We start from the raw sequence: 56,490 nt of genomic DNA on the forward strand, positions 1-56,490 counted from the left end.
CGCCGCCCACGGCGGACCAGCCGACCTGCCCCGCCAAACCGACGCCACCGTCCACGTGCTGACCGTGGTCGCCAACGGCACCGTCGCCCTCGGCAACCACATCCTGTCCATCGGCCGCACCCACGCCGGCACCACCGTCACCCTGCTACGCCATGGTGACCACATCACCGCCTACGCCCCCCAAGGCGAACCCCTGGGCCAACTCATGATCAACCCCACACGCCGCTACCAAGGCACACTCCGCACCCCAGCAGTCTGACCAACAAGATCACAAACAGCGTCACATGTCCCGAGACAAACCCCTGACAGATCAGCTGAGACATGACAGCCGCCATAGCGACCCTAGCCACTCACGGGTGTGTGTCACGGCCGGTAGACGACGTACACCTTGCGGAACGTCTCGTGCACCGTCCAGGTGCCGCGCCAGCCGACCGGGAACACCGCGCTCGCCCCGGGCTCGAGCTTGACCGGCTCGCCGCCGTCCTCCTGCACGGTCATGCTCCCGGACAGCACGTAGACGATCTCCTGGCGGTTGTCGTACTCCCAGCGCGAGGCGCCCGGCGCGCACTCCCACTGGCCCCAGATGACCTTCTTGTCCTCGCTGATGTGCAGGATCTTGTTGCGGGTCAGGATCTCGGCGGGCTCGATCGGGGTCGCGCTGGGCGGCGCCAGCGGACGCTGCTTCAGGTCGTCCATGTCGAGCTCGGCTGGGCGGAAATGGAACGTCATGTCTTCGGTCCTCGCACCTTCGGGTCGGGGGACGACTGCTCATGCGACGTGGCTGAGCTGCGTACATGAAAGATTCTAGTCGTGATGTATCACATGTCAAACGTGGTGAGGGTCGCCTACCAGATGTGGGTGCGTTGGTCGGCGGGCTTGTGGAGCCTGTCGCCGGGCTTGACGTCGAACGCGGCGTGGAAGGCGTCGGTGTTGACTGCCGCGCCGTTGGTGCGGAACGGCTCGGGGCTGTGCGGGTCGGAGTGCAGCAGGGCGCGCAGTGCCTCGTCGCGCAGGGCGGCGCGCGACCGCTGGGCGTGCGCGATGAAGAACCGCTGGTCGCCGGTGAAGCCGTCGAGGACGGGGGCGGGGCGGCCGGCGAGGGTGGCCCGGTAGGCGCGGTGCGCGATGGTCAGCCCGTTCAGGTCGGCGATGTTCTCGCCGAGGGTGAGCCGGCCGTTGATCGGGGTGTCGGGCAGCGGCCGGTAGGCGTCGAACTGGGCGACGAGCGCCTTGGCCTTCTCGAGGTACCTGGCGTTGTCCTCCGGGGTCCACCAGTTGCGCGAGCGGCCCTCACCGTCGAACTGGCGGCCCCGGTCGTCGAAGGCGTGGCCGACCTCGTGGGCGATCACGGCTCCGATCGCGCCGTAGTTGACCGCGTCGTCGGCGTTCGGGTCGAAGAACGGCGGTTGCAGCACCACGGCGGGTATCACGATCTTGTTGGGCGGGTGGTAGGCGGGGCTCGCGGTCTGCGGGGTGATCGGCCACTCGTCGCGGTCGACGGGCGCGCCGAGCTTGGCCATCCGGCGTTGGTGTTCGAGCGCCTCGGCGCGCCGGACGTTGCCGAACAGGTCGTCGCGGCGGATCTCCAGCGTGCCGTAGTCCTTCCACCTCGTGGGTTGGCCGATCTTGATCGAGATCTTGGCGAGCTTGTCCAGGGCGGCGGCCTTGGTGGCCGGGCTCATCCAGCCCGCGTTGGTGATCGAGTCGCGGTAGGCGTCGACGATGGTGCGCGCCATCGCCTCGACGCGTTGCTGGGTGCGAGGATCCATGGAGCGGGCGGCGTAGAGCCGGCCCAGGGCGTCGCCCATCGCGGAGTTGACGACGCCGACGCCGCGCAGCCACCGTTGCCTAGGGCGTTCCCTGCCGGTGTACGCCTTGGCCCGGAACTCGATCTCGGGGCCGTCGAAGTCCCTGCTCAGGTAGGCCACGTAGTCCTGGATCAGGTGCCATTTCAGGTACGTGCGCCAGGTGGGCGGCGGTACCTCGCGGAGCAGCCTGGACAGCGCGGTGAAGTAGTCGCGCTGCCCGACCACGATCTCGGGCGGGTTGGTGTCCATCGCGGCCAGGTATGCCGCCCAGTCCAGGCCGGTGGCCCGACCGGCGCCCGGCACGGTGAACCTGCGGGAGTCGTCCTCGCGGTTGCGCACCTCGTCCAGGTGCGCGCCGGCCAGGCGGGTCTCCAGGTCCAGGACGGCGGTGGCGCCGTTGTCCGGGTCGGGGACGCCGGCCAGGGCGAGCATCCGGGACGCGTAGCGCCGGTACTGCTCCCGGACGCCGGCCAAGTTCGGCTCGGCGGACAGGTAGTAGTCCCGGGGCAGCCACAGGCCGCCTTGTTGAACCTTCGCGATGGACGTGGCGTTGTCCTTGGTGTTCGTGACGATGCCGAACGTGATCGGGCCGTGCTCGCCGTACCGCTGCATCCGGCCGAAGTGGCGGATCAGATCACCGGGCGTGGCGAGCTGGTCGACCTCGGCGAACAGCGGCCGCAACGGGGTGGTGCCGAGCTCGTCGATCCGCGCGGTGTCGGTGAAGCTCGCGTACAGGTCGCCGATCTTGCGTTCGTCTGGGGACGTGGGCGCCCTGGCCGCGTCCTCGATGATCGTCCGTTGCAGCTCGGCGGCGCGGCCCACGACCGAGGAGTAGCTGCCGAGCCCGGCCGCGTCCGGTGGGATCGGGGTGGTCCGCGCCCAGTTCCCGTTGGCGAACCCGTACAGGTCGTCCTGCGGACGGATCCCGCGATCGATCCCGGCCAGGTCCAGCCCGGAGGCCGACGGCACGTTCGCCGGCGCCGGCGCGGGACCCGGGTGGCCGCACGCCACTCCCGCCGCGATGACGACAACCGTCGCGGTAGCGATCAGGCGGCATCGACGCACCGACAAGCGCCCCCTCTGGCTGGAAGCTCGCTCGGAAGGTGACGCTAGGCGCGGCGGGTCGGGACAGGTCCCCTTTTACCCGTTGGCTCCGATGGCGCCGTTGGCCAGGGTGCGCAGGGTGGCGGCGGCCCGGTCCAGGGGCTCGCGGGAGCCTCGGACGCGGGCGATCATCTCGGCGCCCTCGATGAGCGCGACGGTGGTGTGGGCGAGGTCGTCGGCGGCCTCGGGCGCCAGCCCGCACCGGCGCAGGTGCTCGGCGATGACGTCGCACCAGGCGGTGAAGGCGTCGCCGGCGGCGGCCTGCAGCGCGTCCGAGCGCCCGACCGTCTCCAGCGCCGTGGACGCCACCGGACAACCGTCCGCCCAGCCCGCCCGCTCCAGCCGCTCGGCCAGCGCGAGCGGGCAGGCGGCCACCGCGTCCCCCGCGTCGTCGTGCGGCGCCATGGCCCGCGCGAAGACCTCGCCGATCTCGCGCGTCCCGTACCGCACGGCCTCCGCGCCGAGCTGCTCCTTGCCGCCGGGGAAGTGGTAGTAGAACGAGCCCATCGGCGCCGATGCGACGGTCGCGATGTCCTTGACGACGGTCGCGGCGTACCCCTGGCGGGACAGCAGGTCGTTCGCGGCGGCCACCAGGCGGGCGCGGCTGTCGCCCTGTCTTGACATGGGCGGAGGCTAGCACGCACTATGACGAGCGCTCCAACTATGACGAGCGCTCTATAGATTAGGAGACGGCCGATGCGGGACTTTCCGGGGGCGGCGTATCGGAGGCGGCCGGTGCGGTTCCTCGAGCTGTGGGAGGACGGCGGCTGGCGGACGAAGGTGTACGGCATCGCGGCCGACCGGGAGCTGCCCGGCGCGGAGCTGGTCGCGGCGGCGAAGCGGGTGGCGCGGGCCACCCTGCCGCAACCGGCGCGCGGTCCCGACCGCTACGGCATCGCGTTCCTGACCGTCCACGAGGGGCGCGAGGGGGCCTGGGCGCTGCTCGACTGGTGGGTGAACGGCAACCAGGTCCACCACCACCTGTTCGGCGCCGCCGTGGACACGCCGTCGGAGCTGCGGCCGGTGGGCACCGGGCTGATGGCCTGCACCTGGGAGCTGGCGGTGCTCGCGTTCGAGCGGGAGGCCTGGCTGCGCGAGTTCACCGCCGAGGAGCCGAGCGAGGACCGCTACCTGGCGGCGCGGCTGACGGCGGAGGTGTGACGGCCGTGAACGGCGACAAGACGCTGTGGGTGCTCGACGAGTTCACCCGGGCCTGGAACCGGGGCGACCTCGACGCGATGATGAGCCACATCGCCGAGGACTGCGTGTTCCTGGCCTCGGCCGGACCCGAGCTGGACGGCGAGGCGTTCCGGGGCCGCGCCGCCGTGCGCGAGGGCTTCGCCGGCCTGCTCGCCGCGTTCCCCGGCTCGAGCTACGAGCGCACCGACGCGATCGTCGACGGGGGTCGGGCGTTCATCGGCTGGACGCTGTCGTACACCGGGCCGGACGGGCGGCGGGTACGGGTGCGCGGGTGCGACCTGTTCGAGGTGGAGGACGGCAGGATCCGGCGCAAGGACGGCTTCCGCAAGCAGCTCAGGACCGAGCGGTGACCGTCACGGCGGTGCCGGGGGCCTGCCCGCTGGACTGCCCGGACACCTGCGCCTGGACGGTCACGGTCCGCGACGGGCAGGCCGTCGAGCTGCGCGGCAACCGCGAGCACCCGTTCACCAAGGGGGCGCTGTGCGTCAAGGTGAACAGGTACCTCGACCACACCCGGGCGCCGGACCGACTGCTGTACCCGCTGCGGCGCGTCGGACGCAAGGGCGAGGGCCGGTTCGAACGCATCGGCTGGGACCAGGCGCTGGACACGATCGCCGACCGGCTGGCCGACGTGGTGGAGCGCCACGGCGGCGAGGCGATCTGGCCGTACTACGGCACCGGCACCATGGGCTATCTGCAGGGGCTGTCCGGCGGCGGGTTCGGCAGGTTCTGGAACGCGCTGGGCGCCTCCCAGCACGAGGCGTACGGCATCTGCTCGCGCGCGGGCGGGTTCGGCCTGGGGTACACGCTGGGGACCTCGGCGGGGATGGACCCGGAGGACTTCGCGCACGCGCGGCTGATCCTGCTGTGGGGGACGAACACGCTCACCAGCGGGCATCACCTGTGGAAGTTCATCCAGGCCGCCCAGCGCTCGGGCGCGTACCTGGTCGCGATCGACCCGATCAGGACCCGCACCGCCGAGCGCGCCGACGAGCACCTCGCCCCGGTGCCCGGCACGGACGCGGCGCTGGCCCTCGGGCTGCTGAACGTGATCGTCGCCGAGGGCGCCGAGGACCGCGACTACCTGGAGCGGCACACGCTCGGCTGGGAGCCGTTCCGGGACCGGGTCGCCGGCTTCACCCCCGAGCGGGTCGCCGCGATCACCGGGCTGCCGGCCGAGCGGATCGTGGCGCTGGGCCGGCGGATCGCGCACACCCGCCCGACCGCGATCCGGGCCACCATGGGCCTGCAGCGCCACGCCGGCGGCGGCACCGCGCTGCGCACGCTGGCCTGCATTCCCGGTGTGACCGGTGACTGGGGCCGTCCCGGCGGTGGCCTGAGCTACTCCACCGGCGCCTTCTTCGGCCTGAACAAGCCCGCGCTCACCCGCCCCGACCTGCGCCCGCACCCGGTGCGCACGCTCCAGATGACCCGCCTGGGCGAGGGCCTGCTGGACCTGGCCGACCCGCCGGTGAAGGCCCTGTTCGTGCTCGGCGCCAACCCGATGGCGAGCACCCCGCACCACAACAGGGTGCGCGCGGGCCTACTCCGCGAGGACCTGTTCACCGTGGTCGTCGAGCAGTTCCCCACCGACACCGTGGACTACGCCGACATCGTGCTCCCCTCGACCATGCAGACCGAGCACGCCGACGTCCATGCCGGATATGGCCACCTCTACCTCGCCTGGAACGAACCCGCCGTGCCCCCACCGGGGGAGTGCCTGCCGACGACCGAGACGCTGCGCCGCCTCGCGACCCGCATGGGCCTGCGCGAACCCAGCCTGTACGACACCGACGAGGAGCTGGCCGAACAGCTGCTCACCACCGACGACCCGTCGCTGACCGGCATCACCCTGGACGCGCTGCGCAAGCAGGGCTGGGCGCGGCTGAACGTCCCGCGCCCGTTCCTGCCGTTCCGCGACGGCTTCCCGACGCCTTCGGGGCGGCTGGAGTTCTACTCCGCCCGGGCGGCTCGCGACGGGTTGGATCCGCTGGCCGGCTACACCCCGGCCTCGGAGGTCGACGATGTTGACCGGGCGCGCCGCTACCCGCTGGTGCTGCTCGCGACGGCCTCGCACTTCTTCCTCAACACCGTCTTCGGCAACGCCGCCGCCCAGCGCAAACGGGCCGGCGAACCGCACGTCCTGCTCCATCCGTCCGATGCCGCCGACCGCGGGCTGGTCGACGGCCAGCGGGTGCGGGTGTTCAACGACCGGGGCGCGCACGTCACCCAGGTGCGGCTCAGCGACCGGGTACGGCCCGGCGTGGCGGCCACCACAAAGGGCCACTGGCCGAAGCTGCTCGCCACCGGGTCCAACATCAACGCCACCGTCGACGAGCGCGACACCGACATGGGCGGCGGCGCCGTCTTCCACGACAACCGAGTCCAGATCGAGCCCGCCCCGGAGCCCTGACCCCGACGCGCAGGATCTGGTGCTGTGCCACGATGGAACAGCCGTCGATCTCCCTAGGGAGCCGCATCCTGATGCTGTCGCGTGATACTACGATTCGGACTCCCGATGGTCTGTGCCTCGCCGGATCGCTGGTCTACCCAGATGTACCGAACGGTCGTGGCGTTGTACTGGTACATGGTGGGGGCGTCACCCGTGAAGAAGGCGGATTCTTCAGCCGGCTTGCGGACGGGCTCGCCGCGTCAGGTGTGGCATCGCTGCGATTCGACCTGCGGGGACACGGAGAAAGTGAAGGCCGGCAAGAGGATCTCACTATTGCGGGCATCCTCGGCGATGTCGGCGCGGCGCTTGGTGTGATCACTGACCAGGCGAACGTTCGGCGGCCGATCCTTCTCGGCGCCAGTTTTGCCGGCGGCATCTGTGCATACTACGCGGCGACACACCCTAGTGCGCTTAATGGGTTGGTCCTCTTCAACCCGCTGTTGAACTACAAGAAGAGATTCATCGACGACAAGCCGTACTGGCATCATGATGAGATCGACGAAGAGGCTGGGCGTGCGCTTTCGGCTCAGGGGTACATCGCGCACTCTCCGACGTTCAAGTTGGGTCGCCCACTACTTAACGAGGTCTTCTATTTGCGCCCAGACCGGGTGCTCGATCAGGTTGCGGTCGCGACACTCATTGTCCACGGCACCAAAGACACGTTCATTCCGGTCGAATCGTCCCGGGAAGCCTCCAAGGTGATAGGCGGCGAGTGCAGGCTGGTCGAGATCGACGGAGCCCAGCACGGATTTGCGGTACACGATGACCCCGGCTACGCGGATCCGCAGAGTCAAAGGTGGCAATCGGAGGTCATCGAGCTGGTGGGGCAATGGGTCGCCTGGCGCTAGCTGCGCGGACCGCGGAGCGCAGCTCTCGAACAGACGATTGCGCCCGCCAAGGATCAAGCAATTGACAGACCCGCTCCAGCTCATTGACTGTTCGCTGTGACTTGGTTTGGCGAGCAACTTCCATGGCTTTCTGTCCGACCTCGACCGCGCTACTCACTTCCTTGGCGGAGGCAAGTGCGGAGGCCATCAATGACAGAAAGTACCCCCGATCTCGGTATGAGAACTGCTCCTGTGACAGCAATGTTTGGTATGTCTCCACGGCTTTGAGTGGGCGGCCGGCCTCACAGTGACAGATGGCGCACTGCATGGTGAGGAGACTCTTGTTGTAATGTCGACCGAGCTTGTTCGTCTCACGATCTCGAGAGCCGGCTGAGTCGAAGAGCTCCCAAGCTTGGTCCAGCTTTCGATAGATAGAATCTGAAGATTCGCCGACCATGGCGAGCCCCCGGGCCTCCTGTTGCGCTGTCTCTGCCCGCACCAATGGTGACAACTGCCACGGCCCGTTGTGTGCCGCCTGAGCCAAGGTCAGCATGCGGAGACCGTCTCGCTCGTCCCAAGCGGATTGGCTCTTTTTGAGCAGAATATACCCTTGCATTTCCCAGTCGCCGGCTTCTTGTGCCCACTCAACGGCACGGTCTCGCCAGTACAGCGCTCGATCCGGTCGATATGCATCTCGGTAGAGCCAGCCAGCAAACTCGGCTCCGCGCGCACCGAGGCTCAGGAGTTGCTGTCTCACATTGGGTTTGACCTGCCGCGCGTAATGCTCAACGACACCAATCGTGGACAGGGCGACAGGAAGAACACTGGTCGGCCCGTTCGTGCCATCGTAAAGCATGCAGTCATCGAGCTGCCGCCGAAAGTGTTCGATTATTGATTCATCGAGATAGCGGCCTGCGTCTTGGAGCGCTTTGTCCAGGTGTTCGCGCTCGGTGTACTGCCCCCGTCGGGCAGCGTCGGATTCCGGGTCGGTGGCGGTGGAACAGCCGCCTGTCGTGTCGGAACCCGTAGGCGTGAGCCTGCTGCCACCGCGCGCGCTGAGCGAAATCTCCTCTGTGGTTGTCTGCCGGGCAGCCAGGTCCAGGTCGAGAACCCTCTCGATCACCCGGCCCCACTCGTAGCCTGGGTTGCGCTCGCCACGCTCCCACTTCGAGACGTACTTGGCCGTGATGGTGGACCGGAACCCGGTAGCTCGGTTGAGCATGTGGGCGAGCTTGGCCTGCGACCATTGTCGCTGCTGGCGGGCTTGCTTGATCTGGAGTCCAACGACCGGCCGGACCTTTGCCTCAGTCTCAGGCACGATGCTCACGTCCTGTTATGGATCAGTGGGTGACAGTATGGCCCAACCGGGGTGGGCCTGGGGGACACTCGGGGGTTCTTTGGGGGGCTCGCCGGGCGGTCGACTCTCGTCATGCGCGCGAAAAGAGCTGGTGACCACCTCTCCATCTGGGACTTCCTGAGCTTCTACGTGACCAGGTGGCGCAGCGCTCGCGCCCTGCGCCGGGCTAGGCAGAGTAGCTGATGGCTGAGCCGGAGAAGTGCCGGTGTGGCGTTGGCCTGAAACCGCCGACCGAGGGCGAGTGGTGGTGGCCTCACGCTGATCCGGAACCAGGCCCAGACGTTCGTGCCGTGGTCCGTTACGGCGAGCATCCCCATCTGAACAGAACTATCCGGACGAGGAGCGGGTGGATCGCACGTCACGGCCCGCAGCAGCCTCAGCCGTGGCGCGAGGTCGGGCTGTGCTCGGCAGGGAATTGCCATCCGGTCGTTCGCGCCAAAGTACTTTAGGAGAGACGTGACTTCCAGACGAGCCGACCGTCAGCCGGGAGAGAGCGGCGACGGCGCGAAGAAACCTATGAGCTTGATTAAGCTCCGGCTGTGGTCATGTGGGCAATGGTTCCTCGGCGCTTGTGCGCTGGTGCGGGAGCTGCTCAGGTCGCGTTAGCCCGAAAGGAAAACGTGTCAGGCGGTCAGGGCGGCTAGGCGCTCGGTGGCCACGCAGGAGATGACGCAGCGTTCCTTGGCGTCTCCGAGCAGGGAGGCGGTCCAGGTTGTGGTGCCGCCGTCGCCGAGGTCGACGTCTCCGGCGCGCAGGCAGAGTGCGGCGTCGGCGTAGTAGCCGGAGCCTTGGGTTCGGTCGGGGTCGGCGGTCAGTTCTACGCACGAGCGGTCGGCGGCGAGGGCCGGGACGATGACGTCGGCGAAGCGCTGGGCGAGCACGGGGGAGTCGAACGGGGTGAACAGCAGGCGCGGGCGGTGGGTCGGCGCGAACTCGGCCAGGACGCGCAACCAGTAGCGCAGGTGATCGGTGAGCAGCCGCGCCTCGGTCTGGCCGGAGCCGGTGTCGCGGGCGCTGGAGACCAGGGCGAACAGCTTGAAATGCGCGGCCAGGCCGGGGCCGTCGAAGGCCTGGCCGCGCAGTACGCGGTGGCATGCGGCCAGGTCGACCCGGTCCCGGCGGGAGCCGGCGGCGCGGCGGCGGGCGGCCTCGACCGCGAGCGCGTTGGTCGGGTCGGCCAGCACCTCGCTGCCGCGCACGGTGCTCACCACCCGGTTCTGATCCACGGTGGCCACCGCCGAACAGGTGCCCAGCGGCGCGACCGGGGACAGCTCGACGCCGGCGAACCGCTCCGGGAGCAGCTCCCACAGCCGGGCCTCCACCCGGACCAGCGCGCGCGGGTCGTGGCCGGCCGGGCGCACGAACCTGTCCTCCCGCCACCTGCGCGCCACCCGGGCCGGCGTCACCCGGGCCGCTCGCGTCCGCGCCACCCCCAGCAGCAGCGACTGGAGATCCGTCGGCGAGAGCCCGTGCTCCAGAGCCGCCCGTGGCTCGGTCGACACCGCCCGCCAGATCCGTTCCATGCCCGTGATCCTGGCCGAACCGCCGCCCGACGTCCTCCGGGTTTCGCGCTCGGGGTTCGTCCGGTGTGTCACCGATGGCATCGGTGGTCCACTTGGGTGGTGCCTACCAGCCGGCCGCGCTATCAGGTCACTGAGACGCCCGCCGTCGCGCACGCGTTGGATGTCGCGGCGCGGCGCTGGCCCGATGAGTCGCGTTCCAGCCTGTTGCTGTGCCTGGTTCACGCCGGGATGGAGGCCCTCGAACGCGAGCAGAGCCAGGCGACGCGCCGCAGGGAGGAGGCCATCGAGGCCACCAGCGGCAAGTACGCCGATGTGTTCGGTGACGACCATCTGGCCACGCTGCGGCAGGGCTGGCCGGAGTGATCACGCTGGACGCCTGTGTGGTGATCGCGCATCTGTCCCCGCGCGACCCGCACCATCGGGCGGCGACGGACTATCTCCGCCGGTCGGTGAGCGAGGACTTCGTCATCCATCCGCTGAACCTGGCCGAGGTGCTCGCCGGGGGAGTGCGGGCCGGTCGCGGCCAGGAGATGCTCGCGGACCTGGAGGCGATCGGCATCCGCGAGGCCGAGCGGCAGGCGGGGGAGCCGCTGCGGCTGGCGAACCTGCGGCTGCGCACCGGCCTGAAGATGCCCGACTGCTGCGCGCTGGACACCGCGATGACCACCGGGTCCACCCTGGCCACGTTCGACGACGCGTTAGCAGCCGCCGCGCGCCGCCACCACCTCGACGTCACACCCGGCGCCGCGTGACCGACAGCCCGCCGAACAGGTGGGACAGCCGGCCCCGGCGCAGCTCCAGGACCATGACCACGAGCAGCACCAGGCCCTGCACGATCTGGTAGATGAGCGGGTTGATCCGCAGGATGTTGAAGCCGCTCTCCAGCATCTGCAAGGTCAGCGCGGCGAGCACCACGCCGATGATCGAGCCCTTGCCGCCGGCCGGGTCGGTGCCGCCGAGGACGGCGATCACGATCGCGAGCAGGACGTACGAACCGCCGTAGTCCGGGCTCGCGCTGGCCGACTTGGCCGCGATCAGGATGCCCGCGAGCCCGGCCAGCAGGCCGCTGAGCAGGTAGGTGCGTAGCAGCACGCCGCGCTCGTCGATGCCCGAGTAGCGGCCGGCCACCGCGTTCGCCCCGACCAGGGTGATCCGCATGCCCAGGCCGGTGCGGTTGACCAGCCACCACAGCAGCGCCGTCGCGAGCAGGGTGAGCAGCAGCGACACCGGGACCAGCGCGATGGTCAGGGTGCCGAGCTGCAGGAACGTGTCGGGCAGGCCGTACTGGGCCTTGCCGCCGGTCCAGAGCACGGCGGCGCCGTTGAACACCTGCATGGTGGCCAGCGTGGCCAGGATCGGCGAGATGCCCACCCGGGCCACCAGCACGCCGTTCACCGCCCCGCAGGCCAGGCCGACGGCCAGCGCGATCGCCAGCGCCGCGACCAGCGAGCCGGCGCCGGTCGCGGACTCGCCGCCGGCGGACAGGTAGAAGCGGGCGGCGGCGATCGCGGCCAGGTTCGCGGTGGCCACGATGGACAGGTCGATGCCGCCGGTGCGCATGGCCAGCGCGACCGCGAGCGCCAGGGCCGCGATCTCGGGGACGGAGTAGCCCATGGACTGGAAGTTCAGCGCGGTGGGGAACACGCTCGGGCTCAGCGCCGAGAACACCACCACGACCAGGACCATGAGCACGGCGAGGCGGGTGACCTGGGAGTTCGGTTTCATCGGGCCGCCTCGGCCAGGATCGGGGTGGCCCGGTGCCGTCGTCGTCCCAGCACCTGGAGGGTGACGCCGCCGAGGACCAGCAGGCCGACCGCGAGGCGCTGCCAGGCGCTGGGCACGCCGAGCTGGACCAGCGAGTTGTCGATCACGGCGATGAGCGTGACGCCGAGCACGGTGCCCAGCACCGACCCCCGCCCGCCGAAGATGGACGCGCCGCCGATGACCACCGCGGCGATCACGTCCAGCTCGCTGCCGACCAGGTCGTACGGGTTGGCCTGGCGGCTGAGCACCACGTGCAGCAGCCCGCCGATGCCGGCGAGCAGGCCGGCGGCGAGGTAGACGAAGGTGTGGGTGCGGCCCAGCCGGACGCCGATGCGGCGGGCGGACTCGATGTCGCCGCCGATCGCGTACACCGACCGCCCGAGCACCGTGCCGCGCAGCAGCAGCGCCAGCACCACGCACAGCGCCACCACCGGGATGACCAGCGCGGACAGCTGCGCTCCGCCCGCGTCGACCAGCCGCGCCCTGGCCAGCGACTCCAGCCCGCCGGGCAGGATGTTGATCGCCTCCGAGCCGATGAAGGCGATCAGCGCGCCCCGAATCGCCCCGCCGGTGCCCAGCGTGGTGATCAGCGTCGGCAGCCGGAACCCGCCGACCACCGCGGCGTTCAGCGAGCCCAGCGCCACCCCGACCGCGGCGGCGGCCAGGAACGGCCAGAGCGTGCCGTCGATGCCCCAGCCGGTCATCATGGCCACCGTGGCGTAGCCGCTGAAGATCGCGATCGCGGTGAACGACACGTCGATCCCGCCGGAGATCATCACGATCAGCACGCCCAGTGCGAGGGTCAGGTCGACCAGGCCGGAGCGCACGGTGTTGAACAGCGTCTGGACGCTCCAGAAGCTGGGCTCGATCACGCCCATTCCCAGCACGACCAGCAGGATCAGCGCGACCAGCACGCCCTCGTTGTTCTCACCCCTCAAACGGGTCACGCGACCAGCTCCTCGGTGATGGCCGCGACGCTGATCCGGTCGCCGCCGATCTCCTCGGCCATCCGCCCCCGGCGTACCACCAGCACCCGGTGGCAGGCGCTGACCAGCTCGGGCACGTCGTCGGAGATCACCAGCACGCCCATCCCGGCGGCGGCGCGTTCGCGCAGGATGCGCATGATCTCCTCCTTGGCGCCGATGTCCACCCCGACCGTCGGGCTGTTGAGCACCAGCACCCGCGGCTCGCGGACCAGCCACTTGGCCAGCACCACCCGCTGCTGGTTGCCGCCGGAGAGGCTGCGCACCGGGGCCAGCGCGCCGGCGGCCTTGATCCGCAGGTCGTTCATGGCGTCGGCGACCAGGCGGGCGATCTCGGTGCGGCGCAGCCGGCCCAGCGGCCCGGTGCGCAGGTCGATGCTGCCGGCGACCACGTTGTCGCTGATCGACTGCTCCAGGAACACGCCCTGGGTGAGCCGGTCGCCGGGGACATAGCCGATGCCGGCGGAGATCGCGTCGGCGACCGAGCGGATGCGTACCTCCCGGCCGTCCACCAGCACGGTGCCGGAGTCCGCCGGGTGCACGCCGAAGATGGCCTCGGCGATCTCGGTGCGGCCGGAGCCGAGCAGGCCGGTTAGCCCGACGATCTCGCCCTGGCGGACGGTGAACGACACGTCGGCGAACTCCCGCGCCCGGCCCAGCTCGCGGACCTCCAGCGCGGCCGGGACGTCCGGCGCCACCGGGTCGACCTGGCGGTCGGCCACCACGTCGCGGCCGGTCATGGCGCGGACCAGGGCCGGCCGGTCCAGCTCGGCGACCGTGCCGGAGCCGACCACCGAGCCGTTGCGCAGCACGGTGATCCGGTCCGAGATCCGGTAGATCTCCTCCAGCTTGTGGCTGACGAACACGACCGCGAGCCCCTCCGAACGCAGCCGGTCGACCAGTGCGAACAGCGCGTCGATCTCCCGCCAGGTGAGCGCGGTGGTCGGCTCGTCCATGAACAGCACCTTCGCCCGGTTGGCGAACGCGCGGCAGATCGCGACAAGTTGTCGGGAGGCGACCGGCAGGTCCTCGACCCTGGCGGTGAGATCCAGCTCGACGCCCAGGCGGGAGACGGCCTCGCGGGCGATGCGGTGCGCCGCGCGGCGGCTGGCGAACCGCTCCCGGTTGGCCAGCCGGGTGGCCAGCGCGATGTTCTCCGCGACCGTGAGGTTCGCCAGCAGGGACAGGTCCTGGTAGATGACCTGCACGCCCAGCGCGACGGCCGCCGCCGGGGTGAGCCGGTCGGCGGCCGTGCTGTCCACCTCGATCGCGCCGGCGTCGGCCCGCTCCACCCCGCTCACGATCTTGATCAGGGTGGACTTGCCGGAGCCGTTCTCCCCGACCAGGCAGTGCACCTCGCCCCGGCGGACCTCCAGGCCGACGCCGCGCAGGGCGTGCACCCCGCCGAAGGTCTTGCTCACCCCTTCGGCGCGGAGCACCACGGGCTGGTCCGTCATCGCGTCAGAAGCTGTACTGGCCGACGTTGTTGCGGTCCACGTCGATCCAGGCGCTGCCGTGGAACGTGGGCGGGTTCGGCCGGATCTGGGTCAGCGACTCGTAGCCGGGCAGGCCGAGGTTGGTGCCCTGGGTGACGGGCTTGTTCTCGGTGAGCATCTGCGCGATCTTCATCATGGCGGTGCCGGCGGTGGCCGGGTCCCAGAAGAAGATCTTGTCGATGCTGCCGTCCTGCAGGTACTTGCTGGCCACCGACGGCACCGAGGTGCCCATCACGCAGACGCTGTTCTGCTTGCCGGCCTCCTGCACGGCGCGGCCGATGCCGGCCACGTCGGTGGCGGCGCTGCCCAGGATGCCCTTGAGGTCGGGGTAGCGGGCGAGCAGCTCCTTGGTGCGGTTGTAGGCGACGTCGGCGTTCTCCTGCGACTCCACCGGGTCGGTGACGCGCTGGACGGTCGGGTGCGCGGACTTGGCCCTGTCCACGGCGCCCTGCGCCCACTCCATGTGCGTCTTGGCGGTCAGGTGGCCGACGAGCTGGGCGTAGCTGCCGCTGCCGCCCATGCAGTTGGTCAGCTCGTCGACCATGTGCGCGCCGTAGGCGGCGTTGTCGAACGGCTCGATGTCCACGTCGGTGTTCTGCTGGTCGCTGGCCTCGTGGGTGACGACCTTGATGCCGGCGTCGCGCGCGCGCTTGAGCACGCCCTCCAGCGACTCCGGCGAGTTCGGCACCACCGCGATCGCGGTCGGCCGCTGCGGGATCAGGTCCTGGATGATCTTGACCTGTTTCTCCGGGCTGGCGTCGTCGGCGCCGGTCTGGGTGGCGTCGACGCCGGTCTGGGAGGCGAACTGCTTGACGCCGGTCTCCATCCGGTTGAACCAGGCCACGCCGGTCAGCTTGACCACGGTGACGTAGCGGTTGCCGCCCGGGGCGGCCCCGTTGGACTTGATGCCCTGGCCGCAGCCTGCTACAGCAAGGGCGAGCACCCCGGCGGTGACCGAGGCGAGAAGTGCGCGCATCGTTGAGCTCCTCATCTTCTCAGGCGTTTCGGGGTGTCCAGGCGCCGTTCTCGGCGGCGGCCTCGACCAGCCGGCGGACCCGGACGGGGTCCACCTCGTTCCAGGTCACGCCGTCGCGCTTGAACGCGGTGCCGACGATGCAGCCGTCCGCGACGGACAGCATCTGCTCGACGGTCTCCGGGCGCACGCCGGTGTTGGCGATCACCGGGACCTCGCCGACGGCGTCCTTGGCGTCGCGGAGCTGGCCCAGGTCCACGCCGGTGCCGGTGGTCACGCCGGACACGCACACCGCGTCGGCCAGCGAGCTGAACACCACCGAGCGGGCGGTCAGGCCGATCTCGCGCGGCGCCAGCGGGGCGGCGAACTCGGCGGTGATGTTGTAGAACATCTTCACGTTCTCGGCGCCGATCTGGCGGCGGAAGCTCAGGGTGGCGGCCGGGTCGGTGTTCCACAGCCCGAAGTCGCCGGCGTAGGTGCCGGTGAAGACCTCGCGGACGAACTTCGCGCCGGTGGCGTTCGCGACGGCCAGCGCGGCGATCGGATCCCAGAGGACGTCCACGCCGAACGGGATCGGCAGGTCGCGGGACAGCTCGGCCACCGCGGCGCCCATGAACGCCGTCGTCTCCGGGCCGACGGTGGTGCGGTAGGGGCGGTCGCCCTCGTTGCAGAACATCACCGCGTCCACCCCGCTGGGGACCAGGTGCTCCAGGTCGCGGCGGACCGCGTCGATGCAGCCGGCCACGCCCGCCGTCGCGTCGTGCAGCGGCTGTCCGGGCAGCGGAGGGAAGTGCGCCATCGCGATGATGGCCTTGTCCTTGCCGAACAGCTCCTTGATGGCAGTCATGCGGCCCCTCCGTTGCGAAGTTGTGCCGAACCCCGGGCCAGGTCCTCGTCCCGGATCCGGTCGGTGAGCGCGACCAGCAGCTCCGTGGTGTCCAGCAGGTCGGAGAGCTGCGCGGTCTCCACCGGTGAGTGCGTGTAGCGGACCGGGATGCCGACCCCGACCGCGGCGATGCCCTCGGCGCTGGCCATCGGCACGAACGCGGCGTCGGTGATGATCCCGACCATGGCGTCGTACTGGGGCGTCTGTCCGATCGAGGCGGCGGCCTGCTCCACCGCGCGGACCAGGCCGGGGTGCGGGATGAGGCCGCCGAGGGTGCCCCGGCCGTGGAAGGACAGCCGGGACAGCGTCGGCCCGCCGCCGAGCCGGACCGCGCCCGCGCCGGCCAGGTCGGGGGTGTCGGTGGCGGGGGCGACGTCGACGTTGACGACGACGTCGGGGGAGAAGCGCGCGACCAGCGCCAGCGCGCCGCGCACGTGGAACTCCTCCTGCGTGGTGAAGCCGACGTGCACGGTCTGGCGCGGCGGGCTCTCCAGCAGACGGTCGACGTAGCGGAGCAGGGCGGCGACGCCGGTCCGGTCGTCCAGGGACTTGCCGGCGAAGCGCCCGCCGGCCAGCTCGTCGAACTCCGGGGCGTAGGTGACCGGGTCGCCGACCCGGACGCCCAGTTCGCCCGAGCCGGCGTCCAGGTAGAGGTCGGTGGCCGGGCGGGCCACGTACTTCTCCTCCGCCGGGGTCAGGTGGTGGCTCTTGATCCCGACCACCGCGGGCAGGTCGCCGTCGCGGGTGTGCACCACCAGCCGCGCGCCGGGCAGCACCCGCTCGGGCATCCCGCCGAGGCGGTGCACCCGCAGCCAGCCATCGGCGTCCAGGCCGCGCACCACCAGGCCCAGCTCGTCGAGGTGCGCGGTGACCAGCGTCCTCGGCCCGTCGCCGCGACCGTTGATCGTCACCGCGACCTGGCCCAGCCGGTCGACCACCGGGTCCAGGCCACGGGCGCTCAGGTGCTCGCTCACCAACGCGGTCAGCCGGTCCTCGTGGCCGGCCGGTGCCGCGATCCCGGACAGGCCCCTGACCAGCCCGAGCGGGTCGGCGCCGGGATCCCAAGCGGCCACTCGCCTTACCCCTTCCGTGTGACAACTCGCGTTAGCGTGCACGAAAACGTGCAGCCGCGCAAGCGAGCTGCACGGTTTCGCTTAGGCTGCCTGCATGCTGACCAGCGCGCGCCGTCGCGAGATCCTGCGCCGGGTGGCCGAGGAGGGGCACGTGGAGGCCAGGGTGCTCGCCGCCGACCTCGGCGTGGACTCCTCCACCATCCGCCGCGACCTGGACGCCCTGGCCCGCGCCGGCCAGCTCGACCGGGTGCACGGCGGCGCGCGTTCGGGTGGGCGGGCGGTGGCGGAGGTGCCGTACACGGTCAAGCAGCACGAGCGGCTCGCGCAGAAGGCGGCCATCGCGGTCGCGGCGCTCGATTTGGTCACCGACGGGATGTCGGTGATCCTGGACAGCGGCTCGACGACGTACCAGGTGGCGCTGGCGCTGCGCGCCCGGCGCGGGCTCACGGTGGTCACGAACGACCTGCGCGCGGCGAAGATGCTGGCCTCGGTGCCCGAGCTGCGGCTGCTGGTCACCGGCGGCGAGCTGCTCGGCTCGGTGTTCACGCTGGCCGGGCCCGCGGCGGAGGCGTTCCTCGCGGACGTGCGGGTGGACCTGACGTTCCTGGGCGCGGACGCCATCGACCCGGAGGCCGGGATCACGAACACCAACGGCCTGGAGGTCCCGCTCAAGCGCGCCATGCTGGCCGCCGCCGACACCGGGGTGGTGTGCGCGGACTCCAGCAAGTTCGGCCACCGGGCGCTGGTGCGGGTGGCCGGGCTGGCCGAGGTGGACCTGGTGCTCACCGACGACGAGCTGTCCGAGGAGAGTGCCCGGCCGTACGGGTCGACGCTGCGGCGGGTGCCGGTGCCGGCGGGGCCGCCCGCGCTGGTGGACCCGGAGGTGGGGCCGTGACGTCCGCTGGGACCGGGCTGGTGTGCGGGCTGGACATCGGCACCAGCTCGTCCAAGGCGGTGCTGGTGTCCGAGGACGGCACGGTGGTCGCTTCGGCGACGGTGGAGCACCGGACCGAGAACCCGCGCCCGGGGTTCTTCGAGCACGGCCCGGAGGGCGTGTGGTGGGCGGACGTGCGCTCGCTGCTCGCGTCGCTGCGGCCCGGGCTGGGCGGGGTACGGGCGTTGTGCGTGAGCGGGATCGGCCCGGTGCTGTTGTTGACCGACGCGGACGGGCGGCCGCTGCGCCCGGCGATCCTCTACGGCATCGACACCCGCGCCGAGGCGGAGATCGGCACGCTCACCGAACTGCTCGGCGCGGACCGGGTTGCCGAGGCGGCCGGCAACCCGCTGACCAGCCAGGCGATCGGCCCCAAGCTGCTCTGGGTGCGCCGGCACGAGCCGGACGTGTGGAGCCGCGCGCGGCGGTGGTTCCAGGCGTCGAGCTGGGTGGTGCACCGGCTGACCGGCGAGTACGTGATGGACCGCTACTCCGCCAGCGCCGCCGACCCGATGTACGCGCTGGACGCCCACGACTGGTGGGACGACGCGTGGCGCGAGTGCGCGCCTGGATCCCTGTCGCGGCCGAGGCTGCTGTGGCCGGGGGAGCGGGCCGGCACGGTGCGCGCGGATGTGGCCGGCGAGCTGGGGCTGCCGGCGGGCATCCCGGTGCTGGCCGGCACCATCGACGCGATGGCCGAGGCCTACAGCGTCGGCCTGCGCGAGCCCGGCGACCTGATGTTGATGTACGGCTCGACGATGTTCTTCATCCAGCACACCGCGGGCCGGGTGCGCCATCCGGGGCTGTGGACGAACGCCGCGCGGGTCGCCGACGGGTACTCCTGCGCGGCCGGGATGGCCACCTCCGGGCTGGTCACGAACTGGCTGCGGGAGCTGACCGGCGCGGACTACCCGGCGCTGACGGCCGAGGCGGCCGAGGTGCCGCCCGGCAGTGAGGGCCTGGTGCTGCTGCCGTACTTCGCCGGCGAGCGCACCCCGATCGCCGACCCGGCCGCCAGCGGCGTGTGGATCGGCCTGACCCTGCGGCACACCCGGGGGCACCTGTACCGCTCCGCGCTGGAGGGCGTGGCGTACGGCGTGCGGCACAACCTGGCCGCCATGACCGAGGCCGGGGCGCCGCCGCGCCGGCTGCTCGCGGTGGGCGGCGGCGCGACCGGCGCGCTCTGGCCCCAGATCGTCAGCGACGTCACCGGCCGGCCGCAGGACATCCCGACCCTGAGCGTGGGCGCCTGCTACGGCGACGCCCGGATCGCCGCCGACGCGCTCGGCGTGGACACCGCAGCCTGGAACCCGGTCCGGCTGCGGCTGGAGCCCCGCCCGGAGCATCGGGAACGCTACGACCGGCTGTACCAGGTCTACCGGAACGGCTACCAGGCCCTGCGCTCCGACCTGCACGACCTGGCCCGGTTGCGTGCACTGTGAATATCTCGTTTACAGGTGCTCTAGCCTTGTTGGTGTGAACCTCACGTTGTCAGTTGACGATCTCATCGATCGCGCGGCCAGCGCGGGCGCCGGCGCCGGTGTCACGGTGGCCGATCCCGGGGCGAAGTCCGGCGACGTCGGCGACGAGCGCGCGCGGCGGCACGACGCCCTGACGGCGCTGCGCGCGGCCCTGGACGCCGGCGCCGCCGTCCAGGACGCGCTGTCCGAGGCGATCACCAGACGGGCCGAGTCCGCGGTCTGGCTGGGCGCGAGCCTGGCCGACCTCGCGGCGGTCACCGGCCACTCCCGCCAGGCCGCCCGCCAGCGATGGGGCGACCTGGGCACGATCTACCGGCGCCGCCGCTGGCTGGGCAACCATGTGGAGGAGGCCGGCTGGGCCGCGCGGCTGGTGCTCGACGCGGCGGGCGACCTGGTCGCGGACGACGGCGCGCGCCTGGACGAGGCCCTGAGCGCGCTGCGGACCGCCGCCGACGCGGTCACCCGCGAGTTCGCCCCGTCCGCGCTCGGCGCCGCCGACCCGACCGCACGGTGGCATCTGCTGCACGAGCTGGTGGACGTGCACCTGCGCGCCGCCGTGGACACCGTGACCGGCACGACCACCCCCGAGGCCGACTTCGCCGTGCACGGCGCGCGCGGCGTGCTGTCCTACTTCGACAGCGCCATCACCTGAGCGCCGCGCATCCAGGGATCGACAGGCCCTCCCTACCCGGCGCCGCGCGGCGGACCGTGAAGACATGACGACGACAACGCTTCCCGGCGGGACGTTCACGCTGGCCGAGGACCTGACGCTGACCCGGATGGGATACGGCGCCATGCAGCTGGCCGGCCCGCACGTGTTCGGCCCGCCGGCCGACCGTGACGGCGCCGTGGCGGTGGCGCGCGAGGCCGTGCGCCTGGGCATCACGCACATCGACACCGCCGACTTCTACGGCCCGCACGTCACGAACCAGATCCTGAAGGAGGCCCTGTACCCCTACCCGGACGGCCTGCGCATCGTGACCAAGGTCGGCTCGGCGCGCGACGCGGCCGGCAACTGGCCACCCGCGCGGGCGCCCGAGCAGCTGCGCGCACAGGTCCACGACAACCTGCGCAACCTCGGGCTGGACGCGCTCGACGTGGTCAACCTGCGGGTCGGCGGGCTGGACAGCCCCACCCCGGGCTCGCTGGCCGAGCCGTTCGGCGCGCTCGCCGAGCTCCAGCGCGAAGGCCTGATCAGGCACCTCGGCGTGAGCACCGTCAACGCCGAGCAGATCGCCGAGGCGGAGTCCATCGCGCCGGTCGTGTGCGTGCAGAACTACTACAACATCGCGAACCGGGCCGACGACGGCCTGGTCGACGCCCTCGCCGCGCGCGGCATCGCCTACGTGCCGTACTTCCCGCTCGGCGGCTTCTCCCCGCTGCAGTCCGAGGAGCTGCACGCGGTAGCCGCCCGCCTCGGCGCCACGCCGATGGCCGTCGCGCTGGCCTGGCTGCTGCGCCGCTCGCCGAACATCCTGCTCATCCCCGGCACCTCGTCGGTCGCGCACCTTCGGGAGAACGTCGCCGGCGCCGCCCTGATGCTGCCCGACGACGAACTCGCCCGACTGGACGCCATCGGCAGGCCCGCCGGGAATGTGTAGGCCTGGAGCGACACACGCCGATGGCCGGTTCGTTCAAGACCGGGGCGGTCGCGGTGGCCATGCTCGGTGAGCATGCGGATCCTCTTCATCACCAGCATCGCCGTGGTCGCCCCGGATCCTGGGGCGAGCCACGCGCTGTACATCGACGCCCTCGGCCTCCCGCTGCGGGCCGCGCCCGGCGACGACTACTTCCACAGCGACCAGATCGCCGGCGCCAAGCACTTCGGCGTCTGGCCGTTGAGCCAGGCCGCCCAGGCCTGCTTCGGGACCGATCGGTGGCCGGCGGACCGCCCGGTACCGCAGGTCAGCATCGAGTTCGAGGTCGCCGACATCGCCTCGGTCGACGCCGCGGCGCGGGAGCTGGAGGAGCGCGGGTTCGAGCTCCTGCACCGTGCCCAGACCGAGCCCTGGGGCCAGACGGTGGCCCGGCTGCTCTCGCCCGAACGCTGCATCGTCGGCATCTCCCATGCACCCTCGCTGCACCGGCACTGAACCCAGATCCTGACACAGGTTGTCAGTCCGTCCTGGCAGGCTGGACACCGATGACCGACACGGAGCGAACGATCCAGGCCGAGTTCGAGATCGACTCCTGGGAGGAGGTGCCGTACGACGAGCCCGACGAAGGCCCGAAGCTGACCAGGGTGGTGATCCGCAAGACCTACCGGGGCGCGCTGGAGGGGACCGGTGTCGCGGAGGTGCTCACCGCGCAGGGCGCCGCCGGCGCGGGCTACGTCGCCTCGGAACGGATCCGAGGGGCGCTGGACGGCCGGAGCGGCACGTTCGTGATCCAGCACGGCGGCCTGGCCGAGGGCGAGGAGCAGAGCACCTTCGGCACGGTGGTCCCGCGCTCCGGCACCGGCGAGCTCGCGGGCCTGTCCGGCCACGCCACCGAGGCCAGCCACGGCGTGCTGACGCTGCGCTACACCGTCGAGAACACGCCCTGAGCGCGCAGGATCCGCCAGCACAGGTAGACGCAGACGCCCGCGGCGGGCGGCCCCAGCAGCGTGCTGGCGATGCCGAGCGGGATCACCTGCCCGGCCCGGTACAGCGGCACCATCACCGCGACGGCGACGCAGTACTTCACCAGGAACACCGCCGTGCACGCCTGGTAGAGCCGCCGCCGCGCGCGGTCGCGCCGCCAGCCCAGCCGTTCGCCGCGCACCGCCCCCACCGCCACGCCGATCACCGGGCAGCGCACCACCATGGACAGCAGGACGACCACCCCCGCGACCACGCTGATCACCACGCCGGGCAGGTAGAAGTCGACGGCCTGCCCGGTGCCCCCGGCCAGTAGCGCCGACACCCCCACCGCACCCAGCGCACCGGCCGCCTGCCAGTACTTCCGGTCGGTCCACACCCGGGCCACCGCGACCACGAGCACGCCGCCGACCGCGATCAGCGCGGAGGTCACCACCTGGCCGGTCAGCACGTGCGCGACCAGGAACAGCGCGCGGGACGCCACGGCCTCGGCCACCGTGCGCCACCCGCCCACCGCGGCGAACAGCGACAGCGACCTCTGCGTCAGGACGGTGAAGCTCATGCGCCCGCTTTCTTCATCGCTCGATGAAGTTCACGGTAGCGCAGGCGCGCCGTGAAACTCCACCGGCCGATGAAGAAAGTTCGCTAGGCTGTGCCGGACATGGCGGAACACGCACCCTTCGGTCGCCCCGGGCGCTGGCGCTCCGGCGCGGAGAGCAAGCGGCGGATCCTGGAGACGGCCCGCGCGCTGTTCCACCGGCACGGCTACGCCGGCACCACCGTGCGCGCGGTGGCCGCCGAGGCGGGTGTCGACCCGGCCATGGTGTTCTACTTCTTCGGCACCAAACAGGGCCTGTTCGCGGCGGCCCTGGACATGTCCGCCCAGGTGCCGTCGGCCATCGAGTCGATCTTCACCGGTGGCGTGGACGGCATCGGCGTGCGGATCGTCCGAACGCTGGTGGAGAACCTGGACCGCTCCGACCGCGCCCCGCTGATGACGCTCACCCGCTCGGCCCCCACGGACGGCAGGTCCGAGGCGCTGCTGCGCGAGTACATCGACCGGGAGATCACCGGCCGGCTCGCGGCGATGCTCGACACCCCGGACGCCGCGATGCGGGCGGGCATGGTGAGCGTCCAGATCCTGGGCCTCGCGGTCGTGCGGTACATCGTGCGGATCGAGCCGATCGCCTCCGCGCCCGTCGACGAACTGGCCGTCCGGTTCGGCCCGCTGGTACAGCGCTGCCTGACCTGACGCGCGCGCCAGCACCAACACCGGCGCCGAGGTACGAGCCGCGCCCGTGTCACGGTGGCGGCCAACGGCCACCCAGGCGGGGAACGTGCCGGACGTCGACAAGTACGGCGCGTGGCGAGCAAACCTTGAGACATCCGACGTAACGGGTCCGGACTGGCATGGAATCGCAAATCGCCAGCGACCACACCGCGCGCCTCAATAGTACATACTTGTGAGCCACTATGGACTCCTCACGGGTGCGGTCCAGCAGTCCCTGGACATATGCCAGTGTGGCATCAGAGGGATCGAGAGTTCTCTCCCTCACCCTAATCGTCATGCTTCGGCATCGGTCTGCCGTTCGGCGGTATCCGCCGGGCCGAGGTGACGGTATCGTCGCGAAGCGGCGCGGGCTCGGGGGGTGGGGAATCTTGACCGTTGCTGTTCGTCTTCATCCGCTCGGCGAGCTCGGTGATTCGATTATCCATCGTCATTCGGAGCTTCGCCTTGCGCCAACGCACATCGAGATCTGACGACTCCCGCTTGATCGTCTCCGTGGCGCGAGTTCGTATTTGCTGGGTCTTCAGGTTCTCGATGATCTCGGCCTCGACAGCTCGGGTGTTCTCCTCGTAGATCCTGACGGAGCTCCGTCCCCGGTTGTCGAGAAGGTCCTCGTAGCGTGTCTTCCCGCTGAAGAACTTGACCGCGACGGGGAGGCAGTCGACGGCGATGAAGAAGAGCCGTGTGAACCAGATCGCCGCGAGCAGGAAGAGGTTCGATGCGGTCAGCTCGTTGAGGGCGCGAAGCCGCTCCAGCAGGCCGATGGGGCCGAAGTGGGAACGCAGTTCGTCGATCTTCGCGGCGATGGCCGCGGTTCGCCTTGCCTGGAAGTCTCCCTGCTGGGCCGAGACCTCGCCTCGCAGTCGCGAGATCACCACCTGCAGGTCCCGCAGTCGGGCGGTCCGATCCTCCAAAGGGTGGGCCACGCGGAACTCCGCCGCCTCCGCCTCGCGGTTCCGGCACTCGATCCCTCGACCGGCGCGACCGGTGGAGCCGGGACCGGCGGTTCCCGAGCACTCGTTGGCGGCCAGGGTGTCGCGGCGGGACTGTTCGGCGGTGTCGGCGTCGATGCTTGCCCGCAGTGCGAGCGCTTCCCGCTCCCGACCCGTGAGTTCCTGCGCGAGCGCGACCTGTCCGGCAAGCATGTTGAGCGTGAAACCGCCGCACTCCGGGCTTGCGGTGGCAGCCGGGCCGCCGGCCGTCGGGTCGGGGTTGCAGCGAACCAGGCGATCCTCGTGATCGGCGAGTTGCCGCTGTCGCTCGTCGTTGATGTGCTTGACGATGGCGGGTTCGAAGATGCGCAGCACCAGCGGCTCCGCGATGATCACGCCGAAGAAGAACGCCAGCACGAGCCGCAGGAGGAAGGTCGAGAGCCGTCGTCCCCACGTGTCACCCGGTGCGGGGGACACCAGCCAGCGGTCCAGGTTGAGGATGAAGACGCCCCAGACGAGAGCGAGCAGTGGGACGATCACCGAGAGGCCGCCGAGCACCTCAGAGAGCGCCATCGTCATCGAGATGGTCGCGATGGCGGCGGTCCCCAGGACGACACCGCCGAGACCCGTGTAGTGGGCCCGCTCGCCCGGCACCCAGGCCAGCAGGGTCTCGTCGACGCCGGTGAGGGCGCGCAGCCAGCGTCCGCACTGTTCGGCTCGGTCCCGACGCCGTTGCTCGGGAGCGGGCGCGACGACGTCCGTATCGGCACTCGCCGGCTTGGGCTCAGTAGTCGTCATAGCGCCGGCCCTGCTCACCAGGGCGCCCACCCTCGCCGCCGTCGGTCGCGGCCGACCCCGGGTCGGAGCCGCCGGCATCGAGCGCGGCCGTGCCGACCCCGCCGAGCCGGTGGTCCGCCCGGTCGGGTGCTGGGCCGAGCAGGCCGTCGAATACCGAGTTGATGATGCGTTCCGCGTCGATCGCCATGCTGTCCCGGTATGCCTCCGGCAACGAGTTGAACAGGTCGATCAGTTGCTTTCGGCCCGCATTGGCCTCGGCGTAGGCGGCGACCACGGCTTCGTTGAGGTCGAGCTTGTCGCGCTGCAGCGCGATGCTCGCCACGGCGGACGGCCCCCCGTCGAAGTATTCCTTGAGTCGCCTGGCCTCGTTGTCCTCGCCGCGGCCCTTGAGCTCGACGACCTTCTGTTCCCAGTTTTCGTCGCGCATCCGCCTCTCGAATTTCACGAGGTCCTCGGGAGTGTGTACCTTCACGTTGGCGAGCTCGATGTCCATCCCCTCGATTCGGGGCGGTTCAAGGGCACATGCGGCCCTGATCCTGCGGTTGGCGACGTCCCGCACGGAATTGATGTCCGATACGGCGTAGTTCATGCCCACGTTGACGAGGGCACTGTCGGTCCGGAGCTGGGCCTCGATGGCCGGGGCGATGTCGGACAAGCCGGCCGCCGCGACGATCTCCGGGTCGGTGACCAGGCAGCGGAACTCGACCACGAGGGTGAAGTCGTCGGCAGGGCTCTTCGACGGCACGGTGAGCGGAACCTGCACCGTCCGCGGTCGCACGTCGATGACCGAGACCGCGGTGGACTCGAGGGCAAGGTCCTCCCGGCCGTTGAGGTGGCGTCGTTCCGGCATCTCGACGTAGCCCTGGGGGGTCGAGAAGACCAGGGTCGTCCCGGGGCGTTGGGTGGGGAGCTCGTCGTGGCCGCGGGTACGCATCAGCATCCGTCGTTTCGCGGGTGCGAGCGTCGACTCCGACACGACGGGGTACGGCTCTGTCATGACTGATCGCTTTCCTTTCATGATTCTGCTTATGAACCGCGGACGGCGGAAAGCAGGGTCGTCACCAGTACTTGTGCGGGGCGGGTGCCTCGGCGCTCGTCGCTCAACGCGTGGAGCAGATCGTTCGTGCGCAACGAGCGGTGGTCCGTTGGCATGTTTGCGTGGATGGCGGCGCCGAGACGGGTCACCGACGCCCGGGCCCCGGGCTCCCGCTCCACGGCGCGCAGCGTCTCGGTGAGGGCGTCGATCGCGTCGGTGCGATGCGGTGCGCTGCACAGCACGTCCGCCCACAGCTCTCCGAGGATCGGCACGTTGTCGGTCTGTTCGACGAGGATCGTCGCCGTCAACGGCATGTTGTCGGCTCCCCGGGCGGTGAGCAGCGAGACGACGAGCGACCGTGCGGCTCGCGCGACGCGAATGTTCCAGCCGACCTCGAAGGTCTCCTCCTCGGTGTCGCCGGCGATCGGGGGCGATGCTGGCTGGGCCGCCGTGCCCACGTTGCGCCCTCGGCGTTCCTGAAGCCGGTAGAGGTCGTCGGTGCCGTACAGATCCCGGTCGGAGCGGCCGTCGGACGCCCGGCGCCCCTTCGCCGTCGCGCGGTCCAGATGTCCTCGGACGGTGAGGAGGATGTCGGCGGCGTTCTCCGGGCCGTCCTGCACGGCGGCGGCGAACAGGAACTGGACGGAGAGCCGTGCGACCACGCCGATGCGCTGCGCGCGCAGGGCAAGAAAGCAGAGCCTGCGCATGGCCTCCGGCCGGAACTTCAGGCCCAGCGGTCCGCCCAGGGCCGCCGCCGAGGTGACCGCGCGGCTCAGGCCGGCGGCGTTGCCCCACCGCATCGCGGTTTGAAGGGCGACGGCCGTCATCTCACCCTCGTCCTGGTCGGTGATGAACCACAACACCAGGGCCGCCGTCGCGCGTTCGTGGGCTGTTCCCGCCGCCCAGCGGTTGAGGAACGACGCATAGACCTCGGCGAAGTCGAGTCGGGCCAGGCCGGCGAGGCTTCGCGAGAGTTGTAACTGGGCGTGCGGAGTCGGATCGGAAGAAGGGATGTCCACGATCCACTGCCGTAGCGGCTCCCACAACTGGGCGCCGTAGCGTTCGTGCAGCTCCTCCACGACGTAGTCGGCGTATCGCGGCGATCGAAACCGCACGGTCTTGCCCGAGGGCCAGCCGAAGCTGTCGTCGTGGTCCCTGTCCGAGTCCGGTGTCTCCACATCGACGCGGTCACCCGGGCGACAGAACGTGACCAGCGGATGTTCTCGCTTACGCTGCTCGAATCCGCCGGTTCCTTCCCTGCGCTCGGCCCACGTCGCATCGTCCTCCGGGATGGCCAGCCGGTAGAGGTTCTCCAGACGCAGCTCGAGCAGTGGCTCCGGCTGTACTCCCTGAAAGGCAAGGGCCGCGACGTAGAGGATCTCGCGCTTGCCAGGGCCGCCGTCGAACCACTCGTGGACGCTCGTGCGCCCGACCGTCTCGGCGCATTCGAGCGCATCGCCGAGCTGGCCGCCGGCGCGGATTCTCTCGGCGACGGCAAGAATCTCGCGGGGGCGGTTCATGCCCTGGACGTACGCCCGCGCCCTCTGCCGGGTCTCGGTGTCGATGTCCATGCCTTCGAGCCGGTGATCCAGGATCGCGCTGGGCGTCGGGGGCCGCAGGGGGAGGGTGAAGCGAGTCAGGTCACGGCCCCGCAGCCGGCTGCCCTGAGTTGTGATCACCAGGTACGCGCCGCTCTTCTGGAGGCACTCGGCGAGCCGCTCGACGTCGTAGAACTGGACAGCGGCGTCGGCGGTGTCACCGATGAAGTCCTGGATCAGGTACCCGCGGTCCTCCCTGAAGGTGTTCTCGGCCAACGTGGCGAGCGAGGAGGCGGGCGACAGCCCGACGAGCTCGGGGTAGGTGCCGTCGGCGCGGAGCCCGACCTCGCGCAGCAGCGCGAGCCCGGCAGCCTTCTTGCCCGCCCCCTCGTAACCGGTGATGATCAGCAGGTTCTCGGCGCGCAGCGTCCGTGCGCCGTCGTCGAGGTTCCCGGGGCGGACGAACCAGCGCAGCGCCAGGTCGACGAGGTAGTCAGGGATGCGGCCCGTGGACCGCCGGCTGCGCGCGCCGTCACCGGCCGACTGTCCGAACGCCGTGGGTCCGTTGTTGTTGACGTCGGAATGGAAGTGATAGCTGAAGTATGTGTTCTGGGCCGACCGGACCTCGTCCGCTCCGATCTCGGTCGGCGGCGCACTCGCTGGATCGTGGTCGGGCTTCTCGGCCGAGGTGCCCTTCTCGCCCGGCTCGCCATCGACTCGCTGTTCGGGCGCCGAGTCCTCGCTCCGGGGCACCGGGTCGTGGTCGGGTTCGGGCTCGTCGTGAGGGGTGGTCATCGGGCGCTCCTCAGTACCGAGGGCCGAACGTCGTATGGTCACCGCTGTTGGTCACGGGGCCATGGAAGACATAGCTCGCCGAGGACTCCGAGGGAGGGGCGGAGGCGGCGCCGGTCTCGGGAGCGGTGTCGACCGACTCGGCCGGCGCGACCCACATCCAGGCGTGGCCGGTGAACTCCTTCTCGGCCACCCGAACCTTCCGGAAATCACGTGGCTGGAGCGTCGTGTGCCCGGGGGCGATGTTGTCGAGGAAGATGCCCTCCGAGACGATGAGAGCGAGCGCCGACCGTGCGTTGTCCGCCAGCGCCGTGCGCAAGGGCGCACTGTCGAGCAGCCGAACTGTCTGGACCGGGGTCGGCCCCGCGAAGCCGGTCGCCGTGCGGGAAAGGCGGCCATAATGCACGGACATCCGCAGTCGAAGGCGTGCGCTCTCGATTCGATCGGCGTTGAACCGTCGCAGTTCCGTCACTATGTGGCGTACCAGGTCGTCGACCACGCGGGCTTCGTTCTCGTGCTCGGGAAGCACAGAGACTTCGCCATCGCCGGTATGCTGAACAATCCACGAGGCACGGTCCAAATGTGCGTTCGCCGTCGCGGCCTTCATGATCGATTCGATAGCTTTCTGAAACGTGACTTGCCGCTGATCGCCTGCGGAACTGTATCCGCATGCGTCGATCGCGAGGCAAATTCGGCGCACGTTCGACGGGGCTTCTTCGGTCATCGGGTACCTTTCGTCTTTCGCGTAGGAAGAAGCTACGGTCCCTGAGGTGGTTCGAACCCCGCACCGGTGCGGGCTTGGCGGAGGTGACTACGTCGCCGCGAGTCCGCCCCAGTCGAGCACCTCGATGCGGCCGTAGCGGCAGCAGATGACGCGGTCCTCCTGGAGCCGTTGGACTTCTTTCTCGACGCTGCGCAGGCTGACCCCGGCCATCGAGGCGATCTCGGGTTGGGTCAGGGGTACGTCCGTGCGGACGCCCGGCCGGCCGCCGTAGACACGGGCCAGTTCGAGGAGGATCCGACGGACCCTGGCCGGCGGGCCGAGCGTCGACAGCTCCACCCGGCGGTCGTTCGCCCAGCGCAGCCGTTCGCCTTGCATCCGGCCGACCTCGATCGCGGCGGTCGGGCTCCCCCGCAGATACGCGACGAACGTCGGTCGCGTGAGCACCCGCACTCGGACCGCGGAACAGGCGGTCGCCGTCGCCGAACGCGGTCGTTCGTCCAACGCGCTGAGTTCGCCAATGATGTCCCCGGGCGTTCGAATGGCGAGTAGCGCCGTCTCCCCTTCTTCGGTGTCCACGGTGATCTTCACGTAGCCGGTGAGGATGACGAAGACCTCGCCACCGGTCTCGCCTGCCCGAATAATGGGCTGGGCGGGAGCAAGATCGACAGATGTGCCTATGCGAAGCAGTCCGGCCCGGTCGGAGGCCGACAATCGGCCGAGCAAGGAGTCGGGGCGCCAGGTAGAAGGAGCCGACTCGTCACGCCTCGACATCGGGTTCCCCTTGCGTGGAGGCTCAACTACTAGAACCGCTCGGCTGTTATACACTAAATGGTGCTCGGGCGCCATACGCGCTGATCAGTTGCCTTGGCGGCGCACGGCAGCGGGCGCAATTGCCGAAAATGGCTAGCGAAGATCGCGGCCGAAGACAGGGGCCCTTCGACAATACTGACAGCTATCCACATGATCGTCGGCGTGTTCCGGCCTAGATGATCGATCCCTTGGACGTGGTCGACGGTGCTGTTGATCTCGGCGTGACAGGCTGGCCGTGGCCGGGGTGCGCGGTTACGTACGGTGATATCCGCGATCCACGGCGGTGGCGTTTGCGATCAGCGGGACGTCTGGGCTACCCGGGTACGGACGGAACAGCTGTCAGATCCCGTTGATCTTGTCATCACCGCACCACCTTCACGGAATCGATCATCTAGTGCCCGGCGGCGAGTGCGTCCAGGAGCGGGCGTACGGAGTCCGCCCGGTCCAGGGCCAGCGCGGCGTCGGCCACGGTGAGGGCGCCGGGCCAGTCGGGCAGCGCGAACTCGGCGCAGGCCAGGAACTTCTCGGTGATGTCCGAGGCGGACATGGGGGCGGTCGGGTGTCCGGGCGTGACGGTGACGTGCCTGGTCACGCGGGTGCCGTCGCGCAGGGCCACGGTGACCTGACCGGGCATCGGCAGCGCGCCCCGCCGGCCGGCCGCGGCGTCGTCCAGCTCGGCGCGGATGTCGACCCGGGTGGCCAGCTCCAGCACCCGCTCGTCACGCAGCGCGTCCGGGGTGAACTGCTCCAGGCCGACCCGCCCGTGCACGGCCGCCGCCGCGAGGATGTAGGGCATGCTGAACTGCGCGGCCGCCTGGCTGTCCGGGCGGCACCGGTCCGGGCCGGGGGCGCAGGTCAGGTCGTAGGCCTCGCGGTCGGTGACGGTCACCTCGATGCGATCGATCCGCTGGAAGGTGGCGCCCAGCTCCCGCATCGCCTCACACGTGGCCGCGATCGAGGTGTGGGCGAACTTGCAGCACGGGTAGAGCGGCTTGACGCTGGTGGAGAGCAGGTGCCAGGTCGAGCCGAGGCCTGAAGTGATCACCTCGGGGTCGTACTCGCCGCGGTGCGTGGTGAAGTAGTAGCCGAACCGGCCCTCCAGCACGTCGACCAGCGGGCTCGCCCCGGTGATGCCCCGGCCGGCCAGCGTCACCGCCAGCGCGCCGGCGTGCGCGGACATGCCCTGGCCGATGCCGACCATGTGGGTGCCGGCGAGGTAGCCCTGCTGCTTGCCGCACAGCATGCCCAGCGCGATGCCCATGGCATGCCGGGTGCGCTCGTGCGACAGACCGAGCAGGCGGGCGGCGGCGAGCGTGGCGCCGAACGTGCCGCACTCGTAGGTCCGCGACGCCCCGGTGGTGGTGAAGGTCAGCCGGGGCGCCAGCGCCAGCCGGCACACCGCCTCCATGCCCACCGCCAGCGCGTCGACCAGTGACGGGCCACTGACCTCGCCGCCGACGGACTCCGCGACGGCCAGCGCGACCGGCACCACGCTCGCGCTGACGTGGCAGAACGCGTGTTCCAGCACGTCGTCGAGGTCCCACACCCGTGCACAGGTGGCGTTCGCGAGGGCGGCCAGGTGCAGCGGCACCCGCTGGCCGGTGGCGAACACGGTGGCCTCCGGGCGCCCGCCCCAGTAGGTCACCAGGTCCAGCAGCTCGCGCGCGCCGCCGGCGTTCGCCCCGGCCAACTGCACGCCCAGGGTGTCCAGCAGCGCCAGCCGCACCCGGGTGCCGACCTCGTCGGGGAGGCCACCCGGAGTGTGCAGCGCCCAGTCGATCAGCGTGTCGGTGGTGTTCATGAGGTGACCAGCCCGTCGGCGATGTCGGCGGCGACGCTGTCCGGGTCGCGCGAGGCGGGGTCGCCGTAGCCACCGCCGCCCGGCAGGTTGAACGCGAGCACGTCGCCGGGGCCCAGCGCGACCTGGTTGCCGATGTCGATCCGCCGGCCGTTCAGCTCGACGGTCGCCTCCGCCGCGCCGCAACCGCCGAGCACGCCGCGCACCGGCACGCCCAGCCGTCCGCCGCGCACCCCGGCCAGCACCGTGCCGCGCGGGCCGAGGTCGCCGTCCAGCACCTCGATCTCCACCCGCTGGCCCAGCCCGCCCCGGTGCCGCCCGGCCCCGCCCGAGTCGGGCAGCAGCGACTTCTGCCTGATCAGCAGCGGGGACTCGTTCTCGATCACCTCGACGGGGACGTTCGCGCAGTTGGCCGGGAAGGAGATGCAGCTCAGCCCGTCCCGGTCGGCCATCGCGCCCATGCCGCCGTGCATGGTCACGATGGTGAAGAACGTGGAGCCGTCCGCGCGCTCGCCGACCAGGTTGCAGTACGCCAGCGGGGTGGCGCCGCTGGAGGCCAGGATGCGGTCCGGGATCAGCGGGCCCATCGCGTCCATGATCAGCTCCGGCAGGTGGTGGGCGATCATGGTGCGGCCCCAGGTGGCGGCCGGGCGGCGCGGGTTGAGCACGCTGCCCTCCGGCGCGGTGATCACCACCGGGCGCATGCAGCCGCCGTTGTTCGGGACCAGCGGGTCGAGCAGGCACTTGAGGATGTAGAAGGCGTACGAGCGGGTCATGTTCAGCGTGCAGTTGATCGCCCGGGGGACCTGCTCGGAGGTGCCGGTGAAGTCCAGCGTCAGCTCGTCGCCTGCGATGGTCAGCGCGAGGCGGACCAGCACCGGTTCGGGCAGCCCGGGGATCGTCATGGAGATCTCCCGCCGCGCGGTGCCGTCGGGCAGGGTGGCGATCGCGGCGCGCATGCTGGCCTCGGAGCGGGCGGTGATCTCCGCGCCCAGCGTCGTCAGCTCGGTGCGGCCGGTCGTTTCCAAGAATTCGATCACTCGGCGCGTCATCAAAGCGTTCGCCGACACCTGCGCGCGCAGGTCGCCGATGACCTTGTCCGGCTCGCGCACGTTCGCCCTGATGAACTCGAACACCGGCTCGACCGGCTCGCCGGCGGCGTAGAGCTTGGTGAGCGGGATCTTCAGGCCCTCCTCGTACATGTCTCGGCTCTCGATGGTGGCGTGCCGGCCGCCGACGTTGAGGTGGTGCGCCGAGCAGACCACGTAGCCGACCACGCTGTCGTCGAGGAAGACGGGGGACAGGACCGTGATGTCGATCAGGTGGCCGCTGGCCAGCCACGGGTCGTTGAGCACCAGCACGTCGCCGGGGCGCAGCGTGTCGGTGGGGTACTCGGCCATCACGTTGGGCACGGTGTAGGGCAGCACGCCGAGCATGCCGGGGGTCGACCGGGCGGACTGCACGAGCATCGTCCCGGTGCCGTCGAAGATCACGCAGGCGTAGTCCAGGAAGTCCCGGATGACGCTGGAGAACGACGCCCGCACCAGCGCGGTGGCCGACTCGTCGGCGATGCTCAGCAGTCGCCGCCATGCGGTCTCCACGGCGACCGGGCTCGGTGACGACACGAGGCTCACGCTCCGCTCAGCTCGACCGTGATGACGCCGAGGGTGCCGACGGTGGCGGCGGTCCCCGGGTGCACGACGGTGGTGGTCTCGCGCTCCTGGATCAGCGCCGGGCCCGGGATCGCCATTCCGGGCTCCAGCAGCCCTCGGTCGTACACCGCGCACCGGACCGGGCTCGTGTGGTCGGGGAACCACACCTCGCGGTGGCCGACCCAGCAGTCCTGGACAGCCCGGCCGGTGCGCGGCGGGGTGGGCAGCGCGGGCTGGCCGGAGGCCGGGGTGACGGTGGCGCGCAGCCGCAGGTTCATCGTCTCCACGATCACGTCGTCGTAGGAGCGGTGGTAGCGGCGCTCGTAGCTGGCCCGGAACTGCTCGGCGATGTGCGCGGCGGTCAGCGTCGGCCAGTCCGGGGCGCCGGGCAGCCCGACGCTGACCTCGAAGCCCTGGCCGAGGTAGCGCATGTCCACCCAGCGGGAGAAGTCGACCCGGTCGCCCCCGCGCGGCGGCGGGAGCAGCTCGGCGGCCGCCTTCTCCATCTGACGGAACAGCCTGTCCATCACGTCCAGGTCCATCGCGTCGGTCTTGACCTTGTACGTCTGCGAGGTCTCGTAGCTGGCCGGGGCCAGGATCAGCCCGAGCGCGGACATCACCCCGGCGGCCGGCGGGACCAGCACGGCGGGGCTGCCCAGCCGCCGCGCCAGGCCCACGCCGTGCACCGGCCCGGCGCCGCCGTAGGCCACCACCGGCAGCGTGGTCGGCTCCAGGCCGGCCTCGGCGAGGTGCGCGCGGGCGGCGGCGGCCATCGCCTCCTCGGCGGCCTCCCGCACGGCGTGGGCGGCCTGCGGGACGGTGAGGCCGAGGCGCTCGGCGAGGGTGCCGACGGCCCGGTGCGCCAGGTCGGCGCGCAGCGGCATCTCGCCGTTGAGGAAGTTGTCCGGGTCCAGGTAGCCGAGCACCAGGTCGGCGTCGGTGACCGTCGGCTCGGTGCCGCCCCGGCCGTAGGCGGCGGGTCCGGGCACCGAGCCCGCGCTGCGCGGGCCAACCTTGACCAGGCCGAGGCTGTCCACGTGGGCGATGCTGCCGCCGCCGGTGCCGATCTCCAGCAGGTCCAGGACGGGCGTGCAGACGGGGATGCCGGAGCCGGGGCGGAAGTGCGCGGTCCTGGCCACCTCGTAGTCGTGGGTGACCACGGCGGTCCCGTTCACGACGGCGGCCACCTTCGCGGTGGTGCCGCCCATGTCGAACGCGAGCAGGTCGGCGACGCCCAGCCGGGAGGCGATGTGAATGGCCGCCATCACGCCGCCGGCCGGGCCGGACTCCACCACCCGCACCGGGAACATCCGCGCGGTGCTCACCGGGATCACGCCGCCGGCGGAGTGCATGACGTAGAACCGGCCGGCGAACCCGCGGCGGTCCAGCGCGTCGCGCAGCCGCCGCAGGTAGTCCGAGAGCAGCGGCTGGACGTAGGCGTTGGCCACCGTGGTGCTGGTGCGCTCGTACTCGCGGACCTCGGGCAGCACCTCCGAGGACAGCGACAGGTGCAGCCCGGGGTGGCGTTCGCGGACCAGCGCGGCCACCTGCTGCTCGTGCGAGCCGTCGGCGTAGGAGTGCAGCAGGGCGATCGCCACCGACTCCGCGCCGGCCGCGACGATCTCGTCGGCCAGCTCGTGGACCTGTCGAGCGTCCACCGGGCGGAGCTCGCGCCCGCTCGCGTGCAGCCGCTCGGCCACGCCGTGGCGGTGCCGGCGGGGGACCAGCGGTTGCGGGTACTCCAGGCGCAGGTCGTAGACGTCGTAGCGAACCTCGCGGCGGATGTCCAGGACGTCGGTGAACCCCTCGGTGGCCAGCAGCGCGGTCGGCCGGCCGGTCCGCTCGATCAGCGCGTTGATCACCAGGGTGGTGCCGTGGGTGAGCAGCTCCGCCCGTCCCAGCACCTCGGGCCCGGCCGCGTCCAGGCCCTCGACCACCGCGCGGGCCGGGTCGTCCGGCGTGGTCAGCCGCTTGTCCAGGCGGATGTGGCCGGTGCGGGTGTCCAGCACGACGAAGTCGGTGAACGTCCCGCCGATGTCCGTCCCGATCCGCACATGTCCTCCCACGTCAGAACGGCTCGCCGAGCGGCCGCAGCAGGTCGCCGGGGTCGGCGCCGGTCCACACCGAGCGAACCACCGCCTCGGCCCGCTCGGCCCCCAGCAGCGGGACGCACAGCGAGCGGAACTTTTCCTCCAGCGCCGCGTCGTCCAGGGGGTTGTCCGCCTCGCCGTAGGGCAGGTCCACCCGGGCGGACAGCTCGTCACCTCGCGTCAGGGACACCCGCACCTCGGTGGGCCGCCGCGCCGGATACTCGCGGTCGGCGTCCGCGTCGGCGTCCACGCGCACCAGGCCCAGCAGCCTGGCGATGTCGGCCGCCGCGCGCCGCTCCGGCGTGAACTGGGGCAGCCCGAGCTCGCCGTCGCACAGCGCGGCGGCCACCGCGTACGGCAGGCTCATCTGCGCGCCGAGCAGGGTGGACGGGTCGCGGCCGTTGTGGCGGGCGGCCACCGAGTAGGTGCTTACCTCTACCTTTGTGACGTCCTCGGCGCGCAGGCCGTGCTCGGCGCGCAGCCCCAGCACCGCCTCGGTCGCGGCGTGCACGTGCCGGCAGCACGGGTACGGCTTGACGAACGTGCGCCGCAGCGCCCACCGCTCGCCCAGCCCGTCCAGCAGCGTGTCCGGGCTCCACTCGCCCCTGGCGAACGCGGCGAAGTAGCCGTGCTCGCCCTCCAGCACCGTCGGCGGCCCGGTGACGCCCCGGGCGGCCAGGTCCGCGCAGGCCAGCCCGTCGCGCGCGGCCTTGCCCGGGTGCAGCCGCTTGACCGCCGAGCCGTGCGCGATGAACTCGAACAGCCCGCCGGCGTGCGATCCGGCCAGTCCGAGGGCGCTCGCGGTCTGCCCCGCGTCCAGGCCCAACAGCGCGGCGCAGCCGGCCGCCGCGCCGAACACGCCCGCCAGCGAGGTGTTGTGGAACCCCAGCCGCCAGGTTGTGGGATGCGCGGCCGCCGCGATCCGGCAGGCCACCTCGACCGCCACGGCCAGCGCCCGCAGCGTGGCGTCGGAGTCGGCGTGCTCGCGCTCGGCCAGCGCCAGGACCGCCGGCAGCGTGGCCGAACTGGGGTGCGAGCCGCCGGGGGTGTAGCCGTCGTCCAGCTCCAGGGCGTGCGCCGCGGTGCCGTTGGCCAGCGCCGCCCCGCCGGCTGCCGCGCTCCCACCGCCGATGATCGTGGCCTGGCTCCCGGGGGCGCTGTCGCGCGCGTGGTCGCGGACCGCGCGCGCCACCGGGTCCGGAGCGCCGGCCACCGCCGCGCTCAGGTAGTCCAGCAACACCCGCCGAGCCGCGTGCGCCAGCTCGTCGGGCAGCGGATCCTTGACGCCGGCGATCCACTCGGCCAACCGAACCGTCGCCCCTGAGGCGCTCACGGCCGAGCCTCCGCCCGCTGGCTGAACCGCCTGTCGAAGATCCCCTCCGCGAGCCGGTTGCGCAGGATCTCCAGCGAGCCGCCCGCGATCATCCAGCCCCTGACCCGCCGCGCGATGTACTCCAGCGGGAACTGGGTGGAGTATCCGGACGCGCCGAGCACCTGCAGCGCCTCGTTGGCCACCTTGAACGCCGCCTCGTTCGCATACAGCTTGGCCATGGTGGCGTTCATCGGGTCCGGCGGCCCGGTGCCCGCGTCCACAGCCGCCCGGTAGATCAGCAGCCGGGCCGCCTCGAGCTGCACCAGCATGTCCGCGAACTTCCACTGCAACCCCTGGAACTCACACAGCGGCCGCCCGAACTGCTCCCTGGTGCCGGCATGCTCCACGGCCTTGTCGAACGCGAGCTGGGCCAGCGCGAGCGCGCGCACCGCGTTGCCCGTCCGCTCCACCCCGAACACCGTCATCAGCCTGCGCAGCGCGCCGGAGTCGGCCAGCACGTACCGCCGAGGCACCCGGCAGCCGTCCAGGTAGGTCACGCAGGTGGCCTCGCCGGACATGTACCGCTCGGTCGCGCCCCGGCTGAACCCGGGAGCGTCCGCCGGCACCAGCACCGCGCCGATGTCCCGGTTGCGCTCCCCGAACCGGCACCACACCACCAGGTGCGTCAGCTCCGGCCCGTGCGTGGTCCAGCACTTCTGCCCGTCCAGCACCACGTCCGCGCCGTCGTAACGGGCGGTGGTGCGCAGCTCGGTGAGCGCCGATCCGGCCCCGGGCTCGCTCATCCCCGCCGCGACCAGCGCGTCCCCGGCCAACAGCCCCGGCAGCACCTCGCGCTTCAGCTCCGCCGACGCCAGCTCGGACACCTGACGGATCGCGCCGAAGTTGGTGGCCTGCACGGCGTCGCCGCTGTGCGGGCAGACCTGGCTGACCGCCTCCATCACCAGCACCGCGTCGAACAGCGTGCCGCCCTGGCCGCCGTCCTCCTCGGACATCATGATCCCGGTGAAACCGGCCTTGGCCAGCGTGCGGGCGCTGTCCCAGGCGTAGCCGTCGCGGCGGAACGCGTCGCGGGCGAAGTGGTCGCGGGCCAGGCGCAGCGCGGCCTCGCGCAGGTCCCGCTGCTCGGCGGTCAGGGTGAAGTCCATCCAGCTCTCCCGTCTCAGGCGTGTACGGCTCGCAGCACGCGGCCGGCCCTGGCCAGCGCGACGACGGCGTCGACGGCGCGGTCGGGCGCGCCCAGCACCGGTATCCCGGCCGCCGCGTACACCGCGTGCGCGTCCGGGGCCAGCGCCTCGGCGCCGTACCGGGCCACGTAGATCGGTACCCCGACCCGCTGGCGCAGCGCCACGACAATCTTGGCGGTCAGCTCCGCGCCCGGGTCGGCGTTGGTGGTGAACTGGATCAGCGCCGCGTCGTAGGCGGACTCGTCCACCACCGCGTCCAGCACCTCGCCGAGCACCTCCGGCCGGGCGATGATCTGGGCGCTGACGTCCAGCGGGTTCTTGGCCTCCACGAAGTCCGGCAGCGCGGCGCGGGCCCGCTCGCGCGCTTTGTCCGGCAGCGGGGGCAGCGCGATGCCCGCCGCGTCGGCCGCGTCCGCGACGATCGCGCACGCCCCGCCGGACGCGGCCACCGTGACCAGCCGATCGCCACGCGGCAGCCCGTTGGCCGAGGCCAGCGCGAGGGCGTCCTGCAGCACCTGCAGCGTGGGCACCACCACGGCACCGGCGGCGTCGAGCACGGCGGCGCGCAGCAGGTGCGAACCGACCATGGCGCCGGTGTGGCTCATCGCCGCCGCCTGGGCGCCCGCGCCGCGCACCATGTTGAACGCGAACAGCGGCTTGCCGCTCGCCGCCAGCGCCCGCCCGGCCCGCACCAGCCGCTCGCCGTCCACGATGTTCTCCACCAGCATGCCGACCACCGAGGTGTCCGGGTCGTCGGCCAGCCACTCCAGGTAGGCCGCCGCGTCCAGCCCGGCCTCGTTGCCCAGGTGCACCCACCGGGACAGCCCGACGCCCTCGGCCATCAGCCGCGACGCCACGCAGCTGCCCAACGCCCCCGAGCCGCTGAGCAGCGCCACCTTCCCGGCCACCAGCTCGTCGGCCTCCAGCGCGCCGGACAGCGACGCGGCCATGCCCTCGCCGGGGGAGACCACGCCCATGCAGTTCGGCCCGGCCAGCGGGATGCCGGCGTCGGCGAACGCGGCGGCCAGCTCCTCCTGGTGGCGCACGCCGTCCGGCCCGACCTCGGCGAACCCCGAGCTGTGCACCACCGCCGCGCCCACCCCCAGCTCGACGGCCTGGTCCGCCACGGCGGACACGGCGGCGGCGGGCACCGCGATGCTGACCAGGTCGGGCGCCTCGGGCAGGTCGGCGAGGCGGCGGTACCGGGGGCGGCCGTCGATCTCGCCGCCGGCCGGGTGCACGGCGTAGACCGGGCCGGGGAAGCCGTGCTTGGTGAGGTAGCGGTAGATCCGCGCGCCCAGCTTGGTCGGGTCGTCCGACACCCCGACCACCGCGACCTGCCTCGGCCGCAGCATCCGCTCCAGGCCGGTGGCGTGCACGGCGCGGGCCAGCGGGACGTCGATCTCCGCCGCGCGCGCGTCCACCGCGACCACGCCCTCGCCGAGCGGGCCCACCAGCACCGGGTTGAGGTCCAGCTCGCCGATCTCCGGGTGCCGCTGTGCCAGCTCCGACACCGCGACCAGCAGGTCGACCAGCGCCGGGACGTCAAGGGCGGGGGAGCCCCGGTGCCCGGCCAGCAGCGGGAAGCCGGCCATCCGGCGCAGCAGGGCCTGCGCGCCGTCGCGGTCCAGCGGCACCAGCGCCTGCACCGCGTCGGCCAGCACCTCGGCGTGGATCCCGCCGGTGCCGACCACCACCACCGCGCCCAGCCCCGGCTCGCGGCGCAGCCCGACCAGCACCTCGTGCCCTTCGTGTTGCCGCTGCACGAGCAGGGGCAGCGCCCGCTCGCCGAGCCGTTCGAGCAGGCCGGCCGCCGCCGCGCGGGCCTGCGCGGCCGAGCGCACGTCCAGCACCACGCCGCCCTCGTCGCTCTTGTGCACCAGCCCGCCGGCCTTCACCACCAGGCCGCCGGACGCGCCCAGCTCCTCGGCCCGGCGGGCGGCCTGGTCGGGGTCGAGGGCCTCGCGGGAGGCGGCCACCGGGATCCCCGCGTCGGTGAGCAACCCCAGGATCCCGGCCATGCGTTGGCTCCCTCGACGACGGTGAGCTTCTGATGGTGAAGTCATGCAGAGTATAGAATATCGGGACGCGCTCCGCTCCCGTCTCGCTGAGCGAACCGTGTTCCGCCAGGCAAGATATCGGTTTGACGTCGGATCGCTCGTGGCCTCCGGAATGCGCAGATAAATAGAATATGCTAGCCGACCGGATCAGGATTCTGGGAGGAGTCCACGATGGCGTCGTCGGGGCCGCACCTGTCCGGGAACGAGCACGCCCCGCCGGTGAGCAGGACCGCCTACGTGCTGGACCGGCTGCGCCGCGAGATCGCCGAGGGCGTGGTCCAGCCCGGGGAGTCGCTGCGGCAGGCCGCCGTGGCCCGCCGCTACGGGGTGAGCCCGACCCCGGTCCGGGAGGCGTTCCGGCTGCTGGAGGCCGAGGGCGTGCTGGAGTACACCGCGCACCGCGGCGCCACCGTCAAGGACATGTCGCCGGGCGAGACCCAGGACCTGTACCTGCTGCGCTCCGAGGTCGAAGGGCTGGCCACCGCGCTGGCGGTGGACCGGATGAACGACGCGGCGATGGAGCGCATCGACGCCGCGCACCGGGAGCTGCGCGACGCGGTGGCGGCGAACGACCGCTCCCGGCTGTCGGTGCTCAACCGGAGCCTGCACTTCGCCATCTACGAGGCCGGGTCGGCGCTGGTCGCGCTGCAGGCCGCGTCGCTGTGGTCGTTCATCCCGCCGGCCATGACGATCTGGACGGACGCCAAGAACGCGCGCTCGCTGCTCGCCGACCACCAGCGGATCCTGGATGCCGTGCGGCGGCGGGACCCCTACGATGCACGCCGGTGCATGACCGAGCACATCCTGCACGCCGTCGCCCTGCGCAAAAATACTCTATAGCCTGCCGCGTCCGAACGTGAACTGCCGCTCGCACATCCACTTCGCGCCTCACGCACCTGCTTCAGCGCGTGTGCGAGGTACAGAGCGGGTGTGCGGGCGTGAGTCTTGACACACCTGGATACTATAGAATGTAGTGGGGGTCGACGAAGACGGAGGACCGCTATGCGATCACGGTCGACCCGGTGGGGTGTCATCGTCCCGCTCGTCTCGGTGGCCGCGCTACTGGTCGCGACGCTAGCCGGCTGCGGCTCCGGCGACAGCGGGCGCCACCTCACATTCGGGGTCTCCACCACGACGATGACCTCGTACGAGTCGCCGTTCGTCTCCGTCCCGCAGGCCATGGGCTACTGGAAGGAGGAGGGGCTGAACGTGCGGACCGTCGGGTTCGAGGGCGCCAGCGCCTCGGCCCAGGCGGTGGACGCCGGCGCGGCGGACGTCGCGATGTTCAGCACCTCCTCGCTGTTCGCCGCGCAGGCCACCAAGCGCGCCAAGCAGCCGATGGTCGGCTTCTACACCGCCATCACCCGCAACTACTCCACGCTGGCCGTGCTGCCGGACAGCCCGATCCGCCGGCCGGCCGACCTCGCCGGCCGCCTGATCGGGGTCTCCGCGCTGGAGGCGTCCCAGGTGTCCCTGGTCAAGGCCGCGATGGCCAACGACGGCGCCGACCCCACCACCGTCACGTTCATCCCGGTCGGCCAGGGCGCCCCGGCGCTGACCGCGCTGCGCCAGCACCGGGTGGACATGCTGGCGCTCTGGGACGGGCCGAACGCGGTCATCAACGGCCTCGGCCAGCCGCTGCGGCTGATCACGTCCGACTACCTGGAGGGCCTTGGCTTCATGTCCGTGCTCACCACCACCCGCGCCCAGCTGGACAAGGACAGGGCGGCGCTGGTCGGCCTGGGCAGGGGGATCGCGAAGGGCATGGTGTTCGCGCAGGCCAACCCCGAGGCGGCGGTGCGCATCCACTGGAAGCTCTTCCCGGAGTCGAAGCCGAAGGGCCTGTCCGAGGAGGCGGCGATGGCGCAGGGCATCACCGTGCTCAAGGCCAGGCTGGCGAACTGTGAGGCGATTGACGGCGTCTGGGGCCGGGCCACCGACGCCCAGATCGAGGCCGTGCGCAACCTGCTGCGCTCCGGCGGGGTGCTGCCCACCGTGCCGCCCGAGAGCGAGGTGTGGACGCCGCAGCTCCTCGAGGAGATCAACAAGTTCGACGCGGCCGCCGTGCGCAAGCAGGCGCAGGAGTACCGCGACACCGACCGCTAGAAGGGGACTTCGTGAACAGTGATGACGGGTGAGTGAGCGCGGACTGCTCCACTTACGTGAGGTCGCCAAGGTGTACAGCACCCGCTCCGGCGAGGCGACCACCGCTTTGCGGGACGTCTCGCTGTCGCTGCGGGCCGGCGAGTTCGTCAGCCTGATCGGCCCCAGCGGCTGCGGCAAGTCCACCCTGCTCAAGATCGTGGCCGGGCTCATCGACGTGACGCACGGCGAGCTGGTCGCCGACGGCGCCGAGCTGGCCCCCCGCAACCTGGGCGTGGTGTTCCAGAGCCCGGTCATGCTGCCCTGGCGGACGGTGCTGCGCAACGTGCTGCTCAGCGCGGACGTGCTGGGCCTGGACCGCGCCGAGGCGACCGAGCGGGCCCGGCGGCTGCTGGCGGCGGTCGGGCTGGACGCGGTCGAGCAGATGTACCCGACCGAGCTCAGCGGCGGCATGCAGCAGCGGGTGGCGATCGCCAGGGCGCTGCTGCACGACCCGGCGATCCTGCTGATGGACGAGCCGTTCGGCGCGCTGGACGCGATCACCCGGGAGGACCTGAACACCCGGCTGCAGGGGCTGCACACCGAGCAGGCCAAGACCGTCCTGTTCGTGACCCACAACATCGACGAGGCGGTCTTCCTGTCCGACCGCATCGTCGTGATGTCCGGCCGGCCCGGGCGGGTGGTCGCCGAGGTGCCCGTCGACCTGCCCCGTCCCCGCTCCGTCAGGGACAAGCTGTCCGCCGAGTTCCGCACGATCGAGTCCCTGGTCAGGGACAAGCTGGAGGAGGGTGGCCATGAGCCGGGCGCTGGAGTCGAGCCGCAGGCCCAGGCCAGCGGGCAGTGAGCGGCCGCCGGCGGCTCGCCGGCCCCGGGTCCCCGACCCGGTGCTCACCGTCGCGGTGGTGGCGGTCGTGCTGGCGGCGGCCGAGGCGGTGGCCCGCTCCGGCGCGGTGTCGCGGCTGATCCTGCCCGCGCCCTCGGAGGTGTTCGCCGCGCTGGTCGGCGGCATCCGCGACGGCTCGTTCCTGGACGCGACCTGGGACACCGTCTGGCCCACCGTGGTCGGCTTCGTGCTCAGCTCGGTGGTGGCCATCGCGACCGGCGGCCTGCTGGGCAGCCTGCCCCGGCTGGAGTCCGTGCTCATGCCGCTGGTCTACGCCATCCAGGCGACGCCGAAGGTGGCCATCGCGCCGCTGGTCATCCTGTGGTTCGGCTTCGACGCGCCAGGAAAGATCGTGGTCGTCGGGATAGTCACCTTCTTCCCGGTGGTGGTGAACACGCTGGCCGGAATGCGCATCCGGGAACGGGAGAAGGCCGAGCTGATGCGCGCCATGGGCGCGACGAAAATGCAGGTCTTCCGCTACATCAGGCTGCCGAACGCGCTGCCGTACATCTTCGCCGGGCTGCACGTGGGCATCATCTTCTCGCTGATCGGCGCGGTCGTCGCGGAGTTCGTCGGGTCCCGCGCCGGGCTCGGATATCTGCTCGTGCAGCAGAAGGCGCTGTTCGACGTGGCGGGCGTGTTCGCCAGCATCGTGCTGCTCATGGTCATCGGAATCGTGTTCAACCGGATCATGGTGATCGCCGAACGGCGCATCGTCTTCTGGGCCGAGGACACCACTGGTACGCCTATTTAGGGGAGATCGTGTCGTGACAACGGAGTCAGGATCACCGGCCGTTATTGATGACGCCGCCGCGCGAGCCCGTTCTCGCAAGGCCATTGCGGCGGCCGTCGTCGGCAACTTCGCCGAATGGTACGACTACATGCTGTTCGGCTACCTGGCCCCGACCATCAGCGGCCTGTTCTTCCCGAACCAGGACAAGACAGTCGCGCTGATCTCGGCGTTCGCGGTGTTCTCCATCGGTTTCCTGATCAGGCCGCTGGGCGGGATCGTGTTCGGCCACCTCAGCGACCGCTACGGCCGGCACCGCACGCTGGTGACCCTGGTGCTGCTGATCTCCGTGTCCACGATGCTCATCGGCGCGCTGCCCACGTACCAGAGCATCGGCGTGCTCTCGCCGATCCTGCTGATCGTCCTGCGGCTCGCGCAGGGCTTCTCCGCCGGCGGCGAGTACGGCAACGCCTCGGTGTTCCTCACCGAGCACGCCCCCGCCGGCCGCCGAGGCACCTACGCCGCCTGGCTGCCGGCCAGCGTCACCCTCGCCGGCGTGTTCACCACCGGCCTGCTCGCGCTGTGCAGCGTCGTGCTCCCGGCCGGCGCCATGGAGTCGTGGGGCTGGCGGGCGCTGTTCCTGCTGGCCGGCCCGATCGGCCTGATCGGGCTGTACCTGCGGGTCAAGGTGACCGAGACGCCGCGTTTCGAGGAGCTGCGCGAGGCCGGCGAGGTCAGCGCGTCGCCGGTGGTGGCGAGCCTGCGCGACAACATGCGCCAGATCGTGTTCGTGCTGTTCATCGTGCTGTTCTCCTCGGTCAGCCGGTACGGCATGCAGACCTACCTGCCGACCTACCTGAAGAAGGAGGCCGGCATGACGGAGTTCCTGTCCATGCTGGCCACCATGATCATGCTGATCGTCTTCATCGTCGCCGACCTGATCATGGGCCGGCTGTCCGACCGCTACGGCCGCCGCCCGCTCATGATGATCGCCTGCGCCGGCTTCGTGCTGCTCACCTATCCGGCGTTCCAGCTGATCACGGGCGGGGAGCCGGGGGTGGTCATCCCGCTGCTGGCGGTGTTCGGGGTGCTCATGGGCTGCTACTCGTGCTTCCCGGCCACGCTGTCCGAGCTGTTCCCCGCGCGGGTGCGGGTCACCGGCTACTCGATCGGCTACAACGTGGCCCTGGCCGCCTTCGGTGGCACCGTGCCGCTGCTGTCCACCTGGTTGCTGGCCCGCACCGGCGACTCCGCCGCGCCCGGCTACGTGCTGATGGTGGCGGCGTTCGTGTCCCTGATCACCGTGATCCGCATCCCGGAGACCGCCCACACCGACCTGCGCCGCTAGCGCCGGCCGCAACCGCGACAGATCCGCCGGTGTTCCCCTCGTGACCGCTTCAACAACGGGAGGAACATCATGTCGGAACGGAACAAGGCCATCGTCGGACGGTGGTTCACCGAGTTCTGGGGAAAGGACTTCAACCCGGGTGTGATCGACGAGTTGGCCGCGCCCAACATTCGGTTCGAGTACTCGCTGCACGCGCCGTGCCGGGGTCGTGACGAGGTCCGTGCTTTTGCCACCAAGTTCCGCGCGGCGTTCCCCGACCTCAACTTCTGGGGAACCGCCGACCTGATCGCCGAGGGCGACTACGTCGTCGGCCAATGGGAAGGCGGCGGCACCCAGACCGGCGATGCTTTCGACGACATGCCGATCGGCGCGCTCCCGGCCGGTACTGGCAAGACGATGCGATTCACCGGAATCACGATCCTGAAGGTGGAGAACGGACTCATCACCGAAGAGGTCGGACTCGACGACGGTGTGACGGTGCTGCGGCAGCTCGGTCTGATCCGCGCCGCGTAGCCATCCGCGTCTGGTTATCGTTCGCCTGTGCTGGCGCGCCGCTGTCGCGCGTGGCGTTCCTCCAGTTCGTCGAGGATTGCCAGCGCGCGCAGCGCGCGTCGGCGGGCGGGGCACGGCCAGGGACGGTGGCAACGGACGTACGCGCAGGAGCCGTCCGGGCACTGGGCGTGCGTGTCGCGCAGGGCGGCGGCGAACAACCGGCCCTGTCCGGCGATCACCGTTGCGAGCTGTTCGTTGCTGGTGGGGTCGTCGGCCCACTCGGTGTAGCCGTCCACGTCGGTCATGACGGCCTGACCGCCTTCAGCATCACGGCCTGTGCCGCCGGGCGTGGGTGCTCGCGGCGGCGTCGAAGCGTGCGGTTGCCTCGCCAGCGGGCCAGGTAGAAGCGTCCGAAGTCGCCGAGCGTGGGGAGGCCGTAGTCGCGGGTGCGGTGGCGTCGAGACACGTTGATCATCAAATTCCAGGCGACCGTGACGTCTCGACCACCTTGTGGGACTATGTGTGTCCTCTTGAGACATTGCGCGAAGTCCCCTGTGACCAGGGCGGACCTTGAGGAGATCGGCAGTGTCAGCCGGCGAGCAGCCCCGCACCGTCCTGGAACAGTTGATCGCCGAGGAGTTCACCTGGCCCGAGGCCGCGGCGCGGTTCAACCTGCTCGCCGAGGAGATCGCCCGTGGACCTGGCGGGTACCGGATGACCTCGCTGTCCGAGCGGCAGCTTCGGCGCATCGCCGCCGGAGAGGTTCCTCGGCCGTACCGCGCGACCGTACGAGTGCTGGAACGCCAGTTCGGCCGGCCGATCCAGGAGTTGTTACGGGCTCCAGCATGTGGCGTGGGGGACGGGCGGGATGCAGACTGGTCGCGACCTTCGGCTTTGCTCGGCGTGCGGGCTGATCAGCGGGTTCTCCTGCCTGACACGTCGGGGGAGGAGGACGACGTGGACAGACGAGCATTCGGCGGCGTGCTGGCCGTCGGGGGCGCCTTCCTCGGGGCGGAGTCGATTCGCCGCGGCCTTGGCGTCACCCTGGGTCTCCCGAGCACCGGCGACACCGTCGAGGAGTGGGAGCGGACAGTTCACGAGTACGCGGGCCTGACCTCCAAGGCGGGCCTGCGGAGCAGCCTGCTTCCTCGCTTGATCGCGGACCTGGACGAGGTTCGGACGCACATCGAGACGGCCAACGAGGGCCTGCGGCCCCGACTCGCCGACGTCGCTGCCAGGCTGAGCGGACTTGCGGCAATCGCGCTTTCCAGCGGCGGGCACTGGAGCGACGCCACGGCGTACTGGCGCACCGCCCGTCAGGCTTCATCGGCGAGCGCCGATCACGGCGGGTTGAGCTGTCTCCTCGGGGGGCGGCGGGCGATCTTGAACATATACGGCCCGGTGAGCCAGAACTCGGCGCTGGGCATCGCCAACGAGGTACTCGCCAGGGCGGGCGGAAAACCGTCTTCGGGCGCGGCGAACGCCTTGGCGGCGCGCGCGCAAATTCTCGCGCTCGAAGGCGACCGGGCAGGTGCCTATTCCGCCCTTTCAGATCTTGAACGCCTCTTCGACGGACTTGACGACACCGTTCGTTCTGACAGAAGTACCTGGGGATGGCCGGAGCACAAGCTGCACAACGCACGAAGCTTCGTGTACTCCTACACGGGGAATACCCGCGCCGCTACGGCGGCCCAGGGAGATGCTTTGGCGTTCTCTGTCTCTCCTTATTCTGAGGCGACGATACAAATCAAGTGCCACCAAGCCGCATGTATGATCGTTTCTGGCGATGTAGTGCAGGGCGCTCGTCACGTTGGTGAGGTGTTCCAGTCGATCCCACCGAGCCTGCGAAATGGGCACATGCGTAGCTCCGTCAGTTTTGCTTTGGACAAACTGCCCGAGCGGGCGGCGCGGCTTCCCGCGGTGCGTGAGGTGCGCGCGCTGGTGACGTCGTCAGCGTAGTTCGGCTTAACCGGCCAGGGCGGGGAACGATCCGGTCCAGATCGGGCCAGGTGTTGAGGCCGTAGTGGTAGAAGTCGACGGCGTGGGCGTGGGGGCGCACGGCGGTGACCTTGGCGGATAGGTCACGGGCCGAGGCGGTGTCGGGGTGGCCGGGGCGCAGCAGCACGCGTAACGGGCGGTCGGGACGGCAGGCGGCGCGGTAGGCGGCGGCGACGGTCAGGCCGGCGACCGGGATCCGGTCGAGCACCCGGTCCACGGAGTCCAGATCGGAGACGAACGCGTACAGCGAGCTGTCCAGCGTCACCGGGTGCGGCCCTCGCGGGCGTAGACCAGCAGCAGCCCGATGATGAGCACGCCCAGGAACACCTGCTGGGCGGCCTGCGAGAGGTTCCAGGCCTGCAGCATCGAGGTCAGCACGGTGAGCATCAGCGCCCCGGCGACGGTACCGAGCACGTGCCCCCGCCCGCCCAGGATCGACGTCCCGCCGAGCACCACCACCGCGATCGACTGAAGCTGGTACGGGTCGCCCATGGTCAGCGAGCTGGTGCCGGTGAAGCCGAACAACACCAGCCCGGCCACCCCGGCCAGCACTGAACAGCCGATGTACATGGTGTACGTGGTGGCCGGCACGCTCACCCCGGAGATCCGCGACGCCGGCACCGACAGCCCCAGCGCGACGGCCTCGCGCCCCAGCCGGGACAGGTGCAGCAGCCACAGGCACACCACGCCGATGACCAGCCACAGCAGGAACGCCAGCGGCACCCCCGCCACCCTGTCGTTCGCCAGGCTGGTCAACACGCCGACCGAGGCGGACCGGGGCGCGCCGTTGGTGTACACCAGCAGCGCGCCGGAGATGATCGTGCCGCTGGCCAGCGTCATCACCAGCGGCGGCAGCCGCAGCGCGCGGATGCCGAACGCGTTCGCCGCCCCCACCGCCGCCGAGGCCAGCAGCGCCGCCGCGATGCCCGCCCCACCGCCGTACCCGCCGGCGACCTGCGCGCAGACCACCGCGGCCAGCGACACCACGCCGGACACCGACAGGTCGATGCCGCCCATCATCACCACCAGCGTCTGCCCGACGCCGACGATGCCGAGGTAGGACGCGGTCTGCATCAGGTACCCGGTCTTGGCCCAGCTCGCGAACCCGCCGGTGGTGGCCGCCGCGACCAGCCACACCAGCAGCAACGCCAGGAACGGCAGCACCGTCCGGTTCCCCGCCACCCAGCGCCGCCCCACGCCGACCCACGCGCTCACCGGACATCCCGACGAGTCAGCAGTGTCTTCACCGCGATGGCGACGATCAGCACGACGCCCTGCAAGATCAACTGGTAGAACGTGGACACCCCGGAGAACACCATCAGGTTGGTCAGCACGCCCAGGATCAGCGCGCCCAGCACGGTGCCCCGAAGCTGGCCCACGCCGCCGAAGAAGCTGGCCCCGCCGATCACGGCGGCGGTGATCGAGTTCAGCGTGTACGGGGTGCCCACCGTCGCGTCGGCCGAGCCGGCCTGCAGCGCCAGCGCGATCCCGGCCAGCCCGGTGAACGCCCCGGCCATCGCGTAGACGCCGATCTTCACCGCCCGGGTGTTCACCCCGTTGGCGAACGCCCCCTGCTCATTGCCGCCGACCGCGTACATGGCCCGGCCGAACCACGTCGTCTTCGCCAGCTTCCAGGCCAGCCCCGCGACCACCCCGACCACCAGCGGCAGCGCGACCCCGTGCCAGCCGTTGTTGTACGCCCGCACCAGACCGTCCGGCACGTGCCCGCCCGGGCGGGGCAGCACGAGCAGCGTGACGCCGCCCCAGAGGAACGAGGCGGCCAGCGTCACGATGATCGGCGGCAGCCCGGCGAAGGCCACCAGCGCGCCGTTGATGCCGCTCGCGGCCACCCCGGCGGCCAGCGCCAGCAGCACAGCCGGGACGACACCGACCGGGTCGGCGGTGACCGCGAACGTCGCCATGGCCAAGGCGACCACCGTGCCCAGCGACAGGTCCACCCCGCCGACCAGCATGATCGCGGTCTGGGCGGTGGCGGCGAGCACGAGCGGCAGGAACTGCGCGGACAACACGGTGATCGAGCCCAGCCTGAGCAGGCCGGGCGCGAGCTGCGCGTACACGACCAGCAGCACCAGCAGCAGCGCGCCGAGGCCGACCACGTCCAGGTGCGGCCGCCGCCGGGCGGTGACCAGGTCAGACATGCGCCGCACCGCCGGTCACCGAGGCGTGCACCAGGTCCTGTTCGGTCACCTCGTCACCGGCCAAACTCCGTACCACCCGCCCCTCGTACATCACCAGCACCTCGTCACACAGCCCGACCAGCTCCATGGTGTCGGTGGAGGTCACCAGCACGGCAAGCCCGGCGTCGGCCAGCGAGCGCAGCAGGTGGTAGATCTCCCGCTTGGTGCCGACGTCGATGCCCCTGGTCGGCTCGTTGAGCAGGAGTACGGACGGTTGGGTCGGCAGCCAGCGGGCCAGCGCGACCTTCTGCTGGTTGCCCCCGGACAGCCGCCGGGCCTCCTGCCCGAGCCCGCGCGCCGTGATCCGCAGCCGGTCGACCAGCCCGGCGGCCATCCGCTCCTCGGCGGACCGGCTCACCGTGAACAGCCGCCGGGCGGGGGTGAGCGCGCGCACCGACGGCAGCGTGAGGTTGCCCCGGATGCTCTGCGCGGTGTGCAGGCCTTCGAGCTTGCGGTCCTCCGGCACGTACGCCACCCCGCGCCGGATGGCCGCCCCGGGCCCGCCGATCCGGCAGGCCTTGCCGTCGATCTCGATCCGCCCGGAATGCCGGCGCAGCCCGAACAGCGCCCGCAGCACCTCGCGCTGGCCCTGGCCGGCCAGCCCGCCCAGCCCGACGATCCGCCCGGCCGGCACGTCCAGGTCGACGTTCTCGAAAGCCCCGGTCGTGGTCAGCCCGGACGCCCGCAACCCCGGCCCGAGCGGCGGCCCGCTGGACTTGGCCGGGAACAGCGCCGCCAGCTCCCGGCCGATCATGAGCCGGACTAGGTCGTCCTGGTCGGTCTCGTCACGCCGGCGGGTGGCGACCAGTTCGCCGTCCTTGAGCACGGTGAGCCTGTCGCACACGGCGAACAGCTCGTCCAGCCGATGGCTCACGATGATCACTGAGCGGCCGCCGTCGCGCAGCTCGCGCACCACCTTGAACAGCGCCTCGACCTGGCTGTCGTCCAGCGCGGAGGTGGCCTCGTCCAGGATCAGCAGCGACGGGTCGCCGGCCAGCGCCTTGGCCAGCTCGACCAGCTGGCGCCGCGCCAGCGACAGCTCGCCCACCGGCACCAGCGGGTCCACGGCCAGCCCCACCCGCTCCAGCAGCGGTCGCGCCCGCGCCGCCAGCTCGCGCCGTCGCACCAGCCCGCGCCGGCTCGGCCAGCCGCCCAGGAACACGTTCTCGGCGACCGTCTGGTGCGGGTTCAGGCTCAGCTCCTGCTGCACCGAGCCGACCCCGGCGGCCCGCGCCTGGTGCGGGTTCCAGCCGGTGACGGTCCGCCCGTCCAGGGACACCCGGCCGGAGTCCGGCGCGGTGATCCCGGTGATCACGTTGAGCGCCGTGCTCTTGCCCGCGCCGTTCTCGCCGACCAGCCCCAGCACCTCGCCCCGACGCACCTCGAAGCTCGCCTCGCGCAGCACCGCGATGCCGGCGTAGGACTTCGTCACCCGATCCACGTCGAGCAGCACGGCCGGGTCGGTCACGCCTCAGCCGCCCTGGATCAGCCGGTCGATGTCGCCCTGGGCGATGGGCTTGATGGCGTACGAGTCGTCGCCCTGGTCGGCCTCGACCCACTGGCCGACGTTCCCGTCGTCGATCTTCGGCAGCGGCACCACGATGTCCTTGCGCACCGAGCCGCCGCCGGCCTTCGCCACCCCGGCCTGCAGCGCGATCACCGCGAGGTAGTTGGGCTGCGCGGTGGACAGCGAGCTGAAGCCCTTCGGCAGCTGCTGCTGCCAGAGCTTGAGGAACCCGTTGTAGTTCTCGCCGGTGATCGGCACGATCTTGGCGTTCTGCTGGACGATCGTGCGCAGCGCCGCCTGGGACAGCGTGCCGCCCTGGGAGAACACGCCGGCGATGCCCGGGTGCGCGGAGTACGCGGACGCGAACGCCTGCGCGGCCGGCGCCAGGTTGTACTCGCTGTTGACGTTCGCGGCGACCTTGATGCCCGGGTACCTGGCGAACACCTCGCGGGCGCCGGCCCAGCGGTCCTCGGCCACCGCGACCCCGGCCGGGCCGTTCATCGCGATGATCTCGCCGTTCCCGCCGATCCTGTCCGCCAGCCACTGGGCGAGCATCCGGCCCCACTCGTGCTGGTCGGTGTTCACCTTGATCACCTGGTTCGAGGTGACCAGGCTGTCGAAGTTGACCACCGTGATGCCCTGCCCGACGGCCCGCTCCAGCACCGGGTTGAGCGCGGTGGACGAGCCGGCGTCGACCAGGATCACGTCGTACTGCTGCTGGATCATGGCCTGGATCTGGGCGATCTGCTGCGAGGTGTCGCCGTTGGCATTGAACGTCTGGTAGCTGGCGATCTTGCCGGCCTGGGTCAGCCGGTCGACGTCCCGGCGCAGCATCGCCTCGGTCTCCTGCATCCAGGACGGGGTGAGGTAGATCGTCGACCAGCCGACCTTGAGCGCCTTGTTGGTGGACCCTCCACCGGGAGACTGGGCGGGCTGCACATCGCAGGCGGTGGCGGCGAGGAGCGCGGCGGTCGCGGCGATGACCGCCGCGGCTCGGGCGAGGCGTGCGAGCATCGAGCTCTCCTGTCAGCGGTGACGGAGGACGCGTCCTGTATTTTGCACTGCAAAAGTCAGTGTTGCAATGAAGGGACGCTAATGGGATGCTCGCCGCGATGTCAACACCTCCCGAACCGACCGGCTAGCCGATGACGGCCGCGCGCAACAACTCGGCCTCGCTGCGGCGCGCGCTGGGCATCCTGCTGCACCTGGGCGCCGACGCCGGCCACCCTCGGGGGAGCACGCTCACCGAGCTGGCGTCCGTGCTGGAGCTGAACAAGAGCACGCTGCTGCGGCTGCTCGCGCCGCTGCGGGACGCCCGCCTGGTCGAACAGGACGGCGAGACCGGCCGCTACCGCCTGGGCTGGCGCACCGCGCAGCTCGGACAGGCCTACCTGGAGCGCCTGGACCTGCGCGCGGTCGCCCAGGACGTGCTGCACGGCCTGATGGCCGACACCGGCGAGACCGCGCACCTGGTGATCGCCGACCTGCCGGACGTGGTGTACGTCGACAAGGTGGACACCCCGCAACCCGTGCGGATGTACTCGCGGATCGGCGTGCGCCAGCCCGCGTACTGCACCGCCGTCGGCAAGGCGATGCTCGCCCACGCGGGCGAGGACGCCGTGCGGAGCGTGGTCGAACGCGGCATGCCGCCGCGTACGCCCAACACGCACACCACGGAGGTCGGACTCCGCGCCGAACTGACCACCGTCCGCGAGCACGGCTACGCCGTCGACGAGATCGAGAACGAGCCGGACATCCGGTGCGTCGGGGCGCCGATCTTCGACCACACCGGCGCGGCCACCTGCGCGGTGAGCGTCTCCGGCCCGGCCACGCGGGTGACCAGGGAGCGGGTCGGTGAGCTGGGCCGGCTCGTGCTCGCCGCCGCCGCCGACATCTCCCGGCGGCTCGGCGCCACCCGTTAGTCGAATTCGGCGACGAATTCTCGGGAAAAGGGGATTGACGCGCCGCGCGCGGTCGGTGATGATGGAACGGACAGCGAGGAGGACGTTATGACGAGCATGTGGAGCCGTTTCCGCGGCATCGCGGCCGCCGTTGCGTGCCCGTCGGGCGGCCTCCGAATCCTGAAGATCGAACTGCAGGAGCCCAGCTCAGGCTCTCCACCGTGACGTCGTACGACGTGACGTAGGGGAGCCGCCCATCGGGAAACCGATCCGGGCGGCTTTTTGTGCGGAGGGTCATCCGCGCTCCTGGCGCGAGGGTGGGCCGGAGGCTCGTCCGAGCGCCTGGATCAGGCGGTTTGATCGCCGGAGGCGATTCGCGGATTACCCTCCGCTTAAAACACCGGCATGCCCGAAACAATGGCCGTAAGCGATTGCTGGGGCTGCCGGTGCGGTATGTCGTTGACAATTACATATCGGAGCAGACAATTCGCCCGCCAACCGGCCCCGCGCACGCCGCGCCGAGGTTCGCCGGAGGCGGGCGATTCGGGCCGCGTGACGACGCGGCCCACCCCGGCGCCGGGCGAGCGGGACACGTGGTCCCCGCCCGGCGCCGGGGGCGGCCCCTCCAGACCTCCGTAGCTCAACAGGACAGAGTCTGCCGCTACGAACGGCAGGGATCCGGGTTCGACTCCTGGCGGGGGTGCTGCACCGGATGCGAGGGAGACGGCAACCCACCTGATTTGGGATCAGGACACACCGCGTTCGACTCGCGGGCATCCGACCACGGCGCGTTGGTCCAACGGCAGGACACCGGACCCTCACTCCGGTGACGCGGGTTCGACTCCCGCACGCGCTACGTACACCGGCCCTCGTAGCCCAACTGGCAGAGGCGGCGCGCTCAGAACGCGTGTAGTCCAGGTTCGACTCCTGGCGGGGGCACCGGCGAGGTGGAGCATGGCGGTCTGTGCGGCGCCCTGATGAGGCGACGGACCAGGTTCGACTCCTGGCACCTCGACCACGGGTCGCTAGCTCAACAGGTTCAGAGCAGCCGGCTCTTACCCGGCGGGTTCGGGGTTCGAGTCCCCGGCGGCCCACTCACTGACGCATCGCGCGAACCGAGGGCTCGGCCTCATTTGTGACCGTTCGGTCTCGATAGATGTAGTGTCTCGGCATGGCGAGGGCGAAGGAGTTCGACCCGGACGCGGTGCTGCGCCAGGCGCTGGAGCTGTTCTGGCGGCGCGGGTACGAGGCGACGTCGATGGCCGACCTGGTGGAGCATCTGGGGGTCGCCAGGGCGAGCATCTACGCGACCTTCGGCAACAAGCGGGAGCTCTATGCCAAGGCGCTGCGGCGGTACCTGGACGACACCGATTCGCGGATCATCGCCGACCTGTCGCGGCCCGGGCCGGTGCTGCCGGCGGTGGAGTCGCTGGTGAGGCGCTATGCGACCGAGGCGGCCGAGGGCGGTCGGCGGCTGGGCTGCATGGTGGTCAACAGTGCCGTGGAGCTGGCCGCCCGCGACCCGGGCGTGGCACGGCTGGTCGAGAGCAGCTGGGCGAACCTGGAGGCGGCGCTGACCTCGGCGTTGTTGCGGGCCAAGGCGCAGGGCGAGCTGTCGGCGGAGGCGGACCCTCGGGCGCTGGCGCGGTTCCTGTTGGTGTACTTCCAAGGCGTGCGGGTGCTCGAACGCACCCCCGACCCCGGGGCGCGGTTGCGGGACTCGGCCGAGGTGGCGGTCTCGGCGTTGCGCTGACGTCAGACTATATTCGAGACTAAGTGGTCTAGAAAATCGTATCGAGGGGACCTGACATGACCGCGCGTTTCGACGACAAGATCGTGCTGATCACCGGTGGCTCCGGCGTGATCGCCGGCGTCACCGCGCAGGCCTTCGCCGACCGTGGCGCAACCGTGGTGCTGACCGGCCACAACCCGGACAGGCTCGCCGCGGCCGCGGCCCGCCTGCGACCGGGCGAGGGCGGGATCGACTGGGTGGCCGCGGATGTCACCGACAGCGGCCAGGTCGCGGCCATGGTCGCCGAGGTCGTGCGCCGCCACGGCGGGCTGGACGTGGCTTTCAACAGCGCCGGGATCTTCGGCAAGGGCGCGCCGCTCGCCGACCTCGACGAGGACACCTGGTCCGCGGTGCTCAACGTCAATCTCACGGGGGTGTTCCTGGCGATGAAGCACGAGATCGCCCACATGCGCACCCACGGCGGCGGCGTCATCATCAACATGGCCTCCAACATCGGCGCGCACGGCCGCCGCCCCGGCCTGGCCGCCTACGCCGCGTCCAAGGGCGCCGTCAGCGTGCTCACCCAGACCGCCGCCCGCGACCACATCGGCGACGGGATCCGCATCAACGCCGTCAGTCCCGGCGCCAGCGACACCCCCATGTCCTACCGGCCCGGCGAAACCTCGGCCGACCGCGACGCCCGCGTCAAGGCCGCCGTCCCCGCCGGACGGGTGAGCGACCCCGCCGAGGTCGCCGCCGCCGTGCTCTGGCTGGCCTCCGACGACTCCAGCTTCGTGGTGGGCCACGACCTCGTCGTCGATGGCGGCGCCACCGCCTGACGCGTGCAGGATCGACATCTAAGTGTTAGACGTCGATGTGTTGTGGTAGCGTCGCGATCATGCGTGTGCGGACGACGTGAAGGGAACGAGCAGATTTGAGCTATCCCGAGCCGCGCTACCTCGGCGAGAAGGGCGAGCACTCCGCCGTCTACCTGCCCGCCGGGCGTTCGCCGGAGTTCGTCAACCCATCGGACGGAACGAGAGTTCACTACTTGGCGACCGGCGCCACCACCAACGGTCATTTCGGGCTTTACCGTTGGGAGATGAGCTCCGAGCCGAGCGGT

At 71.1% G+C, this 56,490-nt stretch carries 53 protein-coding genes, 5 tRNA genes and 1 pseudogene (1 of these 59 only partly in view); 30 read left to right on the forward strand and 29 right to left on the reverse strand.

Features of this window, described 5'->3' with window-relative positions:
• A pseudogene (locus tag N912_RS64630) lies at positions 1-259 on the forward strand (IS481 family transposase); the annotation flags it as partial.
• Between the two features lie 104 nt (positions 260-363).
• On the opposite strand, the gene N912_RS0125530 reads toward N912_RS64630, so the two are convergent.
• The 3 genes from N912_RS0125530 to N912_RS0125540 form a co-directional block, all read right to left on the reverse strand.
• Positions 364-729 (reverse strand): cupin domain-containing protein, encoded by a 366-nt coding sequence (locus N912_RS0125530; protein ID WP_028924624.1) that lies wholly within the window; start codon positions 727-729, stop codon positions 364-366.
• A 116-nt stretch (positions 730-845) separates the two neighbouring features.
• Positions 846-2,873, reverse strand: a complete 2,028-nt coding sequence (locus tag N912_RS0125535) for a M13 family metallopeptidase (protein ID WP_169747949.1) — start codon at positions 2,871-2,873, stop codon at positions 846-848.
• A gap of 75 nt (positions 2,874-2,948) precedes the next feature.
• Positions 2,949-3,536 carry a TetR/AcrR family transcriptional regulator gene (locus N912_RS0125540; RefSeq protein ID WP_028924626.1) on the reverse strand — a complete coding sequence of 196 codons (588 nt, stop codon included), beginning with the start codon at positions 3,534-3,536 and terminating at the stop codon, positions 2,949-2,951.
• Between the two features lie 72 nt (positions 3,537-3,608).
• Here N912_RS0125540 and N912_RS54585 point away from each other — a divergent pair, with 72 nt between their 5' ends.
• From N912_RS54585 to N912_RS0125560, 4 genes are read left to right on the forward strand one after another with little or no spacing between them, the layout of a single operon-like run.
• Positions 3,609-4,073 carry a hypothetical protein gene (locus N912_RS54585; protein ID WP_037066628.1) on the forward strand — a complete coding sequence of 155 codons (465 nt, stop codon included), beginning with the start codon at positions 3,609-3,611 and terminating at the stop codon, positions 4,071-4,073.
• A gap of 5 nt (positions 4,074-4,078) precedes the next feature.
• Complete coding sequence (locus tag N912_RS0125550) at positions 4,079-4,462, forward strand: nuclear transport factor 2 family protein (protein ID WP_064745391.1); 384 nt, start codon at positions 4,079-4,081, stop codon at positions 4,460-4,462.
• A complete protein-coding gene (locus N912_RS0125555; RefSeq protein WP_028924628.1) occupies positions 4,459-6,525 on the forward strand; it encodes a molybdopterin-containing oxidoreductase family protein in 2,067 nt (688 codons plus the stop codon). The genes N912_RS0125550 and N912_RS0125555 overlap by 4 nt, the downstream gene beginning before the upstream one ends.
• 32 nt (positions 6,526-6,557) lie before the next feature.
• Entirely contained in the window at positions 6,558-7,412 is an 855-nt protein-coding gene (locus N912_RS0125560) for an alpha/beta hydrolase (protein WP_245645423.1), read from the forward strand.
• Here the strand turns inward: N912_RS0125560 and N912_RS62330 are convergent.
• Entirely contained in the window at positions 7,375-8,709 is a 1,335-nt protein-coding gene (locus N912_RS62330) for a helix-turn-helix domain-containing protein (protein WP_169747950.1), read from the reverse strand. The two genes, N912_RS0125560 and N912_RS62330, sit on opposite strands and share 38 nt — an antisense overlap.
• A gap of 662 nt (positions 8,710-9,371) precedes the next feature.
• On the reverse strand, positions 9,372-10,271 hold the full coding sequence (locus N912_RS0125570; RefSeq protein ID WP_051580776.1) for a hypothetical protein: 900 nt from the start codon (positions 10,269-10,271) through the stop codon (positions 9,372-9,374).
• 99 nt (positions 10,272-10,370) lie between these two features.
• Here N912_RS0125570 and N912_RS0125575 point away from each other — a divergent pair, with 99 nt between their 5' ends.
• The gene (locus tag N912_RS0125575) at positions 10,371-10,634 is read left to right on the forward strand and encodes a hypothetical protein (RefSeq protein ID WP_028924631.1); all 264 of its coding nucleotides are present in this window, start codon (positions 10,371-10,373) and stop codon (positions 10,632-10,634) included.
• Positions 10,631-11,023: a type II toxin-antitoxin system VapC family toxin gene (locus N912_RS62335; RefSeq protein WP_169747951.1), complete on the forward strand. Its 393-nt coding sequence runs from the start codon at positions 10,631-10,633 to the stop codon at positions 11,021-11,023. The genes N912_RS0125575 and N912_RS62335 overlap by 4 nt, the downstream gene beginning before the upstream one ends.
• On the opposite strand, the gene N912_RS54595 is transcribed toward N912_RS62335, so the two are convergent.
• The 6 genes from N912_RS54595 to N912_RS0125610 are packed head-to-tail and all read right to left on the reverse strand — an operon-like array spanning position 11,004 to position 17,446.
• Positions 11,004-11,996: an ABC transporter permease gene (locus tag N912_RS54595; protein ID WP_051580777.1), complete on the reverse strand. Its 993-nt coding sequence runs from the start codon at positions 11,994-11,996 to the stop codon at positions 11,004-11,006. The two genes, N912_RS62335 and N912_RS54595, sit on opposite strands and share 20 nt — an antisense overlap.
• The gene (locus N912_RS0125590; RefSeq protein ID WP_028924632.1) at positions 11,993-12,982 is read right to left on the reverse strand and encodes an ABC transporter permease; all 990 of its coding nucleotides are present in this window, start codon (positions 12,980-12,982) and stop codon (positions 11,993-11,995) included. Before N912_RS0125590 ends, N912_RS54595 begins: the two co-directional genes overlap by 4 nt.
• Positions 12,979-14,475 (reverse strand): sugar ABC transporter ATP-binding protein, encoded by a 1,497-nt coding sequence (locus N912_RS0125595; protein WP_028924633.1) that lies wholly within the window; start codon positions 14,473-14,475, stop codon positions 12,979-12,981. Before N912_RS0125595 ends, N912_RS0125590 begins: the two co-directional genes overlap by 4 nt.
• Positions 14,476-14,479: 4 nt before the next feature.
• Positions 14,480-15,490, reverse strand: a complete 1,011-nt coding sequence (locus N912_RS0125600; protein ID WP_028924634.1) for an autoinducer 2 ABC transporter substrate-binding protein — start codon at positions 15,488-15,490, stop codon at positions 14,480-14,482.
• Positions 15,491-15,509: 19 nt separating this feature from the next.
• Entirely contained in the window at positions 15,510-16,334 is an 825-nt protein-coding gene (locus N912_RS0125605; protein ID WP_028924635.1) for a BtpA/SgcQ family protein, read from the reverse strand.
• Positions 16,331-17,446 (reverse strand): M42 family metallopeptidase, encoded by a 1,116-nt coding sequence (locus N912_RS0125610; RefSeq protein ID WP_051580778.1) that lies wholly within the window; start codon positions 17,444-17,446, stop codon positions 16,331-16,333. Before N912_RS0125610 ends, N912_RS0125605 begins: the two co-directional genes overlap by 4 nt.
• 94 nt (positions 17,447-17,540) lie before the next feature.
• Between N912_RS0125610 and N912_RS54600 the strand changes: the two genes are divergently transcribed.
• From N912_RS54600 to N912_RS0125640, 6 genes are all read left to right on the forward strand, one after another.
• Positions 17,541-18,341 carry a DeoR/GlpR family DNA-binding transcription regulator gene (locus tag N912_RS54600; protein ID WP_051580779.1) on the forward strand — a complete coding sequence of 267 codons (801 nt, stop codon included), beginning with the start codon at positions 17,541-17,543 and terminating at the stop codon, positions 18,339-18,341.
• Positions 18,338-19,822: an FGGY-family carbohydrate kinase gene (locus tag N912_RS0125620; RefSeq protein WP_028924637.1), complete on the forward strand. Its 1,485-nt coding sequence runs from the start codon at positions 18,338-18,340 to the stop codon at positions 19,820-19,822. The genes N912_RS54600 and N912_RS0125620 overlap by 4 nt, the downstream gene beginning before the upstream one ends.
• Positions 19,823-19,856: 34 nt before the next feature.
• Positions 19,857-20,513 (forward strand): hypothetical protein, encoded by a 657-nt coding sequence (locus tag N912_RS0125625; protein WP_028924638.1) that lies wholly within the window; start codon positions 19,857-19,859, stop codon positions 20,511-20,513.
• A gap of 64 nt (positions 20,514-20,577) precedes the next feature.
• Positions 20,578-21,462, forward strand: coding sequence for an aldo/keto reductase family oxidoreductase (locus tag N912_RS0125630; protein ID WP_028924639.1), 885 nt, complete (start codon positions 20,578-20,580; stop codon positions 21,460-21,462).
• Between the two features lie 72 nt (positions 21,463-21,534).
• Positions 21,535-21,954: a VOC family protein gene (locus tag N912_RS0125635; RefSeq protein ID WP_028924640.1), complete on the forward strand. Its 420-nt coding sequence runs from the start codon at positions 21,535-21,537 to the stop codon at positions 21,952-21,954.
• Positions 21,955-22,004: 50 nt separating this feature from the next.
• Positions 22,005-22,406: a DUF3224 domain-containing protein gene (locus N912_RS0125640; protein ID WP_028924641.1), complete on the forward strand. Its 402-nt coding sequence runs from the start codon at positions 22,005-22,007 to the stop codon at positions 22,404-22,406.
• Here the strand turns inward: N912_RS0125640 and N912_RS0125645 are convergent.
• Positions 22,382-23,002, reverse strand: coding sequence for a DUF3159 domain-containing protein (locus tag N912_RS0125645; protein ID WP_028924642.1), 621 nt, complete (start codon positions 23,000-23,002; stop codon positions 22,382-22,384). The two genes, N912_RS0125640 and N912_RS0125645, sit on opposite strands and share 25 nt — an antisense overlap.
• 99 nt (positions 23,003-23,101) lie before the next feature.
• On the opposite strand from N912_RS0125645, the gene N912_RS0125650 reads away from it, so the two are divergent.
• Entirely contained in the window at positions 23,102-23,692 is a 591-nt protein-coding gene (locus tag N912_RS0125650) for a TetR/AcrR family transcriptional regulator (protein ID WP_028924643.1), read from the forward strand.
• A gap of 305 nt (positions 23,693-23,997) precedes the next feature.
• On the opposite strand, the gene N912_RS0125655 is transcribed toward N912_RS0125650, so the two are convergent.
• The 11 genes from N912_RS0125655 to N912_RS0125705 all read right to left on the reverse strand — a co-directional run bounded on the left by N912_RS0125655 (position 23,998) and on the right by N912_RS0125705 (position 40,436).
• Positions 23,998-25,458 (reverse strand): DUF4407 domain-containing protein, encoded by a 1,461-nt coding sequence (locus N912_RS0125655; protein ID WP_169747952.1) that lies wholly within the window; start codon positions 25,456-25,458, stop codon positions 23,998-24,000.
• Entirely contained in the window at positions 25,445-26,455 is a 1,011-nt protein-coding gene (locus tag N912_RS0125660; protein WP_156994011.1) for a hypothetical protein, read from the reverse strand. Before N912_RS0125660 ends, N912_RS0125655 begins: the two co-directional genes overlap by 14 nt.
• 29 nt (positions 26,456-26,484) lie before the next feature.
• Positions 26,485-28,827, reverse strand: coding sequence for a hypothetical protein (locus tag N912_RS0125665; protein ID WP_028924646.1), 2,343 nt, complete (start codon positions 28,825-28,827; stop codon positions 26,485-26,487).
• A 10-nt stretch (positions 28,828-28,837) separates the two neighbouring features.
• Complete coding sequence (locus tag N912_RS54605) at positions 28,838-29,548, reverse strand: hypothetical protein (protein WP_156994013.1); 711 nt, start codon at positions 29,546-29,548, stop codon at positions 28,838-28,840.
• An 87-nt stretch (positions 29,549-29,635) separates the two neighbouring features.
• Positions 29,636-30,319 carry a Crp/Fnr family transcriptional regulator gene (locus N912_RS54610; protein ID WP_037066630.1) on the reverse strand — a complete coding sequence of 228 codons (684 nt, stop codon included), beginning with the start codon at positions 30,317-30,319 and terminating at the stop codon, positions 29,636-29,638.
• Between the two features lie 430 nt (positions 30,320-30,749).
• Positions 30,750-32,159 (reverse strand): MmgE/PrpD family protein, encoded by a 1,410-nt coding sequence (locus N912_RS0125680; RefSeq protein ID WP_028924647.1) that lies wholly within the window; start codon positions 32,157-32,159, stop codon positions 30,750-30,752.
• Positions 32,156-33,781, reverse strand: coding sequence for a hydantoinase B/oxoprolinase family protein (locus N912_RS0125685; RefSeq protein ID WP_064745393.1), 1,626 nt, complete (start codon positions 33,779-33,781; stop codon positions 32,156-32,158). Before N912_RS0125685 ends, N912_RS0125680 begins: the two co-directional genes overlap by 4 nt.
• Positions 33,782-33,786: 5 nt before the next feature.
• Positions 33,787-35,862: a hydantoinase/oxoprolinase family protein gene (locus N912_RS0125690; protein WP_028924649.1), complete on the reverse strand. Its 2,076-nt coding sequence runs from the start codon at positions 35,860-35,862 to the stop codon at positions 33,787-33,789.
• A gap of 13 nt (positions 35,863-35,875) precedes the next feature.
• A complete protein-coding gene (locus N912_RS0125695; RefSeq protein ID WP_028924650.1) occupies positions 35,876-37,231 on the reverse strand; it encodes an MmgE/PrpD family protein in 1,356 nt (451 codons plus the stop codon).
• Entirely contained in the window at positions 37,228-38,376 is a 1,149-nt protein-coding gene (locus N912_RS0125700; protein ID WP_028924651.1) for an acyl-CoA dehydrogenase family protein, read from the reverse strand. The genes N912_RS0125695 and N912_RS0125700 overlap by 4 nt, the downstream gene beginning before the upstream one ends.
• 14 nt (positions 38,377-38,390) lie before the next feature.
• Positions 38,391-40,436, reverse strand: a complete 2,046-nt coding sequence (locus N912_RS0125705; protein ID WP_028924652.1) for an acetate--CoA ligase family protein — start codon at positions 40,434-40,436, stop codon at positions 38,391-38,393.
• Positions 40,437-40,646: 210 nt separating this feature from the next.
• Between N912_RS0125705 and N912_RS54615 the strand changes: the two genes are divergently transcribed.
• From N912_RS54615 to N912_RS0125735, 6 genes are all read left to right on the forward strand, one after another.
• Positions 40,647-41,315, forward strand: coding sequence for a GntR family transcriptional regulator (locus N912_RS54615; RefSeq protein WP_084211219.1), 669 nt, complete (start codon positions 40,647-40,649; stop codon positions 41,313-41,315).
• Positions 41,316-41,477: 162 nt separating this feature from the next.
• Positions 41,478-42,581, forward strand: coding sequence for an ABC transporter substrate-binding protein (locus tag N912_RS0125715; protein ID WP_028924653.1), 1,104 nt, complete (start codon positions 41,478-41,480; stop codon positions 42,579-42,581).
• 28 nt (positions 42,582-42,609) lie between these two features.
• Positions 42,610-43,422: an ABC transporter ATP-binding protein gene (locus tag N912_RS0125720; protein WP_028924654.1), complete on the forward strand. Its 813-nt coding sequence runs from the start codon at positions 42,610-42,612 to the stop codon at positions 43,420-43,422.
• Entirely contained in the window at positions 43,373-44,215 is an 843-nt protein-coding gene (locus N912_RS0125725) for an ABC transporter permease (protein WP_037066635.1), read from the forward strand. The genes N912_RS0125720 and N912_RS0125725 overlap by 50 nt, the downstream gene beginning before the upstream one ends.
• A gap of 13 nt (positions 44,216-44,228) precedes the next feature.
• Positions 44,229-45,539, forward strand: a complete 1,311-nt coding sequence (locus tag N912_RS0125730; RefSeq protein ID WP_051580783.1) for an MFS transporter — start codon at positions 44,229-44,231, stop codon at positions 45,537-45,539.
• Between the two features lie 69 nt (positions 45,540-45,608).
• Complete coding sequence (locus tag N912_RS0125735) at positions 45,609-46,052, forward strand: ester cyclase (protein WP_028924657.1); 444 nt, start codon at positions 45,609-45,611, stop codon at positions 46,050-46,052.
• Between the two features lie 14 nt (positions 46,053-46,066).
• On the opposite strand, the gene N912_RS0125740 is transcribed toward N912_RS0125735, so the two are convergent.
• Positions 46,067-46,336, reverse strand: a complete 270-nt coding sequence (locus tag N912_RS0125740) for a hypothetical protein (protein ID WP_028924658.1) — start codon at positions 46,334-46,336, stop codon at positions 46,067-46,069.
• Positions 46,333-46,506 carry a hypothetical protein gene (locus N912_RS63750; protein WP_156994017.1) on the reverse strand — a complete coding sequence of 58 codons (174 nt, stop codon included), beginning with the start codon at positions 46,504-46,506 and terminating at the stop codon, positions 46,333-46,335. The genes N912_RS0125740 and N912_RS63750 overlap by 4 nt, the downstream gene beginning before the upstream one ends.
• A gap of 110 nt (positions 46,507-46,616) precedes the next feature.
• On the opposite strand from N912_RS63750, the gene N912_RS0125750 reads away from it, so the two are divergent.
• On the forward strand, positions 46,617-47,990 hold the full coding sequence (locus N912_RS0125750; protein ID WP_028924659.1) for a hypothetical protein: 1,374 nt from the start codon (positions 46,617-46,619) through the stop codon (positions 47,988-47,990).
• Positions 47,991-48,290: 300 nt separating this feature from the next.
• Here the strand turns inward: N912_RS0125750 and N912_RS0125755 are convergent, their stop codons facing one another.
• From N912_RS0125755 to N912_RS54620, 4 genes are read right to left on the reverse strand one after another with little or no spacing between them, the layout of a single operon-like run.
• Positions 48,291-49,244 carry an ABC transporter permease gene (locus N912_RS0125755; protein WP_051580784.1) on the reverse strand — a complete coding sequence of 318 codons (954 nt, stop codon included), beginning with the start codon at positions 49,242-49,244 and terminating at the stop codon, positions 48,291-48,293.
• Complete coding sequence (locus N912_RS0125760) at positions 49,241-50,188, reverse strand: ABC transporter permease (protein WP_028924661.1); 948 nt, start codon at positions 50,186-50,188, stop codon at positions 49,241-49,243. The genes N912_RS0125755 and N912_RS0125760 overlap by 4 nt, the downstream gene beginning before the upstream one ends.
• Complete coding sequence (locus N912_RS0125765; protein WP_028924662.1) at positions 50,181-51,695, reverse strand: sugar ABC transporter ATP-binding protein; 1,515 nt, start codon at positions 51,693-51,695, stop codon at positions 50,181-50,183. Before N912_RS0125765 ends, N912_RS0125760 begins: the two co-directional genes overlap by 8 nt.
• A gap of 3 nt (positions 51,696-51,698) precedes the next feature.
• Positions 51,699-52,748, reverse strand: coding sequence for a substrate-binding domain-containing protein (locus tag N912_RS54620; RefSeq protein ID WP_051580789.1), 1,050 nt, complete (start codon positions 52,746-52,748; stop codon positions 51,699-51,701).
• Between the two features lie 131 nt (positions 52,749-52,879).
• On the opposite strand from N912_RS54620, the gene N912_RS0125775 reads away from it, so the two are divergent.
• The 9 genes from N912_RS0125775 to N912_RS0125815 all read left to right on the forward strand — a co-directional run.
• Positions 52,880-53,656 carry an IclR family transcriptional regulator gene (locus tag N912_RS0125775; protein ID WP_028924663.1) on the forward strand — a complete coding sequence of 259 codons (777 nt, stop codon included), beginning with the start codon at positions 52,880-52,882 and terminating at the stop codon, positions 53,654-53,656.
• A 608-nt stretch (positions 53,657-54,264) separates the two neighbouring features.
• A tRNA-Arg gene (locus tag N912_RS0125780) sits at positions 54,265-54,338 on the forward strand.
• Positions 54,339-54,420: 82 nt separating this feature from the next.
• Positions 54,421-54,491 (forward strand) — tRNA-Glu (locus N912_RS0125785).
• Between the two features lie 9 nt (positions 54,492-54,500).
• Positions 54,501-54,574, forward strand: a tRNA-Leu gene (locus N912_RS0125790).
• Between the two features lie 4 nt (positions 54,575-54,578).
• Positions 54,579-54,653 (forward strand) — tRNA-Ile (locus N912_RS0125795).
• 1 nt (position 54,654) lies between these two features.
• Positions 54,655-54,729: transfer RNA gene (locus tag N912_RS0125800), tRNA-Lys, on the forward strand.
• 77 nt (positions 54,730-54,806) lie between these two features.
• The gene (locus N912_RS0125805; RefSeq protein WP_028924664.1) at positions 54,807-55,388 is read left to right on the forward strand and encodes a TetR/AcrR family transcriptional regulator; all 582 of its coding nucleotides are present in this window, start codon (positions 54,807-54,809) and stop codon (positions 55,386-55,388) included.
• Positions 55,389-55,444: 56 nt separating this feature from the next.
• Positions 55,445-56,206, forward strand: a complete 762-nt coding sequence (locus N912_RS0125810) for an SDR family NAD(P)-dependent oxidoreductase (protein WP_028924665.1) — start codon at positions 55,445-55,447, stop codon at positions 56,204-56,206.
• 95 nt (positions 56,207-56,301) lie between these two features.
• Positions 56,302-56,490: the 5' end (the start) of a cupin domain-containing protein gene (locus N912_RS0125815; RefSeq protein ID WP_028924666.1), read on the forward strand. 297 nt of this gene lie beyond the right edge of the window; the window shows 189 of its 486 coding nt (coding positions 1-189); the start codon lies at positions 56,302-56,304; its stop codon lies off the right edge, out of view.

Origin of the sequence: Actinospineispora acaciae DSM 45401, from assembly GCF_000620785.1 — a bacterium.
GTDB classification, from domain to species: Bacteria; Actinomycetota; Actinomycetes; order Mycobacteriales; family Pseudonocardiaceae; genus Pseudonocardia; species Pseudonocardia acaciae.

Excerpts from the sequence above, each read along its gene's own strand:
- N912_RS0125775 (WP_028924663.1), top strand. The coding sequence starts at position 52,880 with ATGACGGCCGCGCGCAACAACTCGGCCTCGCTGCGGCGCGCGCTGGGC.
- N912_RS54605 (WP_156994013.1), bottom strand. The coding sequence starts at position 29,548 with ATGACCGAAGAAGCCCCGTCGAACGTGCGCCGAATTTGCCTCGCGATC.
- N912_RS0125715 (WP_028924653.1), top strand. The coding sequence starts at position 41,478 with ATGCGATCACGGTCGACCCGGTGGGGTGTCATCGTCCCGCTCGTCTCG.
- N912_RS0125680 (WP_028924647.1), bottom strand. The coding sequence starts at position 32,159 with ATGAACACCACCGACACGCTGATCGACTGGGCGCTGCACACTCCGGGT.
- N912_RS54600 (WP_051580779.1), top strand. The coding sequence starts at position 17,541 with ATGCTGACCAGCGCGCGCCGTCGCGAGATCCTGCGCCGGGTGGCCGAG.
- N912_RS0125630 (WP_028924639.1), top strand. The coding sequence starts at position 20,578 with ATGACGACGACAACGCTTCCCGGCGGGACGTTCACGCTGGCCGAGGAC.
- N912_RS54620 (WP_051580789.1), bottom strand. The coding sequence starts at position 52,748 with ATGCTCGCACGCCTCGCCCGAGCCGCGGCGGTCATCGCCGCGACCGCC.
- N912_RS0125530 (WP_028924624.1), bottom strand. The coding sequence starts at position 729 with ATGACGTTCCATTTCCGCCCAGCCGAGCTCGACATGGACGACCTGAAG.
- N912_RS0125635 (WP_028924640.1), top strand. The coding sequence starts at position 21,535 with ATGCGGATCCTCTTCATCACCAGCATCGCCGTGGTCGCCCCGGATCCT.
- N912_RS0125655 (WP_169747952.1), bottom strand. The coding sequence starts at position 25,458 with ATGACGACTACTGAGCCCAAGCCGGCGAGTGCCGATACGGACGTCGTC.
- N912_RS0125810 (WP_028924665.1), top strand. The coding sequence starts at position 55,445 with ATGACCGCGCGTTTCGACGACAAGATCGTGCTGATCACCGGTGGCTCC.
- N912_RS0125640 (WP_028924641.1), top strand. The coding sequence starts at position 22,005 with ATGACCGACACGGAGCGAACGATCCAGGCCGAGTTCGAGATCGACTCC.
- N912_RS0125725 (WP_037066635.1), top strand. The coding sequence starts at position 43,373 with ATGAGCCGGGCGCTGGAGTCGAGCCGCAGGCCCAGGCCAGCGGGCAGT.
- N912_RS54615 (WP_084211219.1), top strand. The coding sequence starts at position 40,647 with ATGGCGTCGTCGGGGCCGCACCTGTCCGGGAACGAGCACGCCCCGCCG.
- N912_RS0125560 (WP_245645423.1), top strand. The coding sequence starts at position 6,558 with ATGGAACAGCCGTCGATCTCCCTAGGGAGCCGCATCCTGATGCTGTCG.
- N912_RS0125735 (WP_028924657.1), top strand. The coding sequence starts at position 45,609 with ATGTCGGAACGGAACAAGGCCATCGTCGGACGGTGGTTCACCGAGTTC.
- N912_RS54610 (WP_037066630.1), bottom strand. The coding sequence starts at position 30,319 with ATGTCGAGGCGTGACGAGTCGGCTCCTTCTACCTGGCGCCCCGACTCC.
- N912_RS0125700 (WP_028924651.1), bottom strand. The coding sequence starts at position 38,376 with ATGGACTTCACCCTGACCGCCGAGCAGCGGGACCTGCGCGAGGCCGCG.
- N912_RS0125645 (WP_028924642.1), bottom strand. The coding sequence starts at position 23,002 with ATGAGCTTCACCGTCCTGACGCAGAGGTCGCTGTCGCTGTTCGCCGCG.
- N912_RS0125760 (WP_028924661.1), bottom strand. The coding sequence starts at position 50,188 with ATGTCTGACCTGGTCACCGCCCGGCGGCGGCCGCACCTGGACGTGGTC.
- N912_RS0125650 (WP_028924643.1), top strand. The coding sequence starts at position 23,102 with ATGGCGGAACACGCACCCTTCGGTCGCCCCGGGCGCTGGCGCTCCGGC.
- N912_RS0125805 (WP_028924664.1), top strand. The coding sequence starts at position 54,807 with ATGGCGAGGGCGAAGGAGTTCGACCCGGACGCGGTGCTGCGCCAGGCG.
- N912_RS0125740 (WP_028924658.1), bottom strand. The coding sequence starts at position 46,336 with ATGACCGACGTGGACGGCTACACCGAGTGGGCCGACGACCCCACCAGC.
- N912_RS54595 (WP_051580777.1), bottom strand. The coding sequence starts at position 11,996 with ATGAAACCGAACTCCCAGGTCACCCGCCTCGCCGTGCTCATGGTCCTG.
- N912_RS0125600 (WP_028924634.1), bottom strand. The coding sequence starts at position 15,490 with ATGCGCGCACTTCTCGCCTCGGTCACCGCCGGGGTGCTCGCCCTTGCT.
- N912_RS0125595 (WP_028924633.1), bottom strand. The coding sequence starts at position 14,475 with ATGACGGACCAGCCCGTGGTGCTCCGCGCCGAAGGGGTGAGCAAGACC.
- N912_RS0125665 (WP_028924646.1), bottom strand. The coding sequence starts at position 28,827 with ATGACCACCCCTCACGACGAGCCCGAACCCGACCACGACCCGGTGCCC.
- N912_RS0125605 (WP_028924635.1), bottom strand. The coding sequence starts at position 16,334 with ATGACTGCCATCAAGGAGCTGTTCGGCAAGGACAAGGCCATCATCGCG.
- N912_RS0125705 (WP_028924652.1), bottom strand. The coding sequence starts at position 40,436 with ATGGCCGGGATCCTGGGGTTGCTCACCGACGCGGGGATCCCGGTGGCC.
- N912_RS0125540 (WP_028924626.1), bottom strand. The coding sequence starts at position 3,536 with ATGTCAAGACAGGGCGACAGCCGCGCCCGCCTGGTGGCCGCCGCGAAC.
- N912_RS0125570 (WP_051580776.1), bottom strand. The coding sequence starts at position 10,271 with ATGGAACGGATCTGGCGGGCGGTGTCGACCGAGCCACGGGCGGCTCTG.
- N912_RS0125660 (WP_156994011.1), bottom strand. The coding sequence starts at position 26,455 with ATGACAGAGCCGTACCCCGTCGTGTCGGAGTCGACGCTCGCACCCGCG.
- N912_RS54585 (WP_037066628.1), top strand. The coding sequence starts at position 3,609 with ATGCGGGACTTTCCGGGGGCGGCGTATCGGAGGCGGCCGGTGCGGTTC.
- N912_RS63750 (WP_156994017.1), bottom strand. The coding sequence starts at position 46,506 with ATGATCAACGTGTCTCGACGCCACCGCACCCGCGACTACGGCCTCCCC.